Genomic DNA, 57,671 nt, shown 5'->3' with positions numbered 1-57,671 from the left:
AGGCCCAGGCGTCCGACTGCCCGGGGAGTCGGACCGGCGTGCGGATCGACAGCAGGGTGAACACCGCGTCGCCGAGCGGCCGCGTAAGGGGTGACCCCCAGATATCGCTGCTGATGAGGCCGAAGCCGCGGTGGTGAACACGCCAGGGACCGCTCGGGAGAGGCCGGTGGACAGCGCCCGCGCCCGGTAGACGCGGACCATTCCGCCTACCAGCCGCTCCGACGCCGGCGAGACGTAGTGCTGTGCCTCGCAGCCGTTCTCCCGAGTGCAGGGCTTCCGGCTCCCGGGCGGACACCGAAGCCGGGTGGCCTGGTGGCGCGGAGTGCGGTGCGTGCCGGGGTGATGCCTGAGCGGGTCTTCGCGCTGGCGAACGCGATCGCGGCCCGGTGCTGGGAGCAGGCTCTGTGCTGGGAAGACGAGGAGATCCGGCCGTACCGCCTGCGCCTGCAGGCGGAGGTCAGCGTGTCACGCGGCGTCGACGTTACCTGGGCGGCGCCTGTGGGCACCTGGGATCGCGGGGCAGCCGACGAGGAGGGTCCAGTCATGCGGGTGTCGCAGGGCGTTACGGTCGTGGCTCTCCTGGCGGATCCGGACGCGCCGACGGAGATCGCGCAGCGCATGGCCCGGACACTTTCTGCTCGGCTCGCCGACAAGTCGGGCCAGGGGCGACGGTTCGACGTCGAGGTGGTCAGTGAGCCCTTCACTTCGGGGACGGAGGACCCGTCCACCTTGATGCGCCGGATCATGGACCGTGGAAGTGCGGAGAACTGGGACATCGTCGTGGCCCTCACTGACCTTCCGCTGCACTCACATGGGCGCAAGCTCGCTGTGAATCTGAATCACGAACACGGCTTGGCGCTGCTCTCTCTTCCTTCACTGGGGGGCCTGCGGCTGCAGACGAGGGCTCGGCGGGCCGTTGAAGAAGCCGTGCTTGGCTTGGCGGGTCCGCAAACCGCTGGGGCTGAAGGACCTCCGCGATTCGGTGAGAAGGAGACCGACGAACTTCGGTACGTCGTCAGCGGGCCGCGCGGTTACCTGCGGGTGCTCGTCGGTATGGTCCGCGCCAACCGGCCGTGGCGGTTGGTGCCGGGCTTGTCGAAAGCCCTGGCGGCCGCACTCGCCACGGGAGCAGTTGCCACCGTGAACTCCACTGTCTGGAGCCTGGCCGCGTCCCTGAGCACGCCACGCCTCGTGATCGCCATGGTCGGGTCTGTCGCGATCATGATCGGCTGGCTGATCGTGGACGCGGAGCTGTGGCATCGATCAGCAGAGAGCTCGCCGGAGGCGAGGCAGAGGGCGCGGCTCTACAACGCCTCGACGGTCGTGACCGTGGGTATCGGGGTGCTCGTCTGCTACGTGGGTTTGATGGTCATCAACTGGGTGTGGGCGCTGTTCATCCTCAACGACCAACTCTTCGCTTCCGTGACACGAAACCCACTGCACGCCGAGGAGTACTGGACGTTGGCCTGGTTCGTCGCTTCGGTCGCCACCGTGGGCGGCGCCCTTGGATCGGGCTTGGAGAGCGACGAGGCGATCCGGGCGGCCGCCTACTCCAAGCGTGAACAGGAACGTCGCCACGCCCTCCAAGGCGACCAAGGTGACCAGCGCTCGAAGTGAACCGCTACCGGCGCAAATGGCGCCTACGGGCGGCGGCCCCTCGGAACACCCCACGTCCGCTGAACTTGGGCCGCTTCCCTCAGCCGGCGGGCGACTCGCATCAGGCTGAGCATGGGCGGCAACAGCAGCGCGATGTGCCCCGGCGGGCTGATCATGGCGATGATGGGGCGGGTGTGGCCCCCGGCGGGCAGGTCCGTCACCCTTCTTCAGCCGCTTCGCGACCCCCGCCGGCCATTCCCGATCGGGTGCCGGTTTGTGGGTGTAGGTCAGCCGGGGTCGCGTGCCCGCCGAGCGCGGTGCCGTCAGGAGGTGGCGGCGCGGCCGGCGCGACCCGGCAGGGCGTTCCGGCTAGGCTCACGTCCGTGACGTGGCTGCGGGCCTTCGGGGAGGTCGTGCGATCCGGGCTCACGATCGAGGAGACGCGGCTGGAGCCCTTGCTGGCGCTGCGCACGGCCGCTGGGGTGGCGATCGTCATCGGGCCGACGCTGTGGCTGGTCTCCCCTGCGTATGCCGCATCGGCCGCCCTCGGTGCCTACTCCGCGGGTGGGGCCACCTTCCAGCGCACCTGGCGTCCACGCAAGGTGATCGCGCTCGGCGCGGGTGCGGGGCTCGCGCTCAGCACCTTCGTGGGCTACCTGGCGGCGGGGCGACTCGTGACGTTCCTCCCATTGCTGGCCGTATGGGCCTTTGCCGCGGGGATGGCGTGGGCCGTCGGATCGACCGCTGGGATCGTCGCAGCGACGACCGTCGGCAGCATGCTGGTGACCATCACCCTGCCTACGAGCGTCGAGCGAGCCTTGGAGCACGCCGGGATCATCGCGCTCGGAGGCGTGGCCCAGGCCGTGCTGATCTTGCTGTTCCCGATCCGCCGTTGGGGGGCGCACCGTGACGCGCTTGCCGACGCCCTGGCAGCCATGGCGGACTACGCCCGCCGACTGCGGCACGACCCGACCGCCCCGTTCGACCCGGAGCCGTTGATGACGGCCCGGGACGCGGCGGCCGTGACGCCATCACAGGCCCGCACCCGTCCCCCCGTCCTCCATGGCCCCCGGGGCATCGCCGAGCGCATTCGGCCGGTCGTCGCCGCGCTCGCCGACCCGGACATCGGCGCCCCGGCGCAGGGACCCGGGCGGGACCGCGCACGGGAGTTGCTCGACGCGGCCGCCGACGTCCTGGACGCGACTGCCCGTTCGATCCGCCGCGGTACTCCCGCCGAGGTGCCCCCCGGGAGCGCAGACGTCCTGCGCGTCGACGAGGAGCATGAGGTGCTGGAGGGCCCCGCGCGGCAGACCGCCGAACGGCTCGTGGAACTGCTCGGCGAGGCGCTGGAAATCGCCGGGAGCGGCGGCGCACGCGGGAAGACGCCCACGCCACCCGGCCCCGCGAGCGCCCAGTTCCTGGTGCGCCCGACAATGTTCCGGCTGGTCCCGGTCGTCGTCCGGGCGGTCCGCCGTGAGCTCCGCCGGGACTCGCCCGTATTCCGGCACGCCGTCCGCCTGGCGGCGGTGGCCACGCTCGGCTATCTGATCGCCGCCCGGCTACCCCTCGGCCATGGCTATTGGGCGCCCATCGCCTCAGTGATGGTGATGCGGCCGGACTTCCACCGGACGTATGCGCGTGCGGTGGCCCGTCTCGCCGGGACCCTGGTGGGGGTCGCGTTCGCGACGGCAATGGTGCGGGCCCTGGGCCCGGACGCCCATGTGTTCGGCCTGCTGGCGGTGGTCTCGGCAGGCCTGTCGTACACGCTGATCCGTACCGGCTACGCCTACTCCCAGTGCTTCACTGCCGCGTACGTCGTCTTCCTGCTCGGCATGGGCGGCCAGGCGTTGGAGCAGACGGTCCCGGAGCGGGTGGCGCTCACCTTGCTCGGCGGGGCTCTGGCAATGCTGGCGTACGTGGTGTTCCCCGCATGGGAGACACCCCGGCTGCCGGGCCGGCTTGCGGACTGGCTCGCCGCCAACGGCCGCTACGCGGCCGCCGTGCTCCGCAGCTATGCCGAACCGACCCGGGAGCATCGCGCCGAAATGCGCAGGGCACTGCTGGCAAGCAGGGAGGCACGCGCCGCCTGGCAGGGTGCCTACGACCAGGCAAAGCGTGAGCCGGTCCGTCCCAGGGGTCTGACGTCACGCGAGGCGGAGGAGGCGCAGGAGGCGCTTCAGGGATTCGGCCGGGCGGCGATGCTCATGGAGGGCCATGTCCCGCCGCCCGACAGCCGTTTCGTCCCCGAGGCGGAGCGGTTCGCCGAGGCCGTGGAGGCGGACACCGCGCAGGCGGCAGTCGACGTGCGCGAGCACAGGAATCCGGACTGGGGGCGCGTGGAGGAGGCGCTCCACGCGTGGGAGGGCGTCGCCGCCCGGGAACGGAGCCCGGTGCTACGGCGCGGGGCGGAACTGCAGAAACGGGCCCTGGAGGACCTCGCGGCAGCAGTAAACCGCACACCCCTGGAACGGGACGTCGGCTCCGCTCGCGAGGAGCAACGGATCCGGGCGGCCGTGGCTGGGGAAGGTGACGGATCAGGACCCGCGCACCGGGGTGGGTGACGGCTCCGGCGACGGGGAGCGCCGCGCCTCCTGAAGCCGCAAGTAGTCTCCCGGCCGCGTCGAGCGCCGCCACACGTACACCGCTGTCGCCATGACGAGGATCAGCCCCGCCAGGATGAGCAGTTCGATCCCCTCGGGGTTCCAGCGGAAGGACTTCTCCGCCTCGGCCGTCACGATGAGCACCTTGCGGATGCCGGCAATCAGGCCGACGACGAGGAACGGTTCCGCGTCGAGGGTCTGGTTCCTGATGGTGAGGCGGACGGTGTGGAGCAGCTCGGCCACGATGAACAGCACAAGGCCGTTGTCCAGGGCGGAGAGAACGACCGTCTCCTCGCGGTACGGCCCCTGGATCGACCTGATGACGTCTCGGACGACCCCGACGGTCAGAAGCCCCGCGAGCAGTACGAGAAGCGCCGCGACGACGAGGTGGATGCCGTCCTCGATGAGCTGCAGGAGGCCCTGTACCCGGCCGCCTTCGATCTTCGGGAGAATGGGTCGCACAGTCAGCATGCTAGGCGTGCCCCGGCCCGCAGGCGCGGCGTGCTGCCGATCGGGTGGACGAGCGGATAGCTCCCTGTGGCGGCAGCCTGGGGGAAGCAGTGAGGTGGTCGGCGATCTTGGGGTCTAATCCTCGGAGTGGTACTGAACAGTTCACTGCGCTAGTGAACTGACTACTGAATTCTTTCGTGCGCAACTGAACTCTTCAGTGCCGTTCAACAGGCGAGTGTTCGTCAGTCCCGCCTCTTCTCCCGCCCCGGCAGAAACTCCTGCATCTTCGCCTTGAACCCCTGCCTGACCATCGACCCCCGATCCGCGTCCCCCTTCAGGATCGACGCGGCCGTCGCCTCCAGCTGGTCCCAGGTGGCGTGCGGGGGGATCGGTGGTACCGCCGGGTCCGTGACGAACTCGATCACCGCGGGGCCGTTCGCCTCCAGGCCCGCGCGCCAGGCCGCCTCGACGTCCTCGGGCTTGTCCACCCGGATCCCGGTCAGGCCGAGGGAGCGGGCGAAGGCGGCGTACTGGACGTCGGGGAGTTCCTGGGAGGGCAGGAAGGAGGGAGCGCCCTCCATGGCGCGCATCTCCCAGGTGACCTGGTTGAGGTCGTGATTGTTGAACACGGCCACGACCAGCCGCGGGTCCTCCCACAGGTCCTGGTACTTCGCCGCCGTGATCAGCTCCGTCAGCCCGTTCATCTGCATCGCCCCGTCCCCGACCAGCGCGATCGCCGGACGGTTCGGGTGGGCGAACTTGGCGCCGATGGCGTACGGCACTCCGCAGCCCATCGTCGCCAGCGTCCCGGACAGCGAGGCGCGCATACCGGGGCGCATCGTGAGGTGGCGGGCGTACCAGTTGGCCGCCGAGCCCGAGTCGGAGGAGACGATCGCGTTGTCCGGGAGCAGCGGGTCCAGGGCGCGGGTGACGTACTCCGGGTTGATCGGGTCGGCCGACAGTCCGGCGCGTCGCTCCATGATCTCGCGCCAGTACGTCACGTTGTCGCACACCGTGTCGTACCACTCGCGGCCCCGCTCCTCCGACTTGATCAGCGGGATCAGCCGCTCCAGCGTCGCCTTCGCGTCGCCGACGAGGTTCACCTCGTACGGGTACCGCATCCCGACCATGTGCGGATCGATGTCGATCTGCACGCCCCGCGCCTTGCCGAACGAGGGCAGGAACTGGGTGTACGGGAAGGAGGAGCCGATCGTCAGCAAGGTGTCGCAGTCCCGCATGAGTTCGTACGACGGGCGGGTGCCCAGCAGGCCGATCGAGCCGGTGACATACGGCAGTTCGTCGCTCAGGACGTCCTTGCCGAGCAGCGCCTTGGCCACGCCGGCGCCCAGCAGTTCCGCGATCCGCTCCACCTCGGCACGCGCCCCGGACGCGCCCTGGCCCACCAGGATCGCCACCTTGTCACCGGCGTTGAGGATCTCCGCGGCCCTGTGGACCGAGTCGTCCGAGGGGACCGCCGTCCAGGAGCCGCGGTCCAGGCTGGAGGGCACCATCTTGAACTCGTGCGTGGGCGGCGAGTAGTCCAGTTCCTGCACATCCCCGGGGATGATGATCGCCGTCGGCGCGCGGCGGGCGTACGCGGTGCGGATCGCCCGGTCCAGGACGTTCGGCAGCTGCTCGGGGACCGTCACCGTCTCCACGAAGTCCGAGGCCACGTCCTTGAAGAGGGTGTGCAGGTCCACCTCCTGCTGGTACGAGCCGCCCATCGCGGAGCGGTGTGTCTGGCCGACGATCGCGAGGACCGGGACGTGGTCGAGCTTGGCGTCGTACAGGCCGTTGAGCAGGTGGATCGCGCCGGGTCCCGAGGTCGCCGCGCACACGCCGATACGGCCGCTGAACTTGGCGTAGCCGACCGCCTGGAACGCGGACATCTCCTCGTGCCGGGACTGGATGAAACGCGGCTCGTTCTCGGCCCGGCCCCACGCGGCCAGGAGCCCGTTGATGCCGTCACCCGGATAGCCGAAGACATGCTCCACACCCCACTCGCGCAGACGCTGCAGGACATGGTCGGCGACCTTGGTGCTCATGCGGGACCTCCAGGGCTCCGGGGGATGGCGCGGCACCGCCACGAGTGACCCCGCGGGCGTGTGGAAAACCTGCGCCCGGGTTTGAGGAGCGGGAGCAGGGGCAGGCGGACGAACAGTGCTTCGGACAGGAGGCACGTCCGTGGAAGTGGCGTCTTCTTCCCACCACGGGTGTGTCCGACTCCGGTGCGCGCCCGCACTCCCACGGTGACCTACCAACCCAGAGCACGACCAAGGGAGTTGCGACGCACCATGCCCACCACAGTGAGCGCGAAGCACCACCCGCACGACGACGCCCCCGACACCGCCGCAGACTTCCGCAGGCTCGCCGAGCTGCCCGACGGACCGCAGCGCGACGCCCTCCGCGGGCGGATCATCGAGGCCTGGCTGCCCATGGCCGACCGGCTCGCGGGGCGATTCCGCAGCCGCGGCGAGAGCTTCGAGGACCTGCGGCAGGTCGCCGCCCTCGGGCTGGTCAAGGCCGTCGACCGGTACGACCCCGAGCGCGGCAACGCCTTCGAGAGCTACGCCGTGCCCACCATCACCGGCGAGATCAAGCGGCACTTCCGCGATCACATGTGGACGCTGCACGTGCCGCGCCGGGTACAGGACCTGCGCAACCGCGTACGGTTCGCCGTCCACGACCTCCAGACCGTCTCCGGCCGCCGGCCGACCCTCGCCGAGATCGCCGAGCACGCGGACATGAGCGAGGCCGATGTGAAGGTGGGTCTCGAGGCGCTGGAGAGTTTCACCGCCCTGTCACTCGACGCGGAACTGCCCGGCAGCGACGACGGGTACTCCCTCAGCGACGCGCTCGGACTGGCCGACCCCGCGCTGGACACCGTGGTGGACCGTGAGGCCGTCAAGCCCCGGCTCGCCGCGCTGCCCGAGCGGGAGCGGGCGATTTTGTACATGCGCTTCTTCGGGGACATGACGCAGAGCCGGATCGCCGAGCAGCTGGGGATCTCGCAGATGCATGTCTCCCGGCTCATCAGCCGGTGCTGCCATCGGGTACGGGAGCAGGTCCTGAGTGACGTGGTCTGAGGGCCGGCCTCCGCCGCGACCCTTCAGGGCGTCCGCGCCATCGCCAGTGCCATGTGACGGGACATGGTGTCCGTCGCCTGTGCCTCCGCCATCGAGAACGCCGGGCGGGCTCCGCATCTGAACAGCGTCAGGACGCCTTCGACGGTGCCTTCGACCACGAGCGGCACGCACAGCAGCGACGTCACGTTCGCCTGTACGAGGACGGGGGCGCCCTCGGCGTCCTTGCCGAAGGCGTCCGGGTTCTCGGTGCGTACCTGAAGGATCGGGGATCCGGTCCGCGCCGTCTCCGTGACCAGGGGACACGTGGCCGGATCCTGTGCCGCGAGCGAGACCGCCTCCCGCGCCGAGGGGGCCAGCACTGCCGTACGGGACACCCGCGCGGCGACCGTGTCGACGATCGCCCAGTCGGCGAAGCGGCCGTGCAGCACCTGGGCCGCCTGCCGCAAGGCCGTGTCGCGGTCGCCGCGCGGTGCGGTCAGCAGAGTCGTGGTCATCGCGTCCAGCAGATCCAGCAGCGCGGCGTGCCGGGTCGTCTCGGCGAGGTCGGGGACCTCGGACGGCGGCGTCGCGGCCGGAGCAGGCGCGCCGGATGCGGTGAGATCTCCGGGCTGCATCACCACCAGCACCGTGGTGTGCGGCTCCCCACTCGGGCGTACGGCGGTCAGGGTGGCGTGGACCGGGACCGACGGCTGCTGCTGGAGGTGCACGGTGAGAGTGCGGTCGCCCTCGCCGCGAGCCACCGCGGCGGCCTGCGAGCGGAACGCCGCCCGGTCGGCGTGGGCGAGGAGACCGGTCAGCGGGCGGCCCGTCGCATGGCCCGCCCGGACCCCGGTGAAGGCCGTCGCGGCGAAGTTCAGCCGGCGCACCACCGCCTCGCGGTCCACCAGCGCCACCGGGAGCGGAAAGCGCTGGAACACCGCCCGCAGCAGATGCTGCTCCTGACGGTCGGCGGAGGCCGTACGGGCCGGGCCGCTCGAGTACAGCCGCTCATACCAAGGCCACAACTGGTCGGCCACATGGTCGAGTTCGAAGATGGCCGCGTCCAGGACCGTCGGGAGGTCTTCACCGGACACGGATCGCGCCGCCTTGAGTTCCGCGACGCGGCGCACGAAATCCGCGAGCTCCTCACCGAATCCGTCCGTCTTCTCCATGGGGATGAACCTAGCTGGCGGCGATGTGGTCCGGGGCGACCGGGGCCCAACCGGTTCCCCTTGTTCGCCAGTCGTTTTCCCCGACCGGAACCGGGAACGCGCAGAGAAGAGCGAGGAGTTGAGGATGCCCGTTGACGATCGTCTGGGTCACTGGGGAGACGAGTCCGCCGAAGCGGCCCTTCCCGGGCGCAGGCTGTCCGCGCTCGCCGAGCAGGCCGTGCGCTGCACCGTCGACTGCTGCGGAGCCAGCAGCATGGTCGCCGAGGAGGGGGCCGAGCGGCCCGCCTCCGTCACCCACCCCGACCTCGCCGGACTCGTCGCCGTACAGCTCCGCTCCGGGGACGGGCCCATCCCCGCCGCCCTGGAGCGTGGCGAACCGGTCGACTCGGCCGACCTGCTGCACGACGAGCGCTGGCCGCAGTACCGCGCCATGGCACTCGACTCGGGCGTGCGCTCCAGCGTCACGCTCCCGTTCCGCCGGTCCGGGCTGACCGTGACGCTCAGTCTCTACAGCTTCCGGCCCGGCGCCCTGGAGGACGTGCGGCACGGTCCCGTGCACGCGCTCGGCGAATTCGCCGCGAGCTGTCTCGTCCGCGACCGCTCCTACCGCGCCGCGCTCACCGAGCTCGACCATCTGGGCACCGCCCTGCGCTCCCGGCCCGTCGTCGACCAGGCGTGCGGCATCGTCATGCACGTCCTCGGCTGCGACGCCGACGCCGCCTTCGGCGTACTGCGCCGTATCTCGCAGGGCACCAACCGCAAGCTGTCGGACGTCGCGGCCGGCGTGGTGAAGAGGCGGGGGCGCGGGCTGGAGCGGGATCTGGCGGCGCTGATGAACTGACGGGAGGGAGTGCCGGGGGGACCGGACTCGCCAGGTCGGCCGACTTCGCCCACCCGAGCCCTGTCACCCGATCGGCGGTCACCCGTCGCGCGAATGGTGCCCGGCCGCGCGCGCCGGGGCGCCGGGCGGGCTGTCATGGCTGCGGGGGCACGACCGCCGTTCCCCCGCAGTCGTCGGCCGAAGGAGCTCGCCCCATGAGCCGCACCGTCCGTGCCCTGTCCGTCGCCGCTCTGGCCGGTGCCGTCCTGGGCACCACAGCCTCGGCCGCCTCCGCGGACCCGGCCGCGGAGGTCAGCCCGGGCAGCGTCGCGCCGGGCGGCAGTGTCACCGTCTCGGTCTCCTGCGAGCCCGTCGACGGGTCCGCGCCCGCCACCATCGAGGCCGTCTCACAGGCGTTCGAGGACGGCATCGTCGAACTGAAGCGGGTCTCCGGCAACGACGAGAAGGCCGCGGGGCCCGCCTACAGCGGCAGCGCCCGCGTTCCCCCGGCCGAGAACTTCGAGGGTGATCCGGACGCGGCCGGCCCGGAGTCCGAGTGGACGGTCGACGGGACCTGCCCGGCGGCCGGCGGCAAGGGCAAGGAGGGCAAGGAGTGGAGCGCGAAGTTCACGGTGGCCACTGAGAGCGGCGGCGACGAGGGCGGCTCAGGCGGGGGCAAGGGCGGCAGCGAGGTCGGCGCGGACGGCGGCACGGGCGACGTCGGCGGCGGTCAGGGCGGCAGCGGTGGTGGCGGGGGCTGGACCGGGGGCGGCACGGGCGGTACCGAGGGCGGCGGGGGCCGTACGCAAGGAGGCGGCCGCACCTGCGCCGAGCCCCAGTCGGACTGGACGGAATCCGACAAGTCCAAGCCTCAATCGGGCAAGTCCGAAGGCGACAAGACCGAGTCCGACTGGAATACGACCGAATCCGAAACGGGAGCCGAAACCGAAGGCGCTGCCGAAGCCGACGAGACCGAGCCCGACCTCGGCACGACCGAAGCAGAGCAGGCCGAACCCGACGCGGACGCCACCCAGCCCTACTGGTACGGGAGCGGGCCCGGATCCGGCAACGGCGGGTCCCACTCGGAGGACTGCGACGGCGCGGCCCACCAGCACGGTGTGCAGGCCGGCACGGGCGGTGCCTTCACCGACTCCGTCCCCGCACTGGTCGCCGGCGGCCTCTTCATCGCGGGCGCGTTCGGCGGTGCGGTGTACCGGCTGAGGCGTAGGACGCCCAACGTGGAGGACTGATCCGTGCGGGGCGCCTGTGACGGGCGCAAGCCCGGCGGGCGCCCATGGAGTTGCGTCACGATGGGTACGCAGAGCGCCGGGGTACCCGACGCACCGTGTGGCCCCCTCGCCGTAGCAATCCCAGAGCGCCCGTCTCGGAACGACAGCCACGGAACGACAGCCACGGAGCGGCGGAACACCGGACGACGAACCACGAACCACCACGGCACCAGGCACAGCGGAGGCACGGATGCGGCGGACGGATCCCGAAGGCCATGGCCCCGTCCGTTTCGGGCCGCCGCTCCCCGACGACGGACTGCCCGTGCTGCCCGAGCTCGCGGCCGTGCTCGCCGCGGCCGCGGGCCGGGCCGAGAGCGAGCCGGTGGGTGGCGGCACCGCCCTGCTCGAGGCGGCGTGCGGCTACTGGGCCCGGCGCGGACTGCCGACCGAGCCCGAACAGGCGGTGGCCGGCCCCGGCGCCCCCGCCCTGCTGCTCGGGCTGACCTTCGCCCTCGGTGGCGACGTTTTGGTGCCGCGGCCCTGCGCGGCCTGGTGGGCGCCGTACGCCCGCCTCCTGGGCCGGCCCGTCTTCCATGTGGCGACCCCGGCCGAGTGCGGGGGTGTCCCGGATCCGTACGCCCTTCTGGAGACCGTCCGGAGGGTCCGTGCCGAGGGCGGTGACCCCCGGCTGCTCGTGCTGTCCGTCGCCGACGACCCCACCGCCACCGTGGCCCCGCCCGAGGTGCTGCACGAGACCGTGGAGGCCGCGACCGGTGAGGGACTGCACCTGGTCAGCGACGAGACCTGGCGCGACACCGTGCACGCCCCGCACGACACCGTGCTGGTCAGTCCCGCCGAGATGCTGCCCGAGCAGGTCACCGTGGTCACCGACCTGGCCGGCGCCCACCTCCCGCCGGGATGGCCGGCCGCGGTCGCCCGGTTCCCCGCGCACGACGCCGGGAACGGCCTGCACGCGCGCGTGCTCGACGTGCTGACCGCGCTGGGCGCCGGCGTCGCGGGTCCGGTCGCCCTCGCGGCCGGGTACGCGCTCGCGGAGCCCGACCCGGTCACCGCGCGGGTCGAGGCCGCCGTACGCCTGCACGGGCGCCTGGCCGCCGCCGCGCACGCCGCCGCCGCCGGGGCGGGCGCCCTCGCGCGGCCCCCGCAGGCCGGGCGGCACCTCTACATCGACCTCGGTCCGCTGCGCGCCGGGCTGTCCTCGCACGGAGTGGGGGACGCACAGGACCTGGAGGACTTCCTCGCCGCCCGGCTCGGCATGCCCGCGCCGGGCGGGCACCGCTTCGGCGACGACCTGGCCGCGTTGCGCGTGCGGCTGTCCACCGGACCGCTGCTGGCGGGCACCGACGAGGAGCGCGCGGAATGCCTCAGTTCACCCGCGCCGCTGGAACTACCACATGTGCAACGCGCGTTGATCCATTTGAAGTCGGTCTTCGACGATCTCCGTGACGACGCTCAGCGATGGGAGCCTCCTCGATGACGCAGCAGTCCGAGTCAGCCACGTCGACAACACCGCGTACGCCCACCCCGGAAGCCGACGCCCCGGCGGACCTGTCGCCCTTCGCGCCCCCGATCCCGCCGCTCGCCGCACCCCGCCCGCTGGGCGAACGCCGGGTGTGGCCGCGTACCTTCCACGACCGCCTCACCGCCCCGCTGCCCGGCATGAAGGCCCTCGCCCGCTTCGCGCGCGAGGGCGCTGTACGCCCGGGCCGGGACGGCCTGGCCGACATTCCCCGGCTGCCCTTCGAACCGGGCCCGCTGCCCCGCGTGGACGCGCGCACGGTCGCCGTCTCCTGGGCGGGGCACGCCAGTTGGGTCGTCCGGATCGGCGGGCTGACCGTCCTCACCGACCCGGTCTGGTCGCGCCGCATCCTCGGCACCCCGGCCCGCATCACCCCCGTCGGCGTCGCCTGGAGCGCCCTGCCCCGCGTAGACGCGGTCGTCATCAGCCACAACCACTACGACCACCTGGACGCCCCCACCCTGCGTCGACTCCCGCGCGACACCCCCGTCTTCGTGCCGGCCGGTCTCGCCCCCTGGTTCCGCCGCCGCAGGTTCACCCAGGTCACCGAGCTGGACTGGTGGGAGGCGGCCGAACTGTCCGGTGTCCGCTTCGACTTCGTGCCCGCCCACCACTGGTCCAAGCGCACCCTCCTCGACACCTGCCGCAGCCTGTGGGGCGGATGGGTGCTCACCGCCCCCGACGGACAGCGCGTGTACTTCGCCGGCGACACCGGCTACGGCCACTGGTTCGCCCGCATCGGCGAGCGCTACCCCGGCATCGACCTCGCCCTGCTCCCCATCGGCGCCTACGACCCCCGCTGGTGGCTCAGCGACGTCCACTGCGATCCGGAGGAGGCGGTGCGGGCGGCTGAAGATCTGGGGGCGCGGAGGATGGCGCCGATGCACTGGGCCACGTTCGTGCTGTCGGCGGAGCCGGTCCTGGAGCCCCTCACGCGCGTGCGAGCGGCGTGGGAGAAGGCGGGGCTGGACCGGGAGGACCTGTGGGATCTGCCGGTGGGAGGGTCACGGGTCTTGAAGTAGCCGACGCTCAGGGGACGCCCTCAGGGCGCGGGGAACTGCGTGATCAGCCACCGCGGCCCCGCAGCCCGCGACGAAACCTCACTTGGCAGATCGCATCCGCTTCCAGACACTCGGCACCGCGCTGATCAGCACGGTCAGCACGATCGCCGCGACAACCCCCTCCCAAGGCTCGTCGAACAACGACCCGCCCAGGATCCCGATCAACTGATACGTCACCGCCCAGGCCAGGCACGCCGGAAAGTTGCCACGGGCAAACCGCCGCATCGGCCACTCCGCCAGCAGACACGCCAGCATCACCGGCAGCCGCCCCGCCGGCACCAGCCGGGACAGCACCAGCACCGCCACCCCGTGGTCCGCGAGCTTTCCCTGCGCCTGTGTGAGCCGCTCCTCCGGCGCGTGCGAGCGGATCGCCTCCAGCCAGCGCGAGCCGTTCTTCGAGCCCATGCCGCGCCGACCCAGCCAGTACAGCGTGATGTCGCCCAGGAACGCCGCCGCCGACGCCGTCACGAAGACCAGCGCCAGCGCGAACGGGGCGGTCTGGTGGAACGCCACCACCGCCGCCGAACTCACCAGCGCCCCCGTCGGCACGATCGGCACCAGCGCACCGATCAGCACCAGCAGGAACAGCGACGGATAGCCGATCGCCTGCTGTGTGGACTCGACCGGCACCACCGACGTGGTGGCGGCCAGTATCGTCACCGGGCCACCTCCAGGCGCACGCTCTGCCCGTGCGCGAGCCGATGCACCGATACGCCTGGCGTGCGCTCGGCAGCGAGCCGCGCGAACTCATCGCCCGGCGCATGGAATTCATGCGGGCGCACACCGTCCATGCCGATCGGCCAGTACGTGCCGTAGTGCACCGGCACGGCGCTGCGCGGCGCGAGCCGGGCCAGCGCCTCCGCGGCCCGCCCGGCATCGAGATGGCCCTCCCCGAGATACGGTCCCCAGCCGCCCACCGGCAGCAGGGCCACGTCCACCGGGCCGACCTCCTTCGCCATGCCGTCGAACAGCCCGGTGTCCCCGGCGAAGTACGTGCGTGCCTCGCCCTCGATGACATAGCCGAGGGCGGGGGAGCGGTGCCGCCCGATCGGCAGCCGCCGTCCGTCGTGCCGCGCGGGCACGGCGCGTACGGCCACGTCGCCCACCGTCGTCACGTCCCCCGGCGCCATCTCCGTCACCTGGAGATGCGTGAGCCGGCGCAGGCCCGGCACGCCCCGGGGCGCGCCCCGGGGCACGAGCAGGCGGGTGCCCCGGGGCAGCCCGGCCAGAGACGGAACGTGCAGGTGGTCGGCGTGGAGGTGGGAGACCGCGGCGATGTCCGCGCGCCGGGCGTCGGCTGCGGGCAATGCGCCCCGGCGGCGGCGCAGGTGTGCGAGCCGGCGTGCGAACAGAGGGTCGGTGAGAACGCGCACGTTCGAATCCTCGACCGTGCAGGTGGCGTGACCCCACCAGGTGATCTCCACCGGCACCTCTTTGCCTCCTTCGCGCGACTCCCCGAAGCGTACGGGCTGGAGTAGGGTCGGCGGCGAAACCCGGAGGTGAGGGGGACGCCATGGGGTCATCCATTGTGCGCGTCACGGCGATCGCCAGTCTGACGCCGCTCGAAGAGCTGGACGCCGACCCCTTCCTGGTGGACTCCCGCAGCCAGCACGCCATGTGCGCGCGCTGGGCCGCCGAGCACGGGTACGTCGTCGCGCGCGAGCTTCTCGTACGGGCGCTGCGGGCGGACCACAGCGTCCTGTGGGAGGGCGTCCGGCCCGGCCTCGACCTGTTCGTCGCGCCCAGTCGCAGAGTGCTGGAGAGCGCGCTGTCGTCGGTCGAGGAGTTCACCGCGGAGTGCGCTCGGCGCGGGGTGCGGGTGGAGACGGTGGGGCGCGCGGAGCCGTTGTACGACGCGCAGATGAAGGCACGGGTGCACCGGAGGCTGTCCATGCCGACGGCGGGGTACGACGGTCGCTAGACGCAAGGCGCTCCGCTGGGTGGGGGGCGGGAGGGTGGGTTTTCGTCTGCCGCGCCGTTGTGGCTGGTCGCGCAGTTTCCCCGCGCCCCTTTGGCGCGCTACCGGATCGTGGGTGACAAGGGGAACCGGCGGGGTCGAAGGGGCGTTGTGTCAGGCTGGGGGCGTAAAGGCCCGTTTCGGGACGTGAGGTGGGCTGGGACGTGCGTGGGCGTTGGCGGCGGGTTGCCAGTCAGGTCGGGCGGAGCATCGCCGTGTGGGCCGTCTGTACCGTCACCATGCTCGTGCTCGCCGGGCTCCTCCCGGACTTCCAGCTGCAGTCGGCGGACGACGACAGCGCCACCCGGCTCGCCATCACCGCGGCCCTCGGAGCCGGCGCCTTCGGTCTGCTCTCCGCGCTCGTCTGGCCCCTCCTCGTACGGCTTCTGCTCCTCGTCCCCGCGCTGGTGCTCGGCCTGCTGGTGTTCTTCCTGAACGGCTCGCTGCTCATCGTCGCCCTGCGCCTGGTCCCCTCCGGAGACAGCGAGGCCGCCCCCGAGACCGCCGTCATCGTCGCCGCGGTGATGTCCGCCGTCGCCTCCGCCACCGGCGCCGCCCTCGCCGTACGGGACGACGACGCCTACCGCCGCAGGCTGTACCGCCTCGCCGACCGCCGCCGCAGGGCCCTGCCACCCGGCCCGTCCAGCCCCGGCACGGTCTTCATGCAGCTCGACGGCGTCGGCCACGACGTGCTGCGCACCGCGGTCGGCAAGGGCCTGATGCCCACCGTCGCCCGGTGGCTGGGGGAGGGCGACGGCATTCGCCCCACCCACCGGCTCAGCCCCTGGCGCACCGACTGGTCCAGCCAGACCGGCGCCAGCCAGCTCGGCATCCTGCACGGCAGCAACCACGACGTCCCCGCCTTCCGCTGGTACGAGAAGGCCGGCCACGAGGTCATGGTCTGCAACCGCCCCACCAGCGCCGCCGAACTGCAACGCCGCGCCATCGACCGCACCGGCGACGGCGGACTGCTCACCGCCGACGGCGCCAGCCGCGGCAACCTCTTCAGCGGCGGCGCCGACGAACAGGCCCTCGTGCTGTCCATCGCCACCCGACGGCGCGGGCGCCGCAACCGCTCCCGCGCGGGCTACTTCGCCTACTTCTCCGACCCGGCCAACGCGGTGCGCACCGCCCTGTCCTTCATCGCCGAGGTCGGCCGTGAGATCGGCCAGTCCACTCGGGCCCGCGCGCGCAAGGTCCGGCCGAGAGTCGGCCGCGGCGGCCTCTACCCGCTGGTCCGCGCCTTCGCGACCGTCGTCGAACGGGATGTCGTCGTCGCCGCGGTGATGGGCGACATGCTCGCCGGACGCACCGCCGTCTACGCCGACCTCGTGGCGTACGACGAGGTGGCACACCACTCCGGGCCGGGCGGCCGCGACGCCGAGAAGGTCCTCGAACGCCTGGACAGGGCACTGGCGTTGATCGAGAACGTCGCCGAGCACGCGCCACGGCCGTACCGGATCGTCGTGCTGTCGGACCACGGCCAGAGCCCCGGCGAGACCTTCCGGTCGCGCTACGGCCTCGGCCTGGGCGACCTGGTGCGGGCCGGCTGCGGGCTGCCCGTGCCGCGCAAGGCGCAGCGCACGCACAGTGGCGCCGAGGCCCGCGCGGCGGTGCGCGCGGCGCTGCGCCGGCCCGTGGAGGAGGGCAGCGAGCAACACCGCCTCGCGCGCCGCCGCTCCGAGCCGATCGTGCTGGCCTCGGGCAACCTCGGTCTGGTCTCCTTCCCGGATGTGCCGCACCGGATGACCAGGGAGGAGATCGACGCCCGCCACCCGGCGCTGCTCACCACCCTCGCCAACCATCCCGGCGTCGGCTTTCTGCTCGTCCGCAGCGAGGAGCACGGCGGGGTCGTGCTAGGCGCGCACGGCGCCGAGACAGCGCTGGACCAACTCGACGACAAGCCTGGCCCGTTGGAGGCCTTCGGGCCGGGCGCCGCCGACGCGGTGCGCCGTACGCACTCCTTCCCGAACGCCGCCGACATCATGGTCAACTCCGCCTACGACGAGGCCGACGGAGAGGTCCTCGCCTTCGAGGAGCAGATCGGGTCGCATGGCGGACTAGGCGGGGCGCAGGGCAAGCCGTTCCTGCTGTCGCCGCTCGCCTTCTCCGCGCCGGCCGGCGACGGGGAGGACCTCGTGGGTGCCGAGCACGTCCACCGCGTACTGCGCCGCTGGCTGCGGGAGGTGAGCGGCCCGCAGGTGCCGGTGGAGGCGAAGCCGGAGGAGCGGGCGGCCTGATAATCGGATGACGGCCGCAACCATCAATTGAGAACCTCGATGGCGAGCAACCACATCCGCGAGAGCGGCGCCGGTTCAGGCGCAAAGAGGGGAGCCCCTGCCTTGCAGGCAGCCGTTACTGTCACGCCCGCCCGTATACCCGACCTGCTTCTCGGCCTCGCCACCGTGCGGCCGGTCTTCATCTGGGGCGCCCCCGGCATCGGAAAGTCCTCCCTCGTCAGGAACTTCGCCGAGTCGCTGGGCCTGGAGTGCGTGAGTCTGCTCGGCACCCAGCTCGCGCCGGAGGACCTGATCGGCGTGCCGCAGATCCGGGACGGGCGCTCGGTGTTCTGCCCGCCGGAGGCGATCGCCCGCGACGAGCCGTACTGCCTGTTCCTGGACGAGCTCAACGCTGCCACGCCGGATGTGCAGAAGGCGTTCTACTCGCTGATCCTGGACCGCCGGATCGGCAACTACGAGCTGCCCAAGGGTTCCATCGTCATCGGCGCCGGGAACCGGGCCACCGACAACGCGCTCGCCCGGCCCATCGCCTCCGCCCTCGTCAACCGCCTCACCCACGTCCATCTGGAGGCGTCCGCCACGGACTGGCTGACCTGGGCCGCGAGCAACGGCATCCACCCGTGGATCCTGGACCACCTCACCGACCGGCCCGACCACCTGTGGTCCAAGCCGCCGAAGACCGAGGAGCCGTTCTCCACACCCCGCTCCTGGCACATGCTGTCCGACGCGCTGCACTCCTTCGGCCGGGACCTCGACGAGGAGACGCTGAAGGTCGTCGCGCACGGCACGCTGACGCCGACGCATGCCACCGCGTTCTGCGGCTACGTCAAGATCGTGCGCAGCCAGTACGGCATCGAGGCCATCGTCAAGGGCGACGCCCGCTGGCCGCACCGCATGCAGGACCGCGACCTGCTCTACTACCTCGCCGAGTCCTTCCGTGGCCGTCTCATCAAGGAGCTGCCGGTCAGCAAGGACCACATGTCCGCGACCGGCCGCCAGACCGCGTACCGCGCGAAGTCGCTGCTGGTGCAGCTCGCCGAGATCTCCGTCGAGGTCGCCCAGAGCGTCATCGCCTCCGATGCCGACGGCAACCCGGTGCTGCCGTCCTGGTTCCTGGTGGAGGCCGCGCGGGACATGCCCCGGCTGGTGGAGGCGCGGCGATGAGCCGCACTTCCGACAAGGGCAAGGGGAAGAAGAAGCGGGACCTCGCGGCGGAGGCGTTCGCCGAGGGCATGCGGCTGGTGCGGGCCAACCCCGCGCTCGCCGCCGTCGAGTTCGATGTCTGCCGACAGGAGAAGTGCGAACGGGCACCCCGCGACGGACTCGTCCTCGTCGACTCCCAGGGCGATTTGCACGTTCACCCCGACCTCCGCCACGCTCGAACTGACTCGCGCGGGGGCACCCCCACCGCCGAACCCGCCACCTGGGCCTGGGCCATCGCGCACGCCGTCCTGCACCTGGGCTTCGGCCACGTCCCTTCCCGGAAGGGCACGCCCGTACAGCCCGACCGCGCCGAACTCGCCGCCCGCTGCGTCGTCGTCAACCGCTTCCTGCTCACCTTCCCGGTCGGCACGGCCCCCGACCACCTGCCCCTGACCTACCCGGACGGCGACGAGGAACAGCTCGCCGCCCACTGGCGGCGCGACGGCGTCCCGGCCGCGTACGAGCGCTGCGGCACCGCGGGGGCGGAGCCCGACCTGCTGCTCGTGGAGTGGATGGGCTGGCTCGGCTCGCCCCCGGACCATCAGCTGGCTTTCGCGACCGCGCTGACCCGGACCGTGTCCACCGCGATGGACATGGCGGGCGGCCGGCGCGACTCCATGCTCGGCGAACCGGTCAAGAAGCGGCCCTGGCAGTGGGCCCTTGAATGGTTCATCACCTCCTACCCGCTGCTCGGCGGCATCGCGGCCGGCATCAAGCTGGTCGCCGACGCCGAACTGGCCCGCGCCCACGGCATCGCCGTCGCCGCCGTCAACACCGAGGCCGGCGAGATCTACATCAACCCGCTGCGTCACTTCGAGGCCGAGGAATGGCGGTTCATCCTCGCCCACGAGATGCTGCACGCCGCCCTGCGCCACGGTGACCGCTGCGGTCCACGCGACCCCTATCTGTTCAACGTCGCCTGCGACTACGTCATCAACGGCTGGCTGCGCGAGATGCAGGTCGGGGAGATGCCCCAGGGACTGCTGTACGACGCCCAGTTCACCGGCCTGTCCGCCGAGGAGGTCTACGACCGGATCACCGGCGACCTGCGCCGGATGCGCCGGCTGGCCACCCTGCGCGGCAAGGGCGTCGGTGACGTACTGGGTGCCCCGCTCGGCCCGCCCGGCGACTGTGTCGACCTCGACGAGTTCTACCGCCGGGGCCTCAGCCAGGGCCTCGACCTGCACCAGCAGCAGGAGCGCGGCTTCCTGCCCGGCGACCTGGTCCAGGAGATCCGCGCGCTCAGCCATCCGCCGCTGCCCTGGGACGCCCGACTGGCCCGCTGGTTCGACGAGTTCGTGCCGCGTCCGGAACCGGTGCGGACGTACGCACGTCCCGCGCGCCGCCAGGCGTCGACGCCCGACATTCCGCGCGCCGGCCGCTACTTCCCGCCCGAGGAGATCGCCCGCTGCACCTTCGGCGTGGTCCTGGACACCTCCGGCTCCATGGGCGCCGGCATGCTCGGCAAGGCGCTCGGCGCGATCGCCTCGTACGCCGAGGCGCGGGACGTACCGGCAGCGCGGGTGGTGTTCTGCGACGCGGGTCCGTACGACGCCGGGTATGTGCCGGTGACGGACATCGCGGGGCGGGTGCGGGTGCGCGGCCGTGGCGGTACGGTCCTGCAGCCCGGGATCGACCTGCTGCAGCGCGCGGACGACTTCCCGCCGGGCGCGCCCGTGCTCGTCATCACGGACGGCTGGTGCGACGTTCTGCGGGTGCGGCGCGAGCACGCGTATCTGATTCCCCCGGGCCGTCGTCTGCCGTTCACCCCGCGTGGGCCGGTCTTCCGGGTGAGTTGAGCCGGAGTGTGATCGGATGGAGGCACGGACCCCAGCAAACGGGCCCCCACGCGAAAGGAAGAACCGTGGCTACCACGCGCTCCGCACACACCGTCTGGGAAGGCAACCTGCTCGAGGGCAACGGTGTCGTCAACTTCGACTCTTCCGGTGCCATCGCCGCGCAGCCGGTCACGTGGGCCTCGCGCTCCCAGGACGCGAACGGCAAGACCAGCCCGGAGGAGCTGATCGCCGCCGCGCACTCCAGCTGCTTCTCCATGGCGCTCTCGCACGCCCTGAACGGCGCCGGCACCCCGCCCACCAAGCTCGTCACCTCGGCCGACGTGAATTTCCAGCCGGGTGAGGGGATCACCGGGATTCACCTCACGGTGGAGGGGACGGTTCCCGGTATCGACAGCGACGCGTTTGTCGCTGCCGCGGAGGACGCCAAGAAGAACTGTCCGGTCAGTCAGGCGCTGACGGGCACGACGATCACGCTGTCGGCGAAGTTGGCCTAGCGGGTCGCCTACGGGGGTGCCGCGGTTCGGTCGTCCGGCGTCCGCGGCGCCGCGGCGGCCGGTCGCGCACACGCGGCGGAGCCGCATATCGATACAGCCCCGCGCCCCTCGGGGGGCGGCCCTTCGGGCCGGCCCCCCGAACCCTGAGCGAGCGCTCAGGGCCGTTTGGTGCCCGTCCCCTCGGTCACCCGTCCCATTGACAAGAGCCCACTCAAGTTTTGTGCTGTAGTTCAAGAGGTGCCCTGGCGGAAGGGGACAACGATGGCACGCGCGGTCGGGATCGATCTCGGGACCACGAACTCGGTGGTCGCCGTCCTGGAGGGCGGCGAACCCACTGTCGTCGCCAATGCGGAGGGGGCCAGGACCACCCCGTCGGTCGTGGCCTTCGCCAAGAACGGCGAGGTGCTCGTGGGGGAGGTGGCCAAACGGCAGGCGGTGACGAACGTGGACCGCACCGCCCGCTCCGTGAAGCGGTACATGGGCGATGGGAACTGGCGGTTTCCCGACCAGGGCGACATCGACGGCACCCGCTACCGGGCACAGGAGCTGTCCGCCCGGGTCCTGCAGAAGCTGAAGCGGGACGCCGAGTCCTATCTCGGCGAGGACGTCACCGACGCGGTGATCACCGTCCCCGCCTACTTCGACGACGCCCAGCGGCAGGCCACCAAGGAGGCCGGCGAGATCGCGGGCCTGAAGGTCCTCAGGATCATCAACGAACCCACGGCCGCCGCCCTCGCCTACGGTCTGGACCGGGGCGAGGAGCAGACGGTGCTCGTCTTCGACCTGGGCGGCGGCACCTTCGACGTCTCGCTGCTGGAGATCGGTGACGGTGTCATCGAGGTCAAGGCCACCAACGGCGACACACACCTGGGCGGCGACGACTGGGACCAGCGGATCGTCGAGTACCTGGTGAAGAAGTTCAAGGGGCAGAACGGCATCGACCTCGGCAACGACAAGATGGCGCTGCAGAGGCTGCGCGAGGGCGCCGAGAAGGCCAAGATCGAGCTGTCCAGCTCCTCCGAGACGACGATCAACCTGCCTTACATCACCGCCTCCGCCGAGGGCCCCCTCCACCTCGACGAGAAGCTGACCCGCGCCCAGTTCCAGGAGCTCACCGCCGACCTCCTCGACCGCTGCAAGACCCCCTTCCACCAGGCCGTCAAGGACGCCGGCATCAAGCTCTCCGCGGTCGACCACGTCATCCTCGTCGGCGGCTCCACCCGGATGCCCGCCGTCACCGACCTGGTGAAGGAACTCACCGGCAAGGACCCGCACAAGGGCGTCAACCCCGACGAGGTCGTGGCCGTGGGCGCGGCCCTCCAGGCCGGCGTCATCCGCGGCGACGTCAAGGACGTCCTGCTGCTCGACGTCACACCGCTGTCCCTCGGCATCGAGACCAAGGGCGGCATCATGACCAAGCTCATCGAACGCAACACGACGATCCCCACCCGGCGTTCGGAGATCTTCACTACGGCCGCCGACAATCAGCCCTCGGTCGGCATCCAGGTCTACCAGGGCGAACGCGAGATCGCAGCGTACAACAAGAAGCTGGGCGTCTTCGACCTGACCGGTCTGCCCCCGGCACCGCGCGGCGTCCCGCAGATCGAGGTCGCCTTTGACATCGACGCCAACGGGATCATGCACGTCTCCGCGAAGGACCTGGCGACCGGCCGCGAGCAGAAGATGACGGTGACGGGCGGCTCGGCCCTGCCGAAGGACGACATCGACCGCATGATGCGGGAGGCCGAGCAGTACGCCGAGGAGGACCACAAGCGCCGCGAGGCGGCGGAGACCCGCAACCAGGCCGAGCAGCTCGTCTACCAGACCGAGAAGTTCGTCCGCGACAACGAGGACAAGGTCCCGGCGGACACCAGGGCCGAGGTCGAGTCGGCGATCACGGACCTCAAGCAGCAGCTCGAGCAGAACGCCGAGACGAACGCCCTGCGCACCGGCATCGAGAAACTCGCCACCGTCAGCCAGCAGATGGGCCAGGCCATGTACGCCCAGTCCCAGCAGGCACCGTCGGACGGCTCGGCAGAGTCAGGCACCGGCACTGAGCAGGGCGCGGCACAGGACGACGACGTGGTCGACGCCGAGATCGTCGACGACGAGAAGGACCAGAGGGACCAGAAGGGCGGGGCGGCCTAGGAGTCAGCCTTCTCCCAGCCGCGCCTCTCCGGCCGCGGCCCCAGCTGCTCGGGGTCGCGGCTGCGGTACACCAGGTACGGCCGGAACAGGTACTGCACCGGCGCGCTGAACATGTGCACCAGCCGGGTGTACGGCACCAGCGCGATCAGCGCCATGCCGACCACCGCGTGGATCTGGTACAGCACCGGCACGCCCGCCATCCGGTCGAGGTCGGGCTGGAGGGTGAACAGGCTGCGGGCCCACGGGGCGATGGACTGGCGGTAGTTGTAGCCGTCGCCGGAGGCGTGCGTCAGCTTGGCGGCCATGCCGAGCACGATCGCGCCGAGCAGTACGACGTACATGACCTTGTCGTTGGCCGTGGTCGCCCGGAACACCGGTGCGCTGGTGCGGCGGCGGTAGACCAGCAGGACGATCCCGGCGACCGTCAGCACCCCGGCCGCCGTACCGCCGTAGAGGGAGAACAGGTGGTACGTGTGCTCGCCGACGCCGAGCGAGTCCGTCCAGGACTCCGGGACGAACAGGCCCACCAGATGGCCGACCAGCACGAACAGGATGCCGTAGTGGAAGGCGGGCGAGGCGATGTTCAGCAGCCTCGACTCGTAGACCTGGGAGGAGCGTGTGGTCCAGCCGAAGCGGTCGTAGCGGTGGCGCCAGACCAGGCCGGCGACGAGCAGGGCGAAGGTGACATAGGGCAGGACGCCCCAGAGCAGTGTGGTCATGGGCGCATCCCCGGGTGTGCGGTCGGCAGTGCGGCGCACACGGCGTCCAGGACGGACGCGTACGGTGTGCCGAAATCGGTGAGCCGGGAGCGCAGCTGCTCCAGGCAGTCCCGGTGGTCCAGCAGGAGATCGGTGTCGCCGGTGCGGGCCGCGAACTCCAGTACCGCGGGGAGGAAGTCGGGCAGCTCCTCGCCGGAGAACTCCAGGCCGTGGGCGCGGTAGACGTCCTTGAAGCGGAGCAGCGACATCCCGCGCCGCCGGGTGTCCCCGTCGCGCCACCAGGTCAGATACAGGCAGTGGCGGTTCTTGAGGTCGAAGACCTCGACATAGTGCGCGGCCAGTTCCTCCGGTGGCGTGAGCGCCGCGTGGTCGGTGAACTCCCGTAGCTGCGGGGCCGCTTCACGCAGCAGGGGCAGCCGGGCGCGGAAGTCGTCGTCGGGGTAGGTCAGGCAGAGCGCGGCCGCCTGGTAGAGGACCTCGAAGGACGGCATCAGGCCTCCTCGGGGTCGACGTCGGCGGTGTCGTCGGAGGTCTGCCGTCCGCGCAGGGCGTGGAAGTTCTGCACCGACACCAGCGGCAGCAGCTTGCGGCCGGAGTCCTGGCCGAAGGGTCCGTCCCCGCCCATTCCGGGCCCGCCGTCGTAGTCGAGGCTGCACCCCTGCGGGAGCGCCGACTCCTCAAGACGGCGGGCATCCGCGACGGCCGCCGTCGGAATCACGTACCGGTCCTCGTACTTGGCGATCGCCAGCAGCCGGTACATGGCCTCGATCTCCCCGGCCGCCATGCCCACCGCGGCCGGCACCGAGGGATCCGGCTCTTCCCCGAGGTTGATCGCCCGCATGTGGGAGCGCATCGCGGCGAGCTTCTCGAGCGAGGAGCGGACCGGGCCGATCGCCCCTGCCGTGAACATCTCCGCCAGGTACTCCAGCGGGATGCGCAGGCTGTCGATCGCACCGAACAGGTTCCCCGCGTCCTCGCCGTCGTGCCCGGTCTCCGCCAGCACGTCCACCACCGGGGAGAGCGGCGGGATGTACCAGACCATCGGCATCGTCCGGTACTCCGGGTGCAGCGGCAGCGCGACCCGGTACTTGCTGATCAGCGCGTGCACGGGGGAGCGGCGAGCCGCCTCCAGCCAGTCGTAGGGGATCCCCGCGGCCTGGCACACCCGCCGCACCTCGGGGTCCTCGGGGTCGAGGAAGATGCCCAACTGCGCCTCGTACAGGTCCCGTTCGCGCGGGACGGAGGCCGCGGCCGTCACCCGGTCGGCGTCGTACAGCACCACCCCGAGGTAGCGCAGCCGCCCCACGCACGTCTCCGAGCAGACCGTCGGCAGACCCACCTCGACGCGCGGATAGCACATCGTGCACTTCTCGGCCTTGCCGGTGGCGTGGTTGAAGTACACCTTCTTGTACGGGCATCCCGTCACGCACATCCGCCAGCCCCGGCACCGGTCCTGGTCGACCAGGACGATGCCGTCCTCCGCCCGCTTGTACATCGCCCCCGACGGGCACGACGCCACACAGGACGGGTTGAGGCAGTGCTCGCAGATGCGCGGCAGATAGAACATGAAGCTCTGCTCGAACTCGAACCGCACCTTGTCGGAGGCCTGCTCACGGGCCTGCTCGACCATCGGGTCGAGGTCGCCGTAGGCGGGGGCGCCGGCGAGGTTGTCGTCCCAGTTCGCCGACCACTCGATCTTCATCGGCTTGCCGTCGAGCTGGGAGACCGGCTGTGCCACCGGGTAGTCGTCGCCGAGCGGTGCGTCGGTGAGGTTCTTGTAGTCGTACGTCCAGGGCTCGTAGTAGTCCTTGATCTCCGGCAGTTCGGGGTTGGAGAAGATCCCGGCGAGTTTGCGCAGCCGCCCGCCCGCCTTCAGTTTCAGCGCGCCCCGCCGGTTCAGCTCCCAGCCGCCGCGCCAGCGTTCCTGGTCCTCGTAGCGGCGCGGATAGCCCTGGCCGGGGCGGGTCTCCACGTTGTTGAACCAGACGTACTCCATGCCGCGCCGGTTGGTCCACGCCTGCTTGCAGGTGACCGAGCAGGTGTGGCAGCCGATGCACTTGTCGAGGTTCATCACCATCGCGATCTGGGCCATCGGACGCATCAGTACTCGACCTCCTGGCTGCGACGGCGGATCACCGTCACCTCGTCACGCTGGTTGCCCGTCGGGCCCAGGTAGTTGAACGCCCAGGAGAGCTGGGCGTAGCCGCCGACGAGATGGGACGGCTTGAGGATCAGCCGGGTCAGCGAGTTGTGGATGCCGCCGCGCTTGCCGGTGGTCTCCGTCTTCGGGACGGCGACGGTGCGTTCCTGCGCGTGGTGCATGTAGACGGTGCCGTGCGGCATCCGGTGGGAGACCACCGTTCGGGCGACCACCACGCCGTTGCGGTTGACGGCCTCCACCCAGTCGTTGTCCACGACGCCGATCGCTTCCGCGTCCTGCGGCGACATCCAGATGTTCTGGCCGCCTCGGGAGAGGGCCAGCATGAACAGGTTGTCCTGGTACTCGGAGTGGATGGACCACTTGTTGTGCGGGGTGAGGAAGCGGACCGTCACCTCCCGCTGCCCGTCCGGGCCGAGCCGTGGTTCGCCGAACAGCCGGTTCATGTCCAGCGGCGGCCGGTAGACGGGGAGTGCCTCGCCCAGTTCGTGGATCCAGTCGTGGTCGAGGAAGAAGTGCTGGCGGCCGGTGAGGGTGTGCCAGGGCTTGAGGTGCTCGGTGTTGAGGGTGAAGGCGGTGTAGCGCCGTCCGCCGGACTCGCTGCCCGACCACTCCGGCGAGGTGATCACCGGCACGGGCGCGGCCTGGGTGTCCGCGTAGGTGATGCGCTTGCCCTCGTGCTCTGCGGCCAGGTGCGCCATCTTCTGCCCGGTGCGGGCCTCCAGCGTGCGAAAGCCCTGGGTGGCCAGGCGGCCGTTCGTGGTGCCGGAGAGGGCGAGGATGGTGTTCGCCGCCTTCACGGCCGTGTCCAGCAGGGGGCGCCCGTCGCCCGTCATGCCGTTCAGGTGCCGGAGGTCCTCGACCTCCTCGTCCGGCCTGAGCATGATGCCCTTGGCGGGCAGCCCGAGTTGCTCCGCCAGCGGACCCAGCGAGGCGAACTTGGCACCGATCGCCGTGTAGTCCCGCTCCACGACGGTCAGCTGCGGCATGGTCCTGCCGGGCACCGGATCGCACTCCCCGCGCCGCCAGTCCAGGACGGTCCCGCCCGGCTGGGCGATCTCGCCCGGGGTGTCGTGCTGGAGCGGGGTCGCCACCAGGTCCTTGCGTACGCCGAGATGGCCGACGGCCAGCTCACTGAGCCGCTCGGCCAGCGCCTTGAACGTGTCGAAGTCGGTGCGCGCCTGCCAGGGCGGATCCACGGCCGGGGTGAAGGAGTGGACGAAGGGGTGCATGTCCGTGCTGGACAGGTCGTGCTTCTCGTACCAGGTCGCGGCGGGCAGCACGACGTCCGACAGCAGTGTGGACGACGTCTGCCGGAAATCCAGCGACAGCAGCAGATCGAGCTTGCCCTCGGGCGCCTCGTCGTGCCAGGTCACCTCACGCGGCCGTACGTCCTCGGGAGCCTCCTCGGCCCGCAGCGAGGAGTGCGTGCCCAGCAGGTGCCGGGTGAAGTACTCGGCGCCCTTCGCCGACGAGCCCAGCAGATTGGCCCGCCACAGCGTCACTATGCGCGGCCAGTTCTCCGGTGCGTCCGGATCCTCGCAGGCGAACTTCAGGGTGCCGGTGCGCAGTTCGGCCACCACCCGCGACACCGGGTCGCCGAACACATCGCCCAGCTCCAGCGGATTGCGGTCGAAGGTCGGATACGACGGCATCCACCCCACACGCGCCGACAGCGCCAGACAGTCCGCGCCCGTCATCCCCCGGAACCGGCCCGAGCCAAGTGGCGAGGCGAGCACGTCGGCGCTGAACCGGTCGTAGCGCCACTGGTCGGTGTTGAGGAACCAGTACGCCGTGCCGATCATCTGGCGCGGCGGGCGCGACCAGTCCGACGCGGACGCGAGCGTCGCCCAGCCCGTCACCGGACGGCACTTCTCCTGGCCCACGTAGTGCGCCCAGCCGCCGCCGTTGCGGCCCTGGCAGCCGGTGAGCTGGAGAAGGGCGAGGAAGGCCCGGTAGATCGTCTCGGAGTGGAACCAGTGGTTGGTGCCGGCGCCCATCAGGATCATGCAGCGGCCCTTCGACCGCTCCGCCGTCCGGGCGAACTCCCGCGCGATCCGCACGCACTTGGCCGCCGGCACCGAGGTGTGCGTCTCCTGCCAGGCCGGGGTGCCGGGCGTGTCGGCGTCGTCGTACGACGTGGGCCAGCGGCCCGGCAGCCCGCGCCGGCCGACCCCGTACTGCGCCAGCAGCAGATCGAAGACCGTCGTCACCAGCGGCCCGTTCGTACCCCCGAGCTTCGTCGCCGGCACACCACGCCGTACGACGTCCCCGCGCCCCTGTCCGTGCGGCCCGCCCTCGGTGTCGAAGCGGGGCAGAAGCACCTCGACACCGGCGGCGACCGCACTGCCGTACAGGCTCAACTTCGGGCGTATCTCGCCCAGTTCGAGATTCCACCGGCCCTTGCCCGACTCGGTCCAGCGAAAGCCGAGGGAACCGTTCGGGGCGACGGCGCGGCCCGACACCTCGTCCAGCACGACCGTCTTCCACTGGGCGCCCTCGTCCTCCTGGCCCAGGTCCGAGGCACGCAGGAACTTCCCGGGGACGTGGCTGCCACCCCGCTCCTCCAGGGTGACCAGGAAGGGCAGGTCGGTGAACTGCCGTACGTAGTCGGCGAAGAACGGTGTCTCGCGGTCGACGAAGAACTCCTTGAGGACGACGTGCCCCATGGCCAGGGCCAGCGCGCCGTCCGTGCCCGGGTGCGGGTGCAGCCACTCGTCGGCGAACTTGGCGTTGTCGGCGTAGTCGGGGGCGACGACCACGACCTTCTGGCCCCGGTAGCGGGCCTCCGCCATCCAGTGCGCGTCGGGCGTGCGGGTCACCGGGACGTTCGAGCCCCACATCATCAGATACGCCGCGTCCCACCAGTCGCCCGACTCCGGTACGTCGGTCTGGTCGCCGAAGACCTGCGGGGAGGCGACGGGCAGGTCGGCGTACCAGTCGTAGAAGGAGAGCATCGGGGCGCCGATGAGGGAGTGGAAGCGGGCACCGGCCGCGTGCGACACCATCGACATCGCGGGGATGGGGGAGAAGCCGGCGATGCGGTCCGGGCCGTACGTCCTGATCGTGTGGACGTGGGCCGCCGCGACGATCTCGACCGCCTCGTCCCAACTCGCCCGCACCAGGCCGCCCTTGCCGCGGGCCCGCTGGTAGCGGCGGCGGCGTTCGGGGTCGTTCTGGACGTCCGCCCACGCCAGGACGGGGTCCTGGAGGCGTTCCTTCGCCTCGCGGTACATCTGGAGGAGCACCCCGCGGACGTACGGGTAGCGGACCCGGGTGGGGGAGTAGGTGTACCAGGAGAACGCGGCGCCCCGCGGGCAGCCGCGGGGCTCGTACTCGGGCCGGTCGGGGCCGACGCTCGGATAGTCGGTCTGCTGGGTCTCCCAGGTGATGATGCCGTCCTTGACGTACACCTTCCAGCGGCAGGAGCCCGTGCAGTTCACGCCGTGCGTCGAGTTCACGACCTTGTCGTGGCTCCACCGGTCCCGGTAGAACGCGTCCGCTTCCCGCCCGCCGGTCAGCGCGACGCTGTGCAGATCGGGCGCGGGCGTGCCGGGCCGGAAGTACCTGCCGGCCTTCAGCAGTGCCGCGCCCGGCTCGGCGGGCGGGCTGGGCGGTATCCGGGTGTCGGTCACAGGCGCTCCCTTGCTTGCCCCTAGGGCCTGGTCACGAACCTAGGGCGGGGCGGGGGAGCGCACCTGTTCACGGCGCCCGTACGGGTCAGACCTTGCGGGCGACCCCCGCGTACACGGGCACGATGCCCTCGGTCTGGGACGCCACATCCGCCGGCTCCGGGCGCCAGCCGTAGACCGGGATGATGCCGGGGCCGAGTAGTTCCAGGCCGTCGAAGAAGCGGGAGAACTCGGGGAGCGAGCGGGGGAAGAACGGGGTGCCGCTGCGCCGGAAGTGGTTGGCCGCCTTCTCGATGGCGTCCGGGCTGAGGTCCGGGGTGACCTGGGAGAGGATCAGATGGCTGCCGGGGGCCAGCGCGGCGACGTACCTCTCCAGCAGGCCGTACACGTCGTCGCCGGCGGGGTCGTCACTCAGATAGTGGGTCAGCGCGACCAGCGACAGCGCGACCGGCTCGGCGAAGTCCAGGGACTCGCCGGCCCGCCCCAGCAGGGCGTCGACGTCCCGCACGTCGGCGTGCACGTAGTCGGTGCCGCCCGCCGCGGAACCGTGCAGCAGGGCCTCCGCGTGCCGCAGCACGATCGGGTCGTTGTCCGCGTACACGACCTTGGCCTCGGGGGCGACGCCCTGCGCGACCTGGTGCAGATTGGGCTCGGTGGGGATGCCGGTGCCGATGTCCAGGAACTGGCGGATCCCGGCCTCGGCGACCGTGCGCACGGCCCGGTGCATGAACCGGCGGTTCGCGCGCGCCCCGCGCAGCACCGTGCCGTCCACGGCGAGGATCCTCCGGGCCAGCTCCTCGTCCACCGGGTAGTTGTCCTTGCCGCCCAGCCACCAGTCGTAGACCCGGGCCGGATGCGGCCGGCTGGTGTCGACGCGGGCGGGCACGGACTCGGATCCGGTCATGCGGGGTCTTCTCCTCGGGGTCGATTGCCTGGACGGTGCTCTGCCTCAGCAGTCCTCTGCCTCAGCAGTTCTCGCGGTACTCCCGCAGGATCTTCTTCGTGCGCCCGGCCGACGCGGCGGCCGTCGACATGTGGTCCAGGACCTCCAGATGCGCGGCGACCTCCTTGCGGGAGTCGAGATACAGGGCGCCGCTGAGGTACTCGGTGTAGACCATGTCGGGCAGTTCCGGCTCGGTGAACCGGAACAGTGTGAAGGGCGCGTACGTCCCCGGGTGCGGGCCGGAGGCGAACTCGGCGATCTGGAGCGTGACGCGGTCGCGCTCGGCGTACTCCAGCAGCTTGTCCACCTGGTCGCGCATCACCCGGCCGCCGCCGCTCACCGGGCGCCGCAGCACCGTCTCGTCCATGATCACCCACAGATGGGGCGGATCCGGGCGCTCCAGCAGCCGCTGCCGCTCCATGCGCAGGGACACATGCCGCTCGATCGTCTCCGGGCCGGTCTGACCGATCGTCCCGGCCCGCATGACGGCACGGGCGTACTCCTCGGTCTGGAGCAGTCCTGGCACGAAGTGCGGCTCGTAGGACCGCATGATCCCGGCGGCGCCCTCCAGGCTCACATACAGGCTGAACCAGTCCGGCAGCACGTCGTGGAACCGCTGCCACCAGCCCGGCTGGTTGGCCTCCTCGGCCAGCGAGACGAACGCCGCCGCCTCGTCCTCCGGTACGCCGTACGTCTCCAGCAGCACCTGTACGTACGGGATCTTCAGCGCGACTTCGGCCGTCTCCATCCGCCGTATCGTCGCCGCGGCGACGCGCAGGATCCGTGCGGCCTCTTCACGGCCCAGACCGGCTGTTTCCCGGAGCTCCTGCAAGCGTTTGCCGAGCACCACCTGGCCGACGGTGGGCGCGGGTCGCCGCTCACTCACGCCACGCCTCCCCTACGCGCCGAAAGTACGTCGAGCAGTGTGTCATGTTCCGGTTAACGGTGGGGGACCGGTGCTGCGTCCCTGGGGGCGTTGCCATTACCCCGCAGGTAATCGACCGTCCGCTCCGGACGCGAGACCGTGAGGTCACCGGATTCCGGGCCGGCGCACTCCGTTCCGGAATCCGGGTCCCGGCACACCTCGACCCGACCTCGACGGAGGGTGATCCACCATGTCCGCCACCTCGCTCGCCGCGCTCGCCCGGACCTCCGACCCGCAGACCGTGCTCCGCCGCTTTCTGGCCCTGGACGCCGTGGTGACCGGGGCGAACGCGCTCGCCTATCTGGCGGTGTCCGGCCCGCTCGGCCGCCTCCTCGGCGTCGACTCCATGCTGCTGCTCGCCCTCGGCGGATTCCTCGCGGTGTACGCCGGTGCCGTCGCGCTGCTCGCCTCCCGTGCCCGCCCGGCCGAGTTCCCGGTGCGTGCCGTGATCGAGGCCAATCTCGCCTGGGCCGTGCTGAGCCTGCTCGCCCTGGCGCTGTGGCTGTCGCCGACCACGGCGGGCTCGGTGTGGACCGTGCTGCAGGCGCTCGTCGTCGCCGGGTTCGCCGCCCTTCAGCACTTCGCCCTGAAAGCCCGTCAGGGCAGCAGCGACTGAAGGTACTTGACCGTCGCCGGGTCGGCCGGGAGCAGAGTCTCGATGGCCCAGCTCGGCGACCGTCACGTCCATGGGCGTGTTGAAGGTGGAGATGGAGGAGATGAAGGACAGGACGCGGCCCTCGTGCTCGATCTGCATCGGCAGCGCGAAGTACGGGACGGGTTCGGCCGGTTCGGCGCCGGGCGCGTTCTCCGGCACCGGGTACGCAGCGACGTCCTCGTACAGCTCACGCAGCGGCTCGGAGCGGTACAGGGCGATCTGCCGCTGCATCTGCTCGAGGAGATGGCCGCGCCATTCGCGCAGGTTGCGGATGCGCGGTGCGAGGCCCTCCGGGTGCAGGGTCAGGCGCATCGCGTTGAGCGGGGGCTCCAGCAGGTGCTCGGGAATGTCGTCGAGGAGCATGAGGATGCCCCGATTGGCCGCGTGCACGTTGTACATCGCGTCGACCACGAGTGCCGGGTAGGGCTCGTAGCCCTGGATCAGCTGCTCCATGCCCGCGCGCAGCGCGTCCAGCGCCGGGTCGTCCAGCGGGGTCTCCGGGTAGTGCGGGGCGTAGCCGGCGGCCAGCAGCAGCGCGTTGCGCTCGCGCACCGGCACCTCCAGGTGCTCGGCCAGCCGCAGCACCATCTCCTCGCTCGGCCGGGAGCGGCCCGTCTCGATGAAGCTCACGTGCCGCGCCGAGGAGTCCGCCCGCAACGCCAACTCCAGCTGGCTGACCCGTCGTTGCTCACGCCAGGCCCGCAGCAACGGGCCGACGCCCTGGCCGGAGGGGGCGACGGGGGGCTGGGCGGCACTGGACGGGACAGTGGTCATGAGTACGACCGTAATCGAGGAGCGCGGGGGAATGAGCGGGCCGAGGACGTCGTCTCCTCCACCCGGATGGCCCCGCTTGACCCCGTTCGGCCCGGGTCTGACCAGGGCCGTCGCGCCCGGCCTGTGGCAGGCTGAAGACGTACCCTCCCGCGCTGGAAGGAGCGAGGCCATGCCCCTGGAACCGCTGTCGCAGAAGGAGATCGAGGACCGGCTCGCGGAGCTGCCGGGCTGGTCGCAGGACGGCGACCGGATCGCCCGCTCCTACCGGCTCCCCTCGCACTTCGCGGCCACGGCGATGGTCGTCCACATCGCCCAGGTCCAGGAGGAGCTCGACCACCATTCCGATCTCACCCTGGGCTACAACACCGTGTCCCTCACCGTGAACACACACACCGTGGGCGGCGTGACCAAGCGGGACTTCGCCCTCGCCCGGCGGATCGAGGAGCTCGCCCCGGGGCACGGGGCCCAGTGACGGGCGTGCTGGACTACGACAAGGAAGCAGAGCGGTACGACGCCTCACGCGGCGGTGAACCGCGCGCCGCCGCCGCGGCCCAGGCCGTGCTGGGCTTCCTGCCGGACGGGACGCGACGCCTGCTCGACGTCGCCTGCGGCACCGGAATCGTCACGCGACGGTTCGCCGCCGACCGGGACGGCCTGTCCGTGACCGGCGTCGATCTCGCGCCCGCGATGGCCAGGCGGGCCGCCGCGCGTCTGCCGGGCGCCGTGGTGCTCGCCGACAGCCGCCGATTACCCTTCCCGGGCGGCCGGTTCGACGCGGTCAGCAGTGTGTGGCTGCTGCACCTGGCCGGGACGGACGAGGACGTCCGGACCATCGTCGGCGAATGCGCCCGAGTCCTGCGGCCCGGCGGTATCTACGTCACCACGGTCGACAAGGCCGCCGCCCACAACGTGGGCAGTGACATCGACGCCGTGATGTCCTCCCGCCCGCACCGCCCGGCCTGCGACGCGGCGGACCTCGTCGCGTCGTACGCCCTCGGCCACGGCCTGGTCCCGGCGGGCGGGGCCCGCTTCACCGGTCACGGCCAGGGCCGCAGTCCCCGCCGGACCGTCGCCGATCTGCGCCGGGGCTGGTTCGTCACCCTGCCGCCCGGCGGCGCGCTCGCCGACGGGTTCGCCGCCCGCCTGGCGGCACTGCCGGACCAGGACCGTCCCCGGCCGGACCCGGTGTTCACGGTGCGGGCGTTCCGGAAGCCCGAGTGAAGTCCATGACCCAGTTGGTCAGCCAGGTCTCCCCGCCGTCCAGTGAGAAAGCCTGCTCCCAGCGAGCTGTGCCGGCCCAGACACCGGACCAGAAGAACCGCACTCGCACGTCCTTGCCGTCGTGGATGTCGTCGCCGTAGAACTCGCCGCGCCGCCCCTCGAAACGTCCCATCAGGTTCGAACGCCCCGGCGACTTCGACCTGGCCGCCTACTGGACGGCCTATCAGCGCGACTTCCATGACCGCCTGTACCGCGGGGAGGCGTTGGTACGGCTGTCACCGGGAGCCGAGCTCACCGGGCCGCTGGCCGTCGCCGTGGCGGCGAGCGGCCGTACCGATGACGACGGCTGGATCCACGCCACCGTCCCCATCGAGTCCGTCGACCACGCGCACGGCGAGTTCCTGCGGCTGGGCACGGACGTCGAGGTGCTGGAGCCACCGGAGCTGCGCGAGCGGATCGCCCGTACCGCCGCCGAACCGGCCGCAAAATACGGCAACTTCGCGGTGCGCGGCGACCACTGAGGATTCGGAATCCGTCCGTCCCTCAGGAGGTACGTCTCGTGCAGCACCCGCACAGGCACCGCAGACGAAGGGTCGTCCTCTCCGCGCTGGGCGCCACCGCCGCGCTCGTCGCCGCAGGACTCACCGCGCTGAACGGCGCCGGCACCTCCCCCACGCTCGAACTGACTCGCGCGGGAGAGGCCGCCCCCCTGGCCGCCACTGCCCGCCAGGTCGAGAAGCTGGACCGTGGGGTGGTCAGCGTCCACACGGCCGACGGCAACCTGGTCGGCTGGCGCTGGCTCGGCACCGACCCGAACGACGTCTCCTTCAACGTCTACCGCGCCGGCACCAAGGTCAACTCGACCCCGGTCACCGGCTCCACGAACTACTTCCACTCCGGCGCCCCCGAACAGGCCGACTACACCGTCCGCGCCGTAGTGAACGGCGTCGAGCAGGAGGACTCGGTCCACGCCGTCCAGTTCCGGCCGGGCTACAAGGACGTCCCCATCAGCCCGCCCGCCGGCGGCACGACCCCCGACGGAGTGGCGTACACCTACGAGGCCAACGACGCCTCGGTCGGCGACCTCGACGGCGACGGCGCCCTCGACTTCGTCCTCAAGTGGCAGCCCACCAACGCCAAGGACAACTCCCAGTCCGGCTACACCGGCAACACGATCGTCGACGGCATCAAGCTCGACGGCACCCGGCTGTGGCGGGTCGACCTGGGTCGCAACATCCGCTCCGGCGCCCACTACACGCAGTTCCAGGTGTACGACTACGACGGCGACGGCACGGCCGAGGTCGCCATGAAGACCGCCGACGGCACGGTCGACGGGACGGGCGCGGTGATCGGCAGTTCAGCGGCCGACCACCGGAACTCCTCCGGCTACATCCTCTCGGGGCCCGAGTACCTGACCATGTTCAACGGCCGGACCGGCAAGGCGATGGGCACGGTCGACTACGTCCCGGCGCGGGGCACGGTCTCGTCCTGGGGCGACTCGTACGGTAACCGGGTCGACCGGTTCCTCGCCGGTACCGCCTACTTGGACGGCTCGAGGCCCTCGCTCGTCATGGCGCGCGGCTACTACACGCGTACGGTCATCGCCGCCTGGGACTGGCGGGGCGGCGCCTTCACCCGACGCTGGACCTTCGACACCAACTCCTCCACCAACACCGGCAAGGGATTCGACGGCCAGGGCTCGCACAGTCTGTCCGTCGGGGACGTCGACGGTGACGGCAGGGACGAGATCGTGTACAGCGCGATGGCCGTCGACGACAACGGCAACGGGCTGTGGACCACGAAGACCGGCCACGGCGACGCCCAGCACCTCGGCGACCTCGACCCCGCGCACGCGGGTCTGGAGTAATTCAAGGTCTCGGAGTCGACGAGCCGGCCCGCCGAGCTGTACATCAACCCGGCCAACGGCACGGTCGACTGGAACCTGGCCGCCTGCTGCGACAACGGCCGGGGAGTGGCGGGGGACATCTACGCCGGGAACGACGGCGCCGAGGTGTGGTCCGCCTCCGACACCTCCATCCGCGACGAGGCCGGCGCCATCAAGGGCCGCGAGCCGTCCTCGGTGAACTTCCTGTCCTGGTGGGACGGCGACACCGTACGCGAACTCCTCGACGGCACCCGTATCGACAAGTACGGCACGTCGTCCGACACCCGCCTGCTGACCGGATCCGGCGTCTCCTCCAACAACGGCACCAAGGCCACGCCCGTGCTCTCCGGCGACATCCTCGGCGACTGGCGCGAGGAGGTCGTCTGGCGCACCGGCGGCAACACGGCCCTGCGGATCTACTCCACGCCGTACGAGACGAACACGAGGATCACGACGCTGCTGCACGACACGATGTACCGCACGGGCCTCGCCTGGCAGAACACCGCATACAACCAGCCCCCGCACCCGAGCTTCTTCCTCGGCAACGGGATGGCCACGGCTCCTCGGCCCACCGTGTACACGCCCTGACCTGATCGCCGGCCACCGCCATCGAGGAGTCCGGGACCGGTCCTCGATGGCGGCGTCCCGGCCGACTCCGGCTACCGTCCGCTGCCGGCCTGACGGCCCGGCCTCACTTCAGGTGCCGGCCGAAGAACCGGTTCGCGTCCTCCCCCTCGAACCACGGGGTGCCGGTGTGCCCGCCCATATTGGCGTGCAGCGTCTTCTCCTTGGTGCCGAAGGCGTCGAACAGCTCCAGGGCGCGCTGCCGGGGGTTCCCTTCGTCGTCCCACTGCAGCAGCATCAGCAGCGGAACGGTGACCTGCCGTGCCTCCTCGTGTTGGGCGCGGGGCACGAAACCCCCGGCGAAGAAACCGGCGGCCGCGATGCGCGGCTCGACCACCGCGAGCCGGATGCCGAGGGCCATCCACCCCGAGTACCCGACCGGGCCGCCGATCTCGGGCTGCGCAAGGAGGGCGTCCAGAGTGGTCTGCCATTCCGGGACCGCGTTCTCCACCAGCGGGCCGACGAGGGACTCGAAGATCTCGTCGACCGGCTCGCCGGCCTGCATCGCCCGGCGGAGATCGGCGCGGGCCTGCTCGTCGGCGGTGGAACGGGGCCGGTCACCGCACCCGGCGGCGTCGATGGTGGCCACCGCGTAGCCGTTCGCCGCGGTGTGCCGGCCCCGGGCCACCAGCCGGGCCTGGCTCTTGGGCAGGCCGTTGTTGTGGGCCATCAGGATCAGCGGGACCGGTGCGGCCCCAGAAGATCCGGCAGAGCCAGGCGTCCACAGGGTGCCGGGGATCTCGCCGAGGGTGAATTCGCGTTCGAGGACGCCGTCGTCGAGGCGCTGCTCGGAAGTGAAGTGCATGGTCGTGCCTTTCGGGAGTGCGCTGGAACGGCGCTCCCGGACGACCTATCGCCCGACCGTGACCCCGGAGGGGAGCACCCATGTCAGTACTGTGTTCACGGGTACCACCTCCTCGTTCTCTCGCACGGCCTCCGGAAAGCTAGCAGCGGTCGCCGTGTTCCTCCAACGGGTTTTCGCGGAGCGCTCAGGCCGCTGGGCCGGGCGTCTGCCCCGGAGCGCGATTCCTCGTGCACGGCTATGGGAAGTTTTGGGGTGCATCGTTACCCTCCGCCCATGATTCCCACGGTGGTTTGGGGCACAGGCAATGTCGGGCGCGCGGCCGTTCGGGCTGTCGCGGCGCATCCGATGCTCAGTCTGGTGGCCGTGCTGGTGTCGAGTCCCGCCAAGATCGGAAAGGACGCGGGCGAGCTCAGCGATCTCGGCCGGCGCCTCGGGGTCGCGGCGACGGACGATGTGGACAGGGTGTTCTCCGCCGGCCCCCGCGCGGTCGTGTACGCGGCCTCCGGTGACGTCCGCCCGGACGGCGCGATAGAGGACATCAGCCGTGCGCTCCGCGCGGGCGCGGTCGTCGTCACACCCTCCGTGTACGGCATGTACGACTGCACGAACGCGCCGGAGGAGATCCGCGGTGTGCTGGCCGAGTCCGCCGAGGCCGGGGGCGGCTCGCTGTTCGTGTCGGGGGTGGATCCGGGTTGGGCCAACGACGTGCTCCCGCTGCTGGTGAGCGGCCTCGGCTCCGACATCGACGTCGTCCGCTGTCAGGAGATCTTCGACTACTCGACGTATGACCAGGAGGAAGCCGTACGCCATCTGATCGGTATGGGGCATCCGCTGGACTATCAGCCGCTGATGCTCGCCGAGGGCATTCCGACGATGATCTGGGGCGGACAGCTGCGGATGATGGCACGGGCCCTGGGCGTCGAACTCGACGGCATCGAGGAGACCTTGGAACGCCGTCGCCTCGACTCGACCGTCGCCACCGACACCATGGGGGAGTTCTCGGCCGGTACCCAGGGTGCGGTGCGCCTGGAGGTGCAGGGCGTGGTGGACGGCGAGCCCCGCATCGTCATCGAGCACGTCACCCGTATTCACGCCACCTGTGCCCCGGACTGGCCCGCGCCGCCCGACGGCGGAGCGGGCGCGCACCGCGTGATCATCGAAGGCCGCCCCCGCATCGAGGTCACGGTCGAGGCCACGGACGAGGGGGAGAACAGAGCCGCCGGCGGCAACGCGACGGCGGCCGGCCGTCTGGTCAACGCCATCGACTGGCTGGTCGAGGCCGAACCGGGTCTCTACGACGCACTCGACGTCCCGCTGCGCCCCGCGGTGGGCAGACTGGGAAAGAAGTGATCATGCAGATCGACATCCCCGAGGGCGCCGAGCCCATCCCGTACGTCTGGGGCGAACTGGTGCCCAAGATCGGCCAGGCGGCCAGCACCTTCTCCCTGTCCGTCTACGAGTACACGACCCTGGGACTGCGCGAGTTCGAGGCCGCCCGGCTGCGCATCGCGCAGATCAACGGATGCCTGTTCTGCCTGGACTGGCGCACCGAACGCGACGGCGAGAAGGTCGAGGAGGGCTTCCTGGACGCGGTCACGCAGTGGCGTACGACGGACGCCTTCGACGTACGGACGCGGCTTGCCGCCGAGTACGCGGAGCGCTACGCACTCGACCATCACCACCTGGACGACGAGTTCTGGGACCGGATGAAGGCGCACTACAGCCAGGCGGAGATCGTGGAGTTGAGCATGAGCATCGGCTCATGGCTGGCGTTCGGGCGCCTCAACCATGTGCTGGGCCTCGACAGCGTCTGCGTGCTGCCGTCGGCACAGCCGTCCTGATGAGGCAGTACGGCCTGTGGGCCGGGGCACAGCGACCCCGACCCACAGCCGAAACGGTCAGAAGTCCTCGGCGATGATCTTCTCGATGTTGCGCTCCGCGAGCGCGGTGATGGTGACGAAGGGGTTGACGCTGGTGTTGCCGGGAATCAGCGCACCGTCCATCACATACAGACCCGGATGGCCGTGCAGACGGCCGTAGTTGTCGGTGGCCTTGTCGAGCACCGCACCACCGAGCGGGTGGTACGTGAGATGGTCGCCCCAGATCTTGTAGACGCCGAAGAGGTCCGTGCGGTAGATCGTCCCCTCGGTGGCGTTGATCTTGTCAAAGATCGATTTCGCCATGGTGATCGACGGCTGCTTCCACGCGGTCTGCCAGTTCAGCTCCACCTTCCCCGTAGACGCGTTCCAGGTGAACCGGCCGCGGTGCGGGTTGTTCGTGATCGACAGATAGAACGACGCCCAGGTCTCGATACCGGTCGGCAGCGGCGCCACCTCGGCGAACGCGCCGCCCGCGGCCCAGTTGTCGATGCCCGCCGTCGGGATCGACGACTGGAGCGCTCCGGTCGGATCCCACAGATGGTTGGCCCGGCCGCACATGACGTTGCCGTTCTCGCCCCATCCGTTGCCGACCTCGCCGTTGAGGCCGGGTAGCGCGCCGGTCGCCTTCAGACGGACCAACAGCTTGCTGGTGCCGACGCTTCCCGCCGCGAAGAACACCCGTTGCGCCCGGACGGTCTTGGTGGTGGTGACGGCTCCGCCCGTGTCGAGTTGCTCGATGGTCACGGAGAAGCCGCCGGTGACGGGCGTCACCGAGGTGACCCGGTGCAGCGGCGAGATGCCGACCCGGCCGGTCGCGCGTGCCTGCGCGAGATAGGTCTTCGGCAGGGATTTCTTGCCGTGGTTGTTGCCGTACAGGATCTCGCCGGCCAGGGCCGACTTGGTCGCCGCCCCCGTGGCCTCCTGCTTCATGTAGTCCCAGTCGTAGACGTTGGGGACGAACGTGAAGCGGAAACCGGAGCGCTGGGCGTGTTTGCGGCCGACGCGTGCGTACCGGTAGGCCTCCGTCGTGTCGAACCAGGCCGGGTCGATGGCGCTGACGCCGAGCGTGCCGTTGGCCCGGGGGTAGTACACGTCGTACATCTCGTCTGCGTCGACCGACGGCAGCACGCCGGGGAAGCGGCTCCGCTCGGGTGTCACCGCCATACCGCCGTTGACGAGAGAGCCGCCCCCCACTCCCCGCCCCTGGTACACCACGATGCCGCCCATCTCCTCGGCGTCCAGGATGCCCGTGTACCGCGGCACGTCCCGGTCGAGCGGGAAGCCGAGGAAGTTGCTCAAGGGCTGCTTGGTCCGTGTGCGAAGCCAGAAGGACCGGTAGTCGGGGGTGGTGGTGTTCGCGAAGACCTTGCCGTCCGTCCCCGGGGTGTCCCAGGCCATGCCCATTTCGACCATGTGGACGTCCACGCCCGCCTGAGCGAGCCGGAGTGCGGTGACGGACCCGCCGTATCCGGTGCCGATCACGAGTGCCGTGACCTGCGCTCCGGGTTCGATCGGACCGGCGTCCAGGGGGAGTGCCGCGGCGGTCGGCAGATCGAATGCGCCCACAGCGGCCGCACCTAAAATAGAACCTGTTCTACCAAGGAAGCGACGGCGGGAGGGACCTCTTCCTTCCAGTGTGCTGGGTGGTCTGGAGTCCATGTAGATCCCCTTTCTTCTGCATAATCGAAACGGGTTCTACTAATGAACGTGAAATAAGTCACGAGAAACCTATGGGTAACTTGACTGCTGACCTCGGGTTTTCCGCATCAGGAATGGTCCGATAACTCACCCGTCTCTCAGGTATCGATTCAAACGCAGAAAACCCCCGGGTCACCGACCCGGGGGTTTCGCCGACGTTCTTCACACGGTCAATGCACTGTGCAGTTCTGATCTCCCATCCTGAACGCACTCGGTTTCGCGTTCGCCCCCGACCGGCTCCCCGTGAACCCGAAGCTCACGGACGACCCGGCGGCCACGTTCCCGTTCCGGCCGGCGTTCCTCGCGGTCACCGCCGAACCCGACTGCGTGTACTCGGCGTTCCACACCTGCCGCCGACCGCGGTGTCCCCGTAGATGACGCCGCGTCCGTTGGTCGCCACGTACACCCGCCCGTACACCCGAGGATCACCAGTGATCGCCGCACCCGTCCAACCCCACTGGCGGGACTCGTCGTTGACGCGGGTCCAGCTCTCCCCCTTGTCGGTGGAGCGGAAGATGCCCCGCACTCCGCCGATCTTCGCGCTGATGTAGAGCGTCTGGTACGACGCTCCCGGCGCCGCCTTGCCGAAGCCGATGGTGTCGGCCTGCTCGACGCCCGAGAGTTTCGTGAAGCTCGCGCCGCCGCCGGTCGAGTGCCACAGACCGTACGCCCCGTCCGTCGCGCCGCCCGCCAGCCACACGTCCCCCCGCACCCCGGGCAGCGCCTTGAAGCGGACGCTGTCCCCGCTCGGCAACCCGCTCGCCGAGGACGCGGCGAACGACGCGCCGCCGTCCGAACTGACGTAGAACTTCCCGGACTTGAAGCCGTAGAAGACCTTCGGGTCCACCCGGTCGGACTCCACGATCGCCCCGGCCGGAATCCCGCTCGACGCCTGCCACGACGAGCCGAAGCCCGTCGTGTACTGCACGCCCGCCCCCGCCGGGCTCCACACGAACCGGCTCCCGTCCGACGCCGCCGCGACCGTACCGCCGCCGCTGACCCCCGAAGGGTCGGTCCCCGCGAACCAGTTGGCGCCGTTGTCCGTCGAGAACGCGATGTGCGGGCCGGAGTCGAGATTGCCGACCCGTACGACGGTGCCGGCGTTGGACTCGGCGTAGTCCAGACTCGTCGTCGTGGTGAAGTTCGGCTGGGTGAACATCGTCGACGGCACCTTGGTGAGGTCGGTGTGCCGGAAGCCGCCGACATCGCCGAGCGCGCTCAGCAGCGGGGCGCCCGACGGGGGAGAGGCGAGATCGTTGACCGCCGTCTCCTCCAGGCCCCGCACCATCGGCTTGATGGTGAACTGACCTCCGCCGTCCCACTTCGTCAGATCCTCGGTGCCGTAGACCGTCGCACCCGTCCCGTACAGCATCCGGTTCGAGTCGAACGGGTCGATCTCCAGCGCCTCCGTCATCCACCCCAGCTTCGGCGTCTGCTCGGGCGGCGACGGGTTCGCCCCCCAGGTCAGCCACGGCGACGACGAGACGTCCATGGCGTAGCGGTTGGCGCGGTTGGGATACGACGTGTAGTCCCATGCCTTCGTCCAGGTGCCGCCGCTGTCCGTGGAGCGGAAGATCTGGGTGTCCGGCCACCAGGAGCTGTACGCGGTCGCCATCACCGTGCCGGGCCTCTGCCGGTCGACGGTCAGACCGCTGAAGCCGTAATAGGTGTCTGCCTCGGCGACCGGGCTGATGTCGGTCCAGGTGTCGCTCGCCGTCGCGTACCGCCACAGCCGGCCCTTGCCTCCGTCGTACGGCCCGCCCTTGTCGCTGTAGGCGAGATAGAGGTAGCCGTTCGTGGCGTCCAGGACACCCTTGTGCGCCAGGTACCCCGTCGGCTGCCCGGCGACCCGCGACCAGCTCACCCCCGCGTCCGTCGACCGGTACACGGCGTTGTCCTTGTCGGCGACCCCGACGTAGATCGTCCTGGTCGCGTTCCCGGCCGTTCCCGTGGACTCGTCGAAGGTGACCCAGACGATGCCCTGGTTGTCACTGGCGTACCCGCTGGTGTCGCTCGGATCCTGCACGTAGTTGCCGACGTTGGGGAAGCTCGCCACCCGCGACCAGGTCACCCCGGAGTCGGTCGACCGCCACAGCCCCTTGCCGCTGGGCGCCCCCAGGTACAGCACACTGTTCCGGTTCGGGTCGACCGCCAGCCGCTCACCCATGCCGCGGCCGGGCATATTGCCGCCCAGCTTGAACGGCAGGCCGGTCTTCTGCCAGCTCGCGCCCCGGTCCGCGGAGCGCATGACGGCGCCGTTGCCCGGGTCCCAGCTGTTGGTGTACGTCCCGACCGCCGCGTACACCTTGTCCGGGTCGACGGAGTCGGACGCCAGGCTCACCACACCCGTGTGCCCCCAGTCGTCCCAGCCGACCGAGTCCAGAAGAGGCGTCCAGGTCTGCGCCGACTCCTGCCGGCGATAGGCGCCGCCGATGTCGGTGCGGGCGTAGGCGAGGTTCTTCTCGGCGCGGTTGAAGACGATGCCGGGGACGAATCCGCCGCCGTCGATGCGGGCGTTCTTCCAGGTGTAGGTGTCGGCGGTGATCGACACCTGCCTCGAGGTATCGGAGGCGGCAAGCGCGGGCGGGGTGCCCGCCAGCAGTCCGGCCGCGAGCGCGAGCACGGCCGTGAGGATGCGAGTTCTTTGCACGTGTCCCTCCTTGGATGTGGGGAAGGCACAAACGCCGGGCAGGGCCGCGCCCCGGGGGCGCGGGGAACTCCGCGACCGGCCACAGACGGCCTGTAGTCGCCGGACAGCCCCGTGCCCCCCGAGACGCTCCGCGCCCCTTACTCGAGCAACTCCGCATACGAACCCATGGCCAACGCAATGTCCGCCTGTGCCCAGAACCGGTGATACGTGAACGACGGCGCCGCCCCGCCCGCCAGATACGCCTCGATCTTCGACCACGCCGGATCGTCCTCGTAGAACGAGCGGATCGAGTCGAAGGCCGACGACGAGTTGACCGCGTCACCGTTCGGCATCGTGCCGGTCCAGCCGCTCGGGACGTAGATGGCGTCGTCGAAGCGGTTGTAATCGGCCCGGGTCTCCGGGACGGCGACCCCCAGGGCGTCCTGGTGGTTGTCCCACATGCCGTCCAGCAGCGCCTTCGCCGTCGTCGCGGCCGCCGTGTCACCCGAGCGGTCGGCGTAGTACGTCAGCGTCTTGGCGTACGCGGCCGCCACACCGACATCGTCGGTGTAGTCGGCGACCGTGACATGAAGTCCGGTGTTCCCAGCCGGACTTGACGGGTTCCAGGTGTCGGGCTGCCCCGACCACTGAAGCGTGGACGGGATCCGGTACGTACCGTCCGGATTGACGGTCGTCTCGGACAGCGCCCAGTCGACCCACTTGTCGAGCACGGCCTTCGCGGTCGCGTTCCCCGTCTGCTGGTAGTACTCGGCGACCCGCTCCATCGACCACGCCTGGAAGCCGAACCACTGGTTGGACGGCGGGTCGTGATAGACGGGCTGCTGGTCGTAGTACATGCCGTAGAAGGTCGACTTCCCGGCGGGCGGCGTCGCGTACCTGCCCGCCCAGCTGTTCGTCGCCCCACCCGCGATCGCGCCCTCGCTGGACTGCAGCCAACGGTAGAACTCGACCTGCCGCTCCAGCGACTTGGCCCAGTCCGCCCGCCCCGTCGCCGACTTGGGCTTCAGATCGGCGTACGCGCTGAGCGCATACGCGGCCATCGGGTTCTGGTAGCCGCCGTGCGCGTGGCTGGAGCCGATGCGCCAGGCCCAGCCCGCCGAGGTGTCGGTGGCGCCGCCCCAGGCGTAGTACCAGGAGAGCAGGTAGTGCGAGGCGTCCTTGCCGGTGCCGGCGGGGCAGCCGGTGGGCCCCACGCAGTTGCCGATCTTCTTGAAGTACTTGTCGTACATCGCGTAGCGCAGGTAGTCGCCCATCTTCGCGGCCTTCGCCACGGTCGCGGAGATGTCACCGCCCTTGCCCTGCTCGTCGGCCCACTTGTCGGCCCAGTACGCGGCCTGCACCGCACGGGCGTCGGCGTCCGGGGCGTTGGTGAACTTCCACTGCCTGGCATACGAGGCGTCACCGGTGAAGAGGTCCAAGTACCCGTTCCTTCCACCGTACTTGAACTGATCACAGGTCGGCTGAGGCACCGTCTCCCACACCGACTCCTGCGCGCCGCGCTGGAAGGTGTTGATGTACGACGGCCCGGTGTCCGCCGGCCCCGCCTCGCACTTGCCCGGCGAGTTGCCGTAGCCGTAGGTGTTGTCGACGTCCTGGAGCCAGTGCATGCCGTAGACGTCGTCCGTGCCGTACGCGCTCTTCAGCTCACCGGCGATCGGGTCCGAGCCGACCGAGACCGACGAGTCGAGCTTCGCCGGGTACTCGTTCGGGGTGTCCAGCTCGGGCGCGTAGGTCGCCGGCTTCGAGGCGTTGTAGAAGGAGTTGGTCGGCTGGTCGGCGTGGGGCGGGATCATGTACTTCTCCATGATCTCCCAGGCCCCGTTGAACTTGGACCAGTCGCCCGTGACCTTGCCGTACATCGCCTGCAGCCAGAGAAGGTAGCTGTAGGCCTCGGACGTGGTCTCGTGACCGTGGTCCGGCGCCTCGACGATCAGCGTCTCGACCGAGTGGTAGGGGATGCCCTCGGGCGAGAAGTAGCCGTTCGCCGGGTTGGTGATCTTGCCGTACAACTCCAGGAAGCGGGCGTCGTACGCCTTCGTCGCCGCGATCTGGGTCACCGTGACCGACGCCTTCGCGTGCCCGTTGGCCGTCGACTCGAAAGTCGCCGCACCGGTACCGGAGTTGTCGGCGGTGATGGTGACCCGCTGTGCGGTGCTCCAGTTCGATGGCGTGAAGGTGAGCGAGGCGCCGCCGGTCACCGACAGACCCGAATTGCCGCCCGTGCGGACGGTGGTGACCGTCACGTCGGCCGACGGCCGGGTCGACAGCTTGATGTCGTAGGAGGCCGTCTTGCCCTGCGGGACGGGGAGTTGGGCCTGCGAGGCCACCACGGCCGGACCCGAGGCGACCGTGATGCCGACCGGCGTCGACTCACCGGACGCGCCCAGGCTGTCGTAGGCCTTCGCGAGCAGCGAATGACTGCCCACGGTCAAGCTTGAGACCGAGAGCGAGTACGGCGCCGTCGTGTCCGTGCCCAGCAGCGTGGTGTCGTCGTAGAACTCCATCTTGCTGATGGTGGCGTTGTCCGCGGCGGCCGCGGTCGCCGCGAGCGGGACGGCGTCGCCCTGCGAGTAGACCGCGCCCGCGGCCGGGCTGGTCAGTACCGTGATCGGGGGCTGATGGGCGCCGGCACAACTCGTGCCGTTGACCGCGAAGTTCGCGGGGGCGGCGTTGCTGCCGCTGTAGGTGAACTGCGCGCCGGTCGTGACGGCGGACCCGGCCGCGATGCGGCCGTTGTAGCCGGCGTCCGTCACGGTGACCGTCTGGCCGGACTGGGACCAGGTGCCGTTCCAGCCGTTGCTGAGCTTCTGGTTGCCCGCGTAGCTGTACGTCAGCGTCCAGCCGTTGATGACATCCGTGCCGCGGTTGGTGATGGTCAGATCCGCGGTGAAGCCGGAGCCCCAGTCATTGGTCTTGTAGTCGACACCGCACTGAACTGCCGCCGCCTGAGCGGGAGTCGACCCGGTGCTGAGCATCGTCAGGGGGAGCGCCAGGGCCGCCAGAGCGGCCGTCCACAACCGTCGTAAGGCTCTGCGTCTGCGTGGGGGATGCACGTGCTGGTTCCTCCTTGTGGCTCGGAGAAGTCAAGGCCTGAACCAGTGGGAGCGCTCCCATAGTGGGGACGGGGGTGCGAGGGGTCAAGGTGCTTGAAGAGTCGAAAAGATTCGACGAGTTCAGTTGAGCGAAAGTCAGTAACTCCTCTGTCCTTTACCGTCACTTGGCGCTAGCTTCATGGGCACCAGTGGGAGCGATTCCATCAGTCGACGCGTCCGTCACGACGCGCTTGATCTGCAAGGAGTCGCTCATGCGACACCCCCCGCGTTCAGTACTTTTAGCCGTCACCGGCGCGGTCGCCCTTGTCGCGGCCATGACGGTGCCGGTCGTCACGGCGCAGGGAGCCACACCCGCGTGCACGGTGACGTACTCCGTCACCGGCCAGTGGGACAGCGGCTTCCAGGGCGCCGTCGAGATCACCAACAACTCGGCGCCCGTGAGCAGTTGGAGCCTCGGCTTCGAGTTCGCAGGCGGCCAGAAGGTCACCCAGGGCTGGAACGCCAAGTGGTCCCAGTCCGGTACGACGGTGACCGCGGCCAACGAGAGCTGGAACGGCTCGCTGGCCACCGGCGCGAGCGTCAGCGCCGGGTTCATCGCGTCCTGGTCGGGGAGCAACGCCGTACCGACCGCCTTCAAGCTCAACGGCACTACCTGCAATGCCGTCGCCGAACCGTCGCCGCCCGATCCGACCGACCCGACGGATCCGACCGATCCGCCGGACCCCGGTGACGGCACGGTGCCGGCCCTGCACGTCTCCGGGAACAAGCTCGTGGACGCCGACGGCACCACCCGTCGACTGCTCGGCGTCAACCGTTCCGGCGGCGAGTTCATGTGCGTCCAGGGCTACGGCATCTGGGACGGCCCCGTCGACGACGCCGCCATCGAGGCGATCGCCGACTGGAACGCCAACACGGTCCGCATTCCGCTGAACGAGGAGTGCTGGCTGGGCCTGTCCAACATCAAGCCCGAGTACGGCGGAGCGAACTACATCGGCGCCGTGAAGGAGCTGGTGGCGAGGGTCAAGGCGCACGGCATGACGCCGATGCTCGAACTCCACTGGTCCTGGGGCCAGTACACCGGCAACTCGGCGGGCTGCTCCGACGTGCGCGCCACCTGCCAGAAGCCGATGCCGAACATGCAGTACACGCCCGCCTTCTGGACGTCGGTCGCGAGCACTTTCAAGGACGACCCGACCGTCGTCTTCGACCTGTTCAACGAGCCCTACCCGGACCGCGCGACCGCCACGACCACCCAGGCGTGGCAGTGCTGGCGGGACGGCGGCACCTGCCCCGGCATCGGGTACGAGGTCGCCGGCATGCAGGACCTCGTCGACGCCGTACGGGACACGGGCGCCGGCAACCCGATCCTGCTCGGCGGGCTCGCGTACTCCAACGACCTGAGTCAGTGGCTGACGTACAGGCCCACCGACCCGGCGGGCAGTCTCGCCGCCGCCTGGCACGTCTACAACTTCAACACCTGCGCGAACGAGAGCTGCTGGAACTCCACGCTCGCCCCCGTCGCGGCCCAAGTGCCGCTGGTGGCGGGGGAGATCGGAGAGAACACCTGCTCGCACGCCTTCGTCGACCAGGTCATGAAGTGGTTCGACGACCGGGATCTGTCCTACCTCGGCTGGACCTGGAACACCTGGAACTGCTCCTCCGGTCCCGCGCTGATCTCCAGCTACGACGGTACGCCCACGGCGTACGGCATCGGGCTGCGCGACCACCTGCGCTCCCTCGACGGATAACCCCCGCAACCGAGAAGGAAACCCGCACTCATGAGTCGTACCAGAACAGCGATGCTCGCTGCCCTGACGCTGGTCGCCGGTGCCTCGGGAACCGCGCTCGCCGCGGATCCGGGCGGAATCGGCACGGCCGCCGTCCCCTGCACCGTCGACTACAAGGTGCAGAACCAGTGGGACACCGGCTTCACCGCGGCCGTGACGGTCACCAACCAGGGCGCCGCCAAGTCGAACTGGTCGGTGCAGTGGTCGTACGCCGGGAACCAGAAGGTCACGAGCGGCTGGAACGCGAGGATCAGCCAGAGCGGTGCCGCCGTCACCGCTGCCAACGAGACCTACAACGGCACACTCGCGACCGGCGGTTCGGTCGGCTTCGGCTTCCAGGGCACCTACAGCGGCACCAACGCCATCCCGGCCACCTTCACCCTCGACGGCGTGACCTGCAACGTCGACGACGGCGGCGGCCCCACCGATCCGACCGACCCCGGTCCGACCGGTCCCAAGGTCGACAACCCGTACTCCGGCGCCAAGGTGTACGTGAACCCGGAGTGGTCCGCGAAGGCCGCCGCCGAGTCGGGCGGCAGCCGGATCGCCGATCAGCCGACCGGTGTGTGGCTGGACCGGATCGCGGCCATCAACGGCGTGAACGGCGGCATGGGCCTGCGCGACCACCTGGACGAGGCCCTGACGCAGAAGGGCTCCGGCGAACTCGTCGTCCAGCTGGTCATCTACAACCTGCCGGGCCGTGACTGCGCCGCCCTCGCCTCCAACGGCGAGCTCGGCCCGACGGAGCTCGGCCGGTACAAGGCCGAGTACATCGACCCGATAGCCGCGATCCTCGCCGACCCCAAGTACGCCTCGCTGCGGATCGTCACCACGATCGAGATCGACTCGCTGCCGAACCTGGTCACCAACACCGGCAGCCGTCCGACGGCCACCCCGCAGTGCGATGTGATGAAGGCCAACGGCAACTACCAGAAGGGCGTCGGCTACGCCCTCAACAAGCTCGGCGACGCGGCCAACGTCTACAACTACATCGACGCCGGCCACCACGGCTGGATCGGCTGGGACGACAACTTCGCCGCCAGCGCCACCGTGATGAAGGAGGCCGCCACCTCGGAGGGCGCCACCGTCAACGACGTACACGGCTTCATCGCCAACACGGCCAACTACAGCGCTCTGAAGGAGAACAACTTCACCATCGACGACTCCGTCGGCGGCAAGTCCGTCCGCGAGTCCAAGTGGGTCGACTGGAACCGCTACACCGACGAGCTGTCCTTCGCACAGGGCTTCCGCAACCAGCTGGTCACCACCGGCTTCAACTCCGGCATCGGCATGCTGATCGACACGTCCCGGAACGGCTGGGGTGGCTCGGCACGGCCCGCCGGTCCGGGGGCGACGACCGACGTCGACACCTACGTCAACGGCGGCCGCTACGACCGTCGCATCCACGTCGGCAACTGGTGCAACCAGTCCGGCGCCGGCCTCGGTGAGCGGCCGCAGGCCAGTCCGGCGGCCGGGATCGACGCGTACGTCTGGATCAAGCCGCCGGGTGAGTCGGACGGGGCCAGCCAGGAGATCCCGAACGACGAGGGCAAGGGGTTCGACCGGATGTGCGACCCGACCTATACGGGCAATCCGCGCAACGGCAACAACCTGTCCGGTGCGCTGCCCAACGCTCCGCTGTCGGGGCACTGGTTCTCGGCGCAGTTCCAACAGCTGATGCAGAACGCCTACCCGCCGCTGTCGTAGTGCGCTGAATGGGACTGCGGGTCCGTTGTGGCTGGTCGCGCCCGCGCGGCGGAGCCGCATATTGGATAGAGCCCCGCGCCCCTGAAGGGGCGCGGTGGTCGCCGGGGACTGGTCAGTGCTCCTGGGCCAGGCCCCGGCGGATCGCGAACTCCACCGCTGAGTAGTCCCCGTCGGCCCGGTCCAGGTCCAGCGGCACCGCCGTGTGCAGCGGCGGCTGGGCCATGAAGCGGGGGCGCGTGCCGTGATTCGGCTGGGCGGAGTGGACCAGGAACGGGTGGCAGAGGTAGACGTCGCCCGGGCGGCCGGTGGCGTGGGCGAGCGGGCGGTGCGCGGAGGCCTCCGCGACCTTCGGGCCCAGCTCCAGGAAGGAGGCGCCGGTCTCGGCGTACGGTGCCAGGACGGGTGGTACGTCGAGATGTGAGCCGACTCGGATGCGGGTCGGGGCGTTGTCCTCGGTGACCTCGCTGAACAGGAACAGCATGAGCAGCGCCCGGTCCTTCGAGTGCACGTTCGTGTGGGCGTGCTCGGCGCCCTCGGGCAGATAGCTGCCCTCGATGTGCCAGCCCGCGTCGTCCGGCTCCTCCTCGTGCGGGAACCGCAGGGGGAAGCTGCCCAGCGAGTAGCGCGACTGCCAGCGGTCCTCACCCACCAGCACATCGAAGGCCTCGTGCAGGACGGGCGTGTTGACGGCGGCCGCGAAAGGGCCCTGCGCCATGTCGTACACCCAGTGCACGGGGTCCTTCCAGGTGCCCGGGTCCTCCGGGTCGTACCCCGTCTCCCGCCACAGCAGCCGCGCGCAGTGCTCGGCGACGCGCGGCGGAAAGGCGCCCTCGATCCTCACGAACCCGTCCTCGAGGAAGCGCTCCACCATCTCGTCGTCCATCGGGCCATCGTGAGTGACCGCAGGCCGCCACCGCACCCCATTTTTCTTTGCCCCGTTTTTGCCGCTACGGCAAGGACAGTGGCCCGGAGGCGGTGCGGCGGAGCACGCTGGCGGCAACCCGACGAGAGGCCGGCCACCATGGCGCACGAGAACCACCCGCACCACCAGCACCAGCACCCGCGACTCCGGCACCACCACGACCACACCGACGTCGACTGGGCCGAGATGGGCCCGCTGCTGGAGGCGCAGGCCGAGCTCTTCACGCCCCTGTACGAACACGCCATGGCCTGGCTGGCCAAACGGCAGACCGAACCAGGGCTGATCGTGGACGCGGGCAGCGGTCCCGGAGTCGTGTCCTGTCTGCTCGCCGACACCTTCCCCGGCGCCCGGATCGTCGCCGTCGACGCATCCGAGCCGCTTCTGGACCGGGCCCGGGCACGGGCGGAGCGCCTCGGCGTCGCCGACCGCTTCGGCACCCTCGCCGGCGAACTCCCCGGCGTTCTCGATGAGTTGGACTACCCCGCCGATCTGCTGTGGGCCGGCCGCAGCCTGCATCACCTCGGCGATCAGCGCGCCGCGCTCGTCGCGTTCGCCGACCGTCTCGCGTCCGGCGGCACGCTGGCCCTCCAGGAGGGCGGACTGCCGTCACGGTTCCTGCCGCGGGACATCGGGTTCGGACGGCCCGGACTGCAGGCCCGGCTCGATGTGCTGGAGGTGGAGTGGTTCACGCAGATGAGGGCCGACCTCCCCGGCTCCGTCGCCGAGACGGAGGACTGGCCGGCGCTGCTCGCCGCCGCGGGACTCAGGCCCAGCGGCACCCGCACCTTCCTCCTCGACCTGCCGGCCCCGACCACGGACCGCGCCCGTGCCTACGCCGTCGCCTCCCTCACCCGCACGCGCGAGGGACTCGGTGATCGTCTCGACGCCGACGACCGCGCGGCCCTCGACCGGCTCCTCGACCCCGACGACAAGGCGAGCGTGCACCACCGCCCCGATGTGTTCGTGCTGGCGGCGCAGACGGTGTACACGGCGGTGCGCACGAGGTGACGCCGGGGACGCCGGCCGGCGGCGGGACTTGACTTCGAGAGCTCTCCAAGTGATGGACTCCCCGTCGTCCGAACCGAGACACAGGGGGAAACACCATGACCGACTCTCCGGTCGCACTCATCACGGGCGGCGGCAGCGGCATCGGCGCCGCGGTCGCGCGGCAGTTGCTGGACACCGGGTACCGGGTCGCCGTCACCGGCCGCGGTGCGGCGCGGCTGCGCGGGTTCGCCGAGGAACTCGGTGAACCGGAAGGGCTGTTGACGGTCGTCGGGAACGCGGCCGAGTACGCCGACGTACAGGCGGCGGTCGGCGCGACGCTCAAGGCGTTCGGCCGGCTGGACACGGTCGTGGCCAATGCCGGCTTCGCCACCCATGACTCCGTCGCCGAGGGCGACCCCGAGGGGTGGAAGGAGATGGTGCTGACCAACGTCCTCGGCCCGGCCCTGCTGATCCGCGCCTCCATCGACGCCCTCAAGGAGACCCGCGGCCGGATCGTGCTGGTCGGCAGCGTCGCCGGGTTCGTGCCGGGGCCGGGCAACATCTACGGGGCGACGAAGTGGGCGGTCACCGGGCTGGCCGAGAACACCCGGCGCCAGGTGACCGACTGGGGCGTGGGCGTCACCCACATCGCGCCGGGCCGGGTCGAGACCCCGTTCTGGGACAGCTACGGCAGCCTGCCGCCGGGGCATCTGCTGACCGCCGACCAGATCGCCGACTCGGTGGTGTGGGCCGTCCGGCAGCCCGACGGAGTGGACGTCAACACCGTCGTCGTACGGCCGATCGGACAGCCCAACTGACGTATCACCGCGCTCAGTTGCTCTGAAGGAACTCCTTCGCCAGCCTCTCGCCCAGCGTGACCGCCGCGCCGTGGCTCTCGATGGGCGAGACCTTGGAGTTCTTGAAGAGGATGTACGTCACGCCCGAATCGGTGCCGCCGGTCTCCGGGTCGGGGTCGATGCCGAGCCGCTCGGCGGCCGAGTAGGAGGCCTCGCCGATGATCTGCTGGGGCCCGGTGTCGCCGACGACGGCGTACAGGACCTGGTTGCCGTGGATGACGGCGACCACTCCGCCGCCTTTGATGCCCGCGGCCGAGTAGTCCCAGGTGCCGCTGATGCTGGGGACGACGACGTAGGGCAGGGTGTCGGAGCGCAGCGGTTTGCCGTCGGACTGGTGGAAGGCGGTGTCGGGCTGGAACCAGGGGTCGGTGTCCTCATTGCATTTGCCGGTGCGCTGGCCGTCGCAGTCGATGTCCATGTCGGCCTTCCAGAAGACGGCGCCGTTCTTGCCGCAGACGGGGATCGTGGCCGAGGTCTCCTCGTCGGTGCGGTACTTGCCGTTCGAGATCTGCGAGCAGGACGTCACCTTGGCGAGCAGGTCGGCCGCGCTGACCGAGCCCTCCCGGAGGGACGTCGGTCCTGAGGTGCCGGAGGCGCTCGTGGGGAGCAGTCCGGCGGCGAGCAGAGCGGCCCCGGAGGCCGCGGCGAGGGTCAGTGTTCGGATGCGCACTGTGGGGGGACCCTTCTGTTAGGAAAGTTTCCTGACCGGGTGTCGTACAAGGTGACTTCTTTGCGTGACCCCGTCAACCCCCTGGGCGCGACCCGGGGTCCGCTGCGCTGATTGCGGCGTCATGGCCCCGGTAGAACACTGGACATGCCGAAGATTTCGGATGTGCGCCCGGCTTTCCGGGAGGTGCCATGTTCGTACGCGCCATCTACACGACCGGCGATCCGACGAAGATCGACACGGCCATCAGGGCCATGAACACGGAGGGACGGGACCTTCTGGAGGACCGTCCCGGGTACCGCGGCGCGAGCGTGTTCGTGGACCGTACGCTCGGCAAACTGCTCGCGGCGAGCTGGTGGGAGACGGAGCGGGCCCGGCAGAACAGCGACGAGGTGCTGCGGGAGCGGCGGGCGGCGATGCTGGATCCGTTCGCGGGCACGCTGGCGGTCGACAACTACGAGGCGCTGGTCTTCCATCGGGTACGGCAGCCGCAGGCGGGCGGCGGGCTGCGCCTCACGCGGCTGGAGTTCGACCCGAGGGACACGGATCTGCTCGCCGACACGTTCCGGGCGACGGTGGTCCCCAGGCTCGACACGCTTCCCGGGCTGGCCAGGGCGTCCCTGCTGGTCGACCGGGAGCGCGGACGCGGCATGGTCGGGGCGATCTTCGTCGACCAGACGTCCCTGGCGGCGTCCCGCTCGGGTCAGGCGGGGGCCCGGCACGAGGGCGCCGCGAAGGCGCATGTGAGCGTGATCGGGCTGGAGGAGTTCGAGGTCGTCTTCACCGACGTGCGCGGCGACTGAGGCTCCCCGCACGGGAGCCGGTCACCGGGCCCTGCGTACACGTCCGCCCGCCGCTCAGACGACTGAGCGGCGGGCGGAGTGCTGTCTCGATACGGTGGCGGATGGGCCGCGGCGGGTGTCAGCCGCCGAACGTCGCCGGGTCCGGGCCGATGCGCCGGTCCTCGTTGAGCGCGCTGATCGCGGCCAGGTCCTCGTCGTCCAGGCTGAAGTCGAAGACCTCGATGTTCTCCTTGATCCGCGAGGGCGTCACGGACTTCGGGATCACGACATTGCCGGTCTGGAGGTGCCAGCGGAGCACGATCTGGGCCGGGGTGCGGCCGTGCTTCTGCGCGATGGCGACGATCGCCGGGACCTCCAGCAGACCCTTGCCCTGACCGAGCGGCGACCAGGCCTCGGTGGCGATGCCGTGCTCGGCGTGGAACTCGCGGGAGGCGCGCTGCTGAAGGTGCGGGTGCAGCTCGATCTGGTTGACCGCCGGGATCACCGAGGTCTCGCCGATCAGGCGCTCCAGGTGCTCCGGAAGGAAGTTGGAGACGCCGATCGCGCGGGCACGGCCGTCGGCGTGCAGCTTCTCGAAGGCCTTGTAGGTGTCGACGTAGGTGCCGCGGGCCGGCATCGGCCAGTGGATGAGGTACAGGTCGATGTACTCCAGGCCCAGCTTGGCCAGCGACTCGTCGAAGGCGCGGAGGGTGGCGTCGTACCCCTGGTCGCCGTTCCAGAGCTTGGTGGTGACGAAGATGTCCTCGCGGGGGAGGGCGGAGGCGGCGATGGCCTTGCCGGTGCCCTCTTCGTTGCCGTAGATCGCCGCTGTGTCGATGCTGCGGTACCCGGCCTCAAGCGCGGTGCCGACCGCCTCCTCCGCCTCGTCGTCCGGCACCTGCCAGACGCCGAAGCCCAGCTGGGGCATCTCCACGCCGTTGTTGAGGTTGATCGGGGGGACCTTGCTGCTCACGAGCTCTTGATCCTTACGGTTGTCGTCAGGTGGTACTCATATCGTCAACGATCACGGGGAGCCGTGCATTCCTGACGGCGGAATCCGATGCGCAAAACCGCCGTAACTGACCGGCGAGTCAGCAGTCGCCGCGAGATTGGCCGGAAACGCATCCGGCGTTATGGGTCCGGACCATTGACCGTGGCCCGTCATGCCGAGACTCTGTATCGCGCCACCGAACGCGTTGATGAACTCGGTGCATGCATGTGAACAGCAAGCGCCTGTCTGGGCTCTGAGACCCCCACTTCCTCAGGAAAGCAGGTATGCGCACATGGACGAGAGGCTGCTCGACACCCTCCAGGCGGAACAGGTCATTCAGGAAGCATCGGATGAAGAGGTGTGGCAAAGCCCTGGTCACTCCGTTGTGGAGACCGCCCTCGAAGTGACCGCCTACGCCCTCGCCGACCGCTAGCCGGCCGCACCGCGAGAGCACCGTGACCGCGACACGCGTGCACGCCGACGGCGCCGCAGCCCCCTGGACGGCCACCGAGTTCACCGGGCGGCTGCGGGCCGTCACCGCGGCCCGCTACCACGACCGGCACCCCTTCAACCTCCGTATGCACAAAGGCGAGTTGACGCCCGCCGAGCTGCGTCGCTGGATCGCCAACCGCTTCCACTACCAACGCCACATCCCGGTCAAGGACGCCCTGATCCTCGCCAAGCTGGAACGGCCCGCACTGCGCCGCGCCTGGCTGCGCCGCATCCGCGACCACGACGGCGCGGCCGAGGGCGAGGGCGGCATCGAGCGCTGGCTGCGGCTCGGCGAGGCGGCCGGCCTCGGCCGGGACGAACTCTGGGACGCCTCCCGGGTGCTGCCCGGGGTACGGCTCGCCGTCGAGGGATACGTCAACTTCTGCCGGCTGAGTCCGGTCCTGGACGCCGTGGCCGCGTCGCTGACCGAACTGTCCGCACCGGATCTGATGCGCACCCGCATCGCCGCCTTCGAACGCCACTACCCGTGGATCGACCCCGAGGGCCTCGCCTACTTCCGCACCCGCATCGACCAGGGCGCCCGGGACGGCGACGAGGCCCTCGCCCTGGTCCTGGACCGGGCCCGCACCCGGGAGCGGCAGGAGCGGGCGGTGGCCGCGCTGGCCTTCAAGTGCGATGTGCTGTGGGCCCTGCTGGACGCCGTGGACGGCGGTGGCCCATGACCTGGCGCCCCGCCCTCGCCCGCTCCGTCCTGCTGCGCCACGACCGGGTGCGCGGCACCGACCTCCTGCTGCTGCCCGAGCGCGTGGTCGTGCTGCACGGCAGCGCGGGCGGCGTGCTGCGGCTGTGCGACGGCAGCAGGGGAGTGGACGACATCGTCGCCGAACTCGGAGCACGCTTCCCCGGCGCCCCGGTCGCCGCCGAAGTGCCCGGATTCCTCGAGACCTTGCGAAAGGAGGGCTGGCTGCGGTGACCGCCGATCCCCCGTGGGCCCTGCTCGCGGAGCTCACCCACCGCTGCCCGCTGCGTTGCGGGTACTGCTCCAACCCCGTCGAACTGGCCGGTCGGTCAGTAGAGTTGACCGCCGAACAGTGGGCCGGAGTGTTCCGGCAGGCCGCCGACCTGGGCGTCGTACAGACTCATCTGTCGGGCGGCGAACCACTGCTGAGACGCGATCTGCCGGACCTCGTCGCCGCCGCCGAGACCGCGGGCCTGCACACCCAGCTCGTCACCAGCGGCGTCGGCCTGGACCGGCTGCGGCTCGACGGGCTCGTCGCGGCCGGACTGCACAGCGTCCAGCTGTCGGTGCAGCACGCCGATCCGGCCGCCTCCGAACGCATCGCGGGCGCTCGCTCGTTCGCCGCGAAGGAGCGGGCCGCCCGGCTGATCCGCGCCACCGGTCTGCCGTTCGGCCTGAACGTCGTCCTGCACCGCGGCAACATCGACGCGCTGGACGACCTGATCGCGCTCGGCGTGGCCTGGGGCGCCGACCGGATCGAGCTCGCCCACACCCAGTTCCACG

Annotated in this window: 45 protein-coding genes and 4 pseudogenes (1 of these 49 only partly in view); 29 read left to right on the top strand and 20 right to left on the bottom strand. The window is 70.5% G+C overall.

Annotated features, from left to right (window positions below):
- The first annotated feature begins 543 nt into the window (after positions 1-543).
- Together ACFQ6S_RS12790 and ACFQ6S_RS12785 are read left to right on the top strand one after the other, a co-directional pair.
- Complete coding sequence (locus tag ACFQ6S_RS12790; RefSeq protein ID WP_383409231.1) at positions 544-1,617, top strand: hypothetical protein; 1,074 nt, start codon at positions 544-546, stop codon at positions 1,615-1,617.
- A gap of 362 nt (positions 1,618-1,979) precedes the next feature.
- Positions 1,980-4,157, top strand: a complete 2,178-nt coding sequence (locus ACFQ6S_RS12785) for an FUSC family protein (protein WP_383407188.1) — start codon at positions 1,980-1,982, stop codon at positions 4,155-4,157.
- Here ACFQ6S_RS12785 and ACFQ6S_RS12780 read toward each other — a convergent pair.
- Positions 4,131-4,667: a phosphate-starvation-inducible PsiE family protein gene (locus tag ACFQ6S_RS12780; RefSeq protein WP_383407185.1), complete on the bottom strand. Its 537-nt coding sequence runs from the start codon at positions 4,665-4,667 to the stop codon at positions 4,131-4,133. The two genes, ACFQ6S_RS12785 and ACFQ6S_RS12780, sit on opposite strands and share 27 nt — an antisense overlap.
- A gap of 221 nt (positions 4,668-4,888) precedes the next feature.
- Positions 4,889-6,691, bottom strand: a complete 1,803-nt coding sequence (locus tag ACFQ6S_RS12775; RefSeq protein WP_383407183.1) for a thiamine pyrophosphate-requiring protein — start codon at positions 6,689-6,691, stop codon at positions 4,889-4,891.
- Positions 6,692-6,940: 249 nt separating this feature from the next.
- Here ACFQ6S_RS12775 and ACFQ6S_RS12770 point away from each other — a divergent pair, with 249 nt between their 5' ends.
- Positions 6,941-7,732 carry an RNA polymerase sigma factor SigF gene (locus ACFQ6S_RS12770; protein ID WP_383407180.1) on the top strand — a complete coding sequence of 264 codons (792 nt, stop codon included), beginning with the start codon at positions 6,941-6,943 and terminating at the stop codon, positions 7,730-7,732.
- A gap of 23 nt (positions 7,733-7,755) precedes the next feature.
- Here the strand turns inward: ACFQ6S_RS12770 and ACFQ6S_RS12765 are convergent, their stop codons facing one another.
- Positions 7,756-8,883, bottom strand: coding sequence for a PAS domain-containing protein (locus ACFQ6S_RS12765; RefSeq protein ID WP_383407178.1), 1,128 nt, complete (start codon positions 8,881-8,883; stop codon positions 7,756-7,758).
- Positions 8,884-9,007: 124 nt separating this feature from the next.
- On the opposite strand from ACFQ6S_RS12765, the gene ACFQ6S_RS12760 reads away from it, so the two are divergent.
- The 4 genes from ACFQ6S_RS12760 to ACFQ6S_RS12745 all read left to right on the top strand — a co-directional run bounded on the left by ACFQ6S_RS12760 (position 9,008) and on the right by ACFQ6S_RS12745 (position 13,494).
- A complete protein-coding gene (locus ACFQ6S_RS12760) occupies positions 9,008-9,724 on the top strand; it encodes an ANTAR domain-containing response regulator (protein ID WP_383407176.1) in 717 nt (238 codons plus the stop codon).
- A 194-nt stretch (positions 9,725-9,918) separates the two neighbouring features.
- The gene (locus ACFQ6S_RS12755; RefSeq protein WP_383407173.1) at positions 9,919-10,953 is read left to right on the top strand and encodes a hypothetical protein; all 1,035 of its coding nucleotides are present in this window, start codon (positions 9,919-9,921) and stop codon (positions 10,951-10,953) included.
- A gap of 229 nt (positions 10,954-11,182) precedes the next feature.
- Positions 11,183-12,430, top strand: coding sequence for an aminotransferase class I/II-fold pyridoxal phosphate-dependent enzyme (locus ACFQ6S_RS12750; RefSeq protein WP_383407170.1), 1,248 nt, complete (start codon positions 11,183-11,185; stop codon positions 12,428-12,430).
- Positions 12,427-13,494, top strand: a complete 1,068-nt coding sequence (locus ACFQ6S_RS12745) for an MBL fold metallo-hydrolase (RefSeq protein WP_383407167.1) — start codon at positions 12,427-12,429, stop codon at positions 13,492-13,494. Before ACFQ6S_RS12750 ends, ACFQ6S_RS12745 begins: the two co-directional genes overlap by 4 nt.
- 78 nt (positions 13,495-13,572) lie before the next feature.
- Here the strand turns inward: ACFQ6S_RS12745 and ACFQ6S_RS12740 are convergent, their stop codons facing one another.
- Together ACFQ6S_RS12740 and ACFQ6S_RS12735 are read right to left on the bottom strand one after the other, a co-directional pair.
- Positions 13,573-14,193, bottom strand: a complete 621-nt coding sequence (locus ACFQ6S_RS12740; protein WP_383407164.1) for a DedA family protein — start codon at positions 14,191-14,193, stop codon at positions 13,573-13,575.
- Positions 14,190-14,963 (bottom strand): MBL fold metallo-hydrolase, encoded by a 774-nt coding sequence (locus tag ACFQ6S_RS12735; protein ID WP_383407161.1) that lies wholly within the window; start codon positions 14,961-14,963, stop codon positions 14,190-14,192. Before ACFQ6S_RS12735 ends, ACFQ6S_RS12740 begins: the two co-directional genes overlap by 4 nt.
- Positions 14,964-15,046: 83 nt before the next feature.
- On the opposite strand from ACFQ6S_RS12735, the gene ACFQ6S_RS12730 reads away from it, so the two are divergent.
- The 6 genes from ACFQ6S_RS12730 (at position 15,047) to dnaK (ending at position 23,374) form a co-directional block, all read left to right on the top strand.
- A complete protein-coding gene (locus tag ACFQ6S_RS12730; protein WP_383407158.1) occupies positions 15,047-15,454 on the top strand; it encodes a hypothetical protein in 408 nt (135 codons plus the stop codon).
- A gap of 251 nt (positions 15,455-15,705) precedes the next feature.
- Positions 15,706-17,730, top strand: a complete 2,025-nt coding sequence (locus ACFQ6S_RS12725) for a phage holin family protein (RefSeq protein WP_383407155.1) — start codon at positions 15,706-15,708, stop codon at positions 17,728-17,730.
- Positions 17,731-17,832: 102 nt separating this feature from the next.
- The gene (locus ACFQ6S_RS12720) at positions 17,833-18,894 is read left to right on the top strand and encodes an ATP-binding protein (protein ID WP_383407153.1); all 1,062 of its coding nucleotides are present in this window, start codon (positions 17,833-17,835) and stop codon (positions 18,892-18,894) included.
- Positions 18,891-20,732 carry a hypothetical protein gene (locus ACFQ6S_RS12715; protein ID WP_383407150.1) on the top strand — a complete coding sequence of 614 codons (1,842 nt, stop codon included), beginning with the start codon at positions 18,891-18,893 and terminating at the stop codon, positions 20,730-20,732. Before ACFQ6S_RS12720 ends, ACFQ6S_RS12715 begins: the two co-directional genes overlap by 4 nt.
- A 65-nt stretch (positions 20,733-20,797) precedes the next feature.
- Positions 20,798-21,226, top strand: a complete 429-nt coding sequence (locus ACFQ6S_RS12710; protein WP_383407147.1) for an OsmC family protein — start codon at positions 20,798-20,800, stop codon at positions 21,224-21,226.
- 261 nt (positions 21,227-21,487) lie between these two features.
- Positions 21,488-23,374, top strand: a complete 1,887-nt coding sequence (gene dnaK / locus ACFQ6S_RS12705; protein ID WP_383407144.1) for a molecular chaperone DnaK — start codon at positions 21,488-21,490, stop codon at positions 23,372-23,374.
- On the opposite strand, the gene narI is transcribed toward dnaK, so the two are convergent.
- From narI to ACFQ6S_RS12675, 6 genes are all read right to left on the bottom strand, one after another.
- On the bottom strand, positions 23,371-24,093 hold the full coding sequence (narI, locus tag ACFQ6S_RS12700; RefSeq protein WP_383407141.1) for a respiratory nitrate reductase subunit gamma: 723 nt from the start codon (positions 24,091-24,093) through the stop codon (positions 23,371-23,373). The two genes, dnaK and narI, sit on opposite strands and share 4 nt — an antisense overlap.
- Positions 24,090-24,584: a nitrate reductase molybdenum cofactor assembly chaperone gene (narJ, locus tag ACFQ6S_RS12695; protein WP_383407138.1), complete on the bottom strand. Its 495-nt coding sequence runs from the start codon at positions 24,582-24,584 to the stop codon at positions 24,090-24,092. The genes narI and narJ overlap by 4 nt, the downstream gene beginning before the upstream one ends.
- Positions 24,584-26,194 carry a nitrate reductase subunit beta gene (gene narH, locus ACFQ6S_RS12690; RefSeq protein ID WP_383407135.1) on the bottom strand — a complete coding sequence of 537 codons (1,611 nt, stop codon included), beginning with the start codon at positions 26,192-26,194 and terminating at the stop codon, positions 24,584-24,586. Before narH ends, narJ begins: the two co-directional genes overlap by 1 nt.
- The gene (locus ACFQ6S_RS12685) at positions 26,194-29,886 is read right to left on the bottom strand and encodes a nitrate reductase subunit alpha (protein WP_383407132.1); all 3,693 of its coding nucleotides are present in this window, start codon (positions 29,884-29,886) and stop codon (positions 26,194-26,196) included. Before ACFQ6S_RS12685 ends, narH begins: the two co-directional genes overlap by 1 nt.
- Before the next feature lie 85 nt (positions 29,887-29,971).
- Positions 29,972-30,787, bottom strand: coding sequence for an SAM-dependent methyltransferase (locus ACFQ6S_RS12680; RefSeq protein WP_383407130.1), 816 nt, complete (start codon positions 30,785-30,787; stop codon positions 29,972-29,974).
- Positions 30,788-30,848: 61 nt separating this feature from the next.
- Positions 30,849-31,712 carry a helix-turn-helix domain-containing protein gene (locus ACFQ6S_RS12675; RefSeq protein WP_383407127.1) on the bottom strand — a complete coding sequence of 288 codons (864 nt, stop codon included), beginning with the start codon at positions 31,710-31,712 and terminating at the stop codon, positions 30,849-30,851.
- A 229-nt stretch (positions 31,713-31,941) separates the two neighbouring features.
- On the opposite strand from ACFQ6S_RS12675, the gene ACFQ6S_RS12670 reads away from it, so the two are divergent.
- The gene (locus ACFQ6S_RS12670) at positions 31,942-32,367 is read left to right on the top strand and encodes a hypothetical protein (RefSeq protein WP_383407124.1); all 426 of its coding nucleotides are present in this window, start codon (positions 31,942-31,944) and stop codon (positions 32,365-32,367) included.
- Here the strand turns inward: ACFQ6S_RS12670 and ACFQ6S_RS12665 are convergent.
- Positions 32,349-33,180 (bottom strand): annotated as a pseudogene (locus ACFQ6S_RS12665) (helix-turn-helix domain-containing protein). The gene ACFQ6S_RS12670 and the pseudogene ACFQ6S_RS12665 sit on opposite strands and share 19 nt — an antisense overlap.
- A 169-nt stretch (positions 33,181-33,349) precedes the next feature.
- Here ACFQ6S_RS12665 and ACFQ6S_RS12660 point away from each other — a divergent pair.
- Complete coding sequence (locus ACFQ6S_RS12660) at positions 33,350-33,652, top strand: 4a-hydroxytetrahydrobiopterin dehydratase (protein WP_383407121.1); 303 nt, start codon at positions 33,350-33,352, stop codon at positions 33,650-33,652.
- A 5-nt stretch (positions 33,653-33,657) separates the two neighbouring features.
- Positions 33,658-34,401, top strand: a complete 744-nt coding sequence (locus ACFQ6S_RS12655; RefSeq protein ID WP_383409228.1) for a class I SAM-dependent methyltransferase — start codon at positions 33,658-33,660, stop codon at positions 34,399-34,401.
- Here the strand turns inward: ACFQ6S_RS12655 and ACFQ6S_RS12650 are convergent.
- Positions 34,370-34,576, bottom strand: a pseudogene (locus tag ACFQ6S_RS12650) (hypothetical protein); the annotation flags it as partial. The gene ACFQ6S_RS12655 and the pseudogene ACFQ6S_RS12650 overlap by 32 nt on opposite strands.
- Here ACFQ6S_RS12650 and ACFQ6S_RS12645 point away from each other — a divergent pair.
- Complete coding sequence (locus ACFQ6S_RS12645) at positions 34,572-34,922, top strand: helix-turn-helix transcriptional regulator (protein WP_383409225.1); 351 nt, start codon at positions 34,572-34,574, stop codon at positions 34,920-34,922. The pseudogene ACFQ6S_RS12650 and the gene ACFQ6S_RS12645 overlap by 5 nt on opposite strands.
- 38 nt (positions 34,923-34,960) lie before the next feature.
- Positions 34,961-36,874: pseudogene (locus ACFQ6S_RS12640) on the top strand (rhamnogalacturonan lyase).
- A 103-nt stretch (positions 36,875-36,977) separates the two neighbouring features.
- Here the strand turns inward: ACFQ6S_RS12640 and ACFQ6S_RS12635 are convergent.
- Positions 36,978-37,715, bottom strand: coding sequence for an alpha/beta hydrolase (locus tag ACFQ6S_RS12635; protein WP_383407118.1), 738 nt, complete (start codon positions 37,713-37,715; stop codon positions 36,978-36,980).
- A gap of 273 nt (positions 37,716-37,988) precedes the next feature.
- Between ACFQ6S_RS12635 and ACFQ6S_RS12630 the strand changes: the two genes are divergently transcribed.
- A complete protein-coding gene (locus tag ACFQ6S_RS12630) occupies positions 37,989-39,065 on the top strand; it encodes a dihydrodipicolinate reductase (protein ID WP_383407115.1) in 1,077 nt (358 codons plus the stop codon).
- 2 nt (positions 39,066-39,067) lie between these two features.
- A complete protein-coding gene (locus ACFQ6S_RS12625; protein ID WP_383407113.1) occupies positions 39,068-39,556 on the top strand; it encodes a carboxymuconolactone decarboxylase family protein in 489 nt (162 codons plus the stop codon).
- A 57-nt stretch (positions 39,557-39,613) separates the two neighbouring features.
- Here the strand turns inward: ACFQ6S_RS12625 and ACFQ6S_RS12620 are convergent, their stop codons facing one another.
- The 3 genes and pseudogenes from ACFQ6S_RS12620 to ACFQ6S_RS12610 all read right to left on the bottom strand — a co-directional run bounded on the left by ACFQ6S_RS12620 (position 39,614) and on the right by ACFQ6S_RS12610 (position 46,996).
- Positions 39,614-41,254, bottom strand: coding sequence for a GMC oxidoreductase (locus tag ACFQ6S_RS12620; RefSeq protein ID WP_383407111.1), 1,641 nt, complete (start codon positions 41,252-41,254; stop codon positions 39,614-39,616).
- 209 nt (positions 41,255-41,463) lie between these two features.
- Positions 41,464-43,943: pseudogene (locus ACFQ6S_RS12615) on the bottom strand (cellulose binding domain-containing protein).
- Positions 43,944-44,080: 137 nt separating this feature from the next.
- Positions 44,081-46,996, bottom strand: coding sequence for a glycoside hydrolase family 48 protein (locus ACFQ6S_RS12610; protein WP_383407108.1), 2,916 nt, complete (start codon positions 46,994-46,996; stop codon positions 44,081-44,083).
- 251 nt (positions 46,997-47,247) lie between these two features.
- Between ACFQ6S_RS12610 and ACFQ6S_RS12605 the strand changes: the two genes are divergently transcribed.
- A complete protein-coding gene (locus tag ACFQ6S_RS12605) occupies positions 47,248-48,744 on the top strand; it encodes a cellulose binding domain-containing protein (protein ID WP_383407105.1) in 1,497 nt (498 codons plus the stop codon).
- 30 nt (positions 48,745-48,774) lie between these two features.
- Positions 48,775-50,490, top strand: coding sequence for a glycoside hydrolase family 6 protein (locus tag ACFQ6S_RS12600; RefSeq protein WP_383407102.1), 1,716 nt, complete (start codon positions 48,775-48,777; stop codon positions 50,488-50,490).
- 112 nt (positions 50,491-50,602) lie between these two features.
- On the opposite strand, the gene ACFQ6S_RS12595 is transcribed toward ACFQ6S_RS12600, so the two are convergent.
- Entirely contained in the window at positions 50,603-51,373 is a 771-nt protein-coding gene (locus tag ACFQ6S_RS12595) for a phytanoyl-CoA dioxygenase family protein (RefSeq protein ID WP_383407099.1), read from the bottom strand.
- 138 nt (positions 51,374-51,511) lie between these two features.
- Here ACFQ6S_RS12595 and ACFQ6S_RS12590 point away from each other — a divergent pair, with 138 nt between their 5' ends.
- Together ACFQ6S_RS12590 and ACFQ6S_RS12585 are read left to right on the top strand one after the other, a co-directional pair.
- Positions 51,512-52,420, top strand: a complete 909-nt coding sequence (locus ACFQ6S_RS12590) for a class I SAM-dependent methyltransferase (RefSeq protein WP_383407097.1) — start codon at positions 51,512-51,514, stop codon at positions 52,418-52,420.
- A gap of 95 nt (positions 52,421-52,515) precedes the next feature.
- On the top strand, positions 52,516-53,217 hold the full coding sequence (locus tag ACFQ6S_RS12585) for an SDR family oxidoreductase (protein ID WP_383407094.1): 702 nt from the start codon (positions 52,516-52,518) through the stop codon (positions 53,215-53,217).
- A 13-nt stretch (positions 53,218-53,230) separates the two neighbouring features.
- Here ACFQ6S_RS12585 and ACFQ6S_RS12580 read toward each other — a convergent pair whose 3' ends face one another.
- A complete protein-coding gene (locus ACFQ6S_RS12580) occupies positions 53,231-53,926 on the bottom strand; it encodes a glycoside hydrolase family 75 protein (RefSeq protein ID WP_383407091.1) in 696 nt (231 codons plus the stop codon).
- A 188-nt stretch (positions 53,927-54,114) separates the two neighbouring features.
- Here ACFQ6S_RS12580 and ACFQ6S_RS12575 point away from each other — a divergent pair, with 188 nt between their 5' ends.
- Positions 54,115-54,726: a hypothetical protein gene (locus tag ACFQ6S_RS12575; protein WP_383407088.1), complete on the top strand. Its 612-nt coding sequence runs from the start codon at positions 54,115-54,117 to the stop codon at positions 54,724-54,726.
- 118 nt (positions 54,727-54,844) lie between these two features.
- Here the strand turns inward: ACFQ6S_RS12575 and ACFQ6S_RS12570 are convergent, their stop codons facing one another.
- Positions 54,845-55,678: an aldo/keto reductase gene (locus ACFQ6S_RS12570; RefSeq protein ID WP_383407085.1), complete on the bottom strand. Its 834-nt coding sequence runs from the start codon at positions 55,676-55,678 to the stop codon at positions 54,845-54,847.
- A 310-nt stretch (positions 55,679-55,988) separates the two neighbouring features.
- Here ACFQ6S_RS12570 and pqqA point away from each other — a divergent pair, with 310 nt between their 5' ends.
- The 4 genes in view from pqqA to pqqE are tightly spaced (at most 22 nt apart) and all read left to right on the top strand, a layout consistent with a single transcriptional unit that may run on beyond the window.
- Positions 55,989-56,129, top strand: a complete 141-nt coding sequence (gene pqqA, locus ACFQ6S_RS12565) for a pyrroloquinoline quinone precursor peptide PqqA (protein ID WP_383407082.1) — start codon at positions 55,989-55,991, stop codon at positions 56,127-56,129.
- A gap of 22 nt (positions 56,130-56,151) precedes the next feature.
- Entirely contained in the window at positions 56,152-56,871 is a 720-nt protein-coding gene (gene pqqC / locus ACFQ6S_RS12560; RefSeq protein WP_383407079.1) for a pyrroloquinoline-quinone synthase PqqC, read from the top strand.
- Positions 56,868-57,122 carry a pyrroloquinoline quinone biosynthesis peptide chaperone PqqD gene (gene pqqD, locus ACFQ6S_RS12555; protein WP_383407076.1) on the top strand — a complete coding sequence of 85 codons (255 nt, stop codon included), beginning with the start codon at positions 56,868-56,870 and terminating at the stop codon, positions 57,120-57,122. The genes pqqC and pqqD overlap by 4 nt, the downstream gene beginning before the upstream one ends.
- On the top strand, positions 57,119-57,671 hold the 5' portion of the coding sequence (gene pqqE / locus ACFQ6S_RS12550; RefSeq protein WP_383407073.1) for a pyrroloquinoline quinone biosynthesis protein PqqE. The gene runs 539 nt beyond the window's last position; 553 of the gene's 1,092 nt are visible here — the first part of the coding sequence; its start codon is at positions 57,119-57,121; its stop codon lies beyond the right edge, outside the window. Before pqqD ends, pqqE begins: the two co-directional genes overlap by 4 nt.

Source organism: Streptomyces sp. NPDC056479 (assembly GCF_042795335.1).
In the GTDB taxonomy this organism is placed as follows: Bacteria; Actinomycetota; Actinomycetes; order Streptomycetales; family Streptomycetaceae; genus Streptomyces.
Note: the sequence above shows the minus strand (reverse complement) of the source record. Positions and strands in the feature narration are given on the sequence as shown.

Excerpts from the sequence above, each read along its gene's own strand:
- ACFQ6S_RS12755 (WP_383407173.1), top strand. The coding sequence starts at position 9,919 with ATGAGCCGCACCGTCCGTGCCCTGTCCGTCGCCGCTCTGGCCGGTGCC.
- dnaK (WP_383407144.1), top strand. The coding sequence starts at position 21,488 with ATGGCACGCGCGGTCGGGATCGATCTCGGGACCACGAACTCGGTGGTC.
- ACFQ6S_RS12715 (WP_383407150.1), top strand. The coding sequence starts at position 18,891 with ATGAGCCGCACTTCCGACAAGGGCAAGGGGAAGAAGAAGCGGGACCTC.
- ACFQ6S_RS12765 (WP_383407178.1), bottom strand. The coding sequence starts at position 8,883 with ATGGAGAAGACGGACGGATTCGGTGAGGAGCTCGCGGATTTCGTGCGC.
- ACFQ6S_RS12750 (WP_383407170.1), top strand. The coding sequence starts at position 11,183 with ATGCGGCGGACGGATCCCGAAGGCCATGGCCCCGTCCGTTTCGGGCCG.
- ACFQ6S_RS12630 (WP_383407115.1), top strand. The coding sequence starts at position 37,989 with ATGATTCCCACGGTGGTTTGGGGCACAGGCAATGTCGGGCGCGCGGCC.
- narH (WP_383407135.1), bottom strand. The coding sequence starts at position 26,194 with ATGCGTCCGATGGCCCAGATCGCGATGGTGATGAACCTCGACAAGTGC.
- ACFQ6S_RS12605 (WP_383407105.1), top strand. The coding sequence starts at position 47,248 with ATGCGACACCCCCCGCGTTCAGTACTTTTAGCCGTCACCGGCGCGGTC.
- ACFQ6S_RS12660 (WP_383407121.1), top strand. The coding sequence starts at position 33,350 with ATGCCCCTGGAACCGCTGTCGCAGAAGGAGATCGAGGACCGGCTCGCG.
- ACFQ6S_RS12575 (WP_383407088.1), top strand. The coding sequence starts at position 54,115 with ATGTTCGTACGCGCCATCTACACGACCGGCGATCCGACGAAGATCGAC.
- pqqD (WP_383407076.1), top strand. The coding sequence starts at position 56,868 with ATGACCTGGCGCCCCGCCCTCGCCCGCTCCGTCCTGCTGCGCCACGAC.
- ACFQ6S_RS12620 (WP_383407111.1), bottom strand. The coding sequence starts at position 41,254 with ATGGACTCCAGACCACCCAGCACACTGGAAGGAAGAGGTCCCTCCCGC.
- ACFQ6S_RS12770 (WP_383407180.1), top strand. The coding sequence starts at position 6,941 with ATGCCCACCACAGTGAGCGCGAAGCACCACCCGCACGACGACGCCCCC.
- ACFQ6S_RS12790 (WP_383409231.1), top strand. The coding sequence starts at position 544 with ATGCGGGTGTCGCAGGGCGTTACGGTCGTGGCTCTCCTGGCGGATCCG.
- ACFQ6S_RS12775 (WP_383407183.1), bottom strand. The coding sequence starts at position 6,691 with ATGAGCACCAAGGTCGCCGACCATGTCCTGCAGCGTCTGCGCGAGTGG.
- ACFQ6S_RS12745 (WP_383407167.1), top strand. The coding sequence starts at position 12,427 with ATGACGCAGCAGTCCGAGTCAGCCACGTCGACAACACCGCGTACGCCC.
- ACFQ6S_RS12600 (WP_383407102.1), top strand. The coding sequence starts at position 48,775 with ATGAGTCGTACCAGAACAGCGATGCTCGCTGCCCTGACGCTGGTCGCC.
- ACFQ6S_RS12625 (WP_383407113.1), top strand. The coding sequence starts at position 39,068 with ATGCAGATCGACATCCCCGAGGGCGCCGAGCCCATCCCGTACGTCTGG.
- narJ (WP_383407138.1), bottom strand. The coding sequence starts at position 24,584 with ATGCCGTCCTTCGAGGTCCTCTACCAGGCGGCCGCGCTCTGCCTGACC.
- ACFQ6S_RS12680 (WP_383407130.1), bottom strand. The coding sequence starts at position 30,787 with ATGACCGGATCCGAGTCCGTGCCCGCCCGCGTCGACACCAGCCGGCCG.
- ACFQ6S_RS12760 (WP_383407176.1), top strand. The coding sequence starts at position 9,008 with ATGCCCGTTGACGATCGTCTGGGTCACTGGGGAGACGAGTCCGCCGAA.
- ACFQ6S_RS12590 (WP_383407097.1), top strand. The coding sequence starts at position 51,512 with ATGGCGCACGAGAACCACCCGCACCACCAGCACCAGCACCCGCGACTC.
- ACFQ6S_RS12730 (WP_383407158.1), top strand. The coding sequence starts at position 15,047 with ATGGGGTCATCCATTGTGCGCGTCACGGCGATCGCCAGTCTGACGCCG.
- ACFQ6S_RS12585 (WP_383407094.1), top strand. The coding sequence starts at position 52,516 with ATGACCGACTCTCCGGTCGCACTCATCACGGGCGGCGGCAGCGGCATC.
- ACFQ6S_RS12670 (WP_383407124.1), top strand. The coding sequence starts at position 31,942 with ATGTCCGCCACCTCGCTCGCCGCGCTCGCCCGGACCTCCGACCCGCAG.
- ACFQ6S_RS12635 (WP_383407118.1), bottom strand. The coding sequence starts at position 37,715 with ATGCACTTCACTTCCGAGCAGCGCCTCGACGACGGCGTCCTCGAACGC.
- ACFQ6S_RS12780 (WP_383407185.1), bottom strand. The coding sequence starts at position 4,667 with ATGCTGACTGTGCGACCCATTCTCCCGAAGATCGAAGGCGGCCGGGTA.
- ACFQ6S_RS12595 (WP_383407099.1), bottom strand. The coding sequence starts at position 51,373 with ATGGACGACGAGATGGTGGAGCGCTTCCTCGAGGACGGGTTCGTGAGG.
- pqqA (WP_383407082.1), top strand. The coding sequence starts at position 55,989 with ATGGACGAGAGGCTGCTCGACACCCTCCAGGCGGAACAGGTCATTCAG.
- narI (WP_383407141.1), bottom strand. The coding sequence starts at position 24,093 with ATGACCACACTGCTCTGGGGCGTCCTGCCCTATGTCACCTTCGCCCTG.